General features: G+C 60.3%; 48 protein-coding genes, 4 tRNA genes and 1 riboswitch (1 of these 53 running past the window's edge). Of the genes, 37 read left to right on the forward strand and 15 right to left on the reverse strand.

Annotation, left to right across the window (positions count from 1 at the left end):
* Together BM017_RS07345 and BM017_RS07355 are read right to left on the reverse strand one after the other, a co-directional pair.
* On the reverse strand, positions 1-749 hold a 749-nt coding region (locus BM017_RS07345), incomplete at its 3' end, for a ribonucleotide-diphosphate reductase subunit beta (protein WP_139216846.1).
* A 553-nt stretch (positions 750-1,302) separates the two neighbouring features.
* Positions 1,303-1,572, reverse strand: a complete 270-nt coding sequence (locus BM017_RS07355) for a DUF2790 domain-containing protein (RefSeq protein WP_092242420.1) — start codon at positions 1,570-1,572, stop codon at positions 1,303-1,305.
* Between the two features lie 413 nt (positions 1,573-1,985).
* Here BM017_RS07355 and acs point away from each other — a divergent pair, with 413 nt between their 5' ends.
* From acs to BM017_RS07390, 7 genes are all read left to right on the forward strand, one after another.
* A complete protein-coding gene (acs, locus tag BM017_RS07360) occupies positions 1,986-3,941 on the forward strand; it encodes an acetate--CoA ligase (RefSeq protein WP_078049889.1) in 1,956 nt (651 codons plus the stop codon).
* Positions 3,942-4,592: 651 nt separating this feature from the next.
* Positions 4,593-5,378 carry an ABC transporter substrate-binding protein gene (locus BM017_RS07365; RefSeq protein ID WP_092242426.1) on the forward strand — a complete coding sequence of 262 codons (786 nt, stop codon included), beginning with the start codon at positions 4,593-4,595 and terminating at the stop codon, positions 5,376-5,378.
* Positions 5,379-5,469: 91 nt separating this feature from the next.
* Complete coding sequence (locus BM017_RS07370) at positions 5,470-6,159, forward strand: ABC transporter permease (RefSeq protein ID WP_010208305.1); 690 nt, start codon at positions 5,470-5,472, stop codon at positions 6,157-6,159.
* Positions 6,156-6,854 (forward strand): ABC transporter permease, encoded by a 699-nt coding sequence (locus tag BM017_RS07375; RefSeq protein WP_092242429.1) that lies wholly within the window; start codon positions 6,156-6,158, stop codon positions 6,852-6,854. The genes BM017_RS07370 and BM017_RS07375 overlap by 4 nt, the downstream gene beginning before the upstream one ends.
* A 1-nt stretch (position 6,855) precedes the next feature.
* The gene (locus BM017_RS07380; protein ID WP_092242432.1) at positions 6,856-7,968 is read left to right on the forward strand and encodes a succinylglutamate desuccinylase/aspartoacylase family protein; all 1,113 of its coding nucleotides are present in this window, start codon (positions 6,856-6,858) and stop codon (positions 7,966-7,968) included.
* A gap of 27 nt (positions 7,969-7,995) precedes the next feature.
* A complete protein-coding gene (locus tag BM017_RS07385) occupies positions 7,996-8,760 on the forward strand; it encodes an ABC transporter ATP-binding protein (protein ID WP_003214336.1) in 765 nt (254 codons plus the stop codon).
* A gap of 206 nt (positions 8,761-8,966) precedes the next feature.
* The gene (locus BM017_RS07390; protein ID WP_092242435.1) at positions 8,967-9,947 is read left to right on the forward strand and encodes a GlxA family transcriptional regulator; all 981 of its coding nucleotides are present in this window, start codon (positions 8,967-8,969) and stop codon (positions 9,945-9,947) included.
* 9 nt (positions 9,948-9,956) lie between these two features.
* On the opposite strand, the gene BM017_RS07395 is transcribed toward BM017_RS07390, so the two are convergent.
* Positions 9,957-15,854 (reverse strand): dermonecrotic toxin domain-containing protein, encoded by a 5,898-nt coding sequence (locus tag BM017_RS07395; RefSeq protein WP_092242438.1) that lies wholly within the window; start codon positions 15,852-15,854, stop codon positions 9,957-9,959.
* Positions 15,855-16,140: 286 nt separating this feature from the next.
* Between BM017_RS07395 and BM017_RS07400 the strand changes: the two genes are divergently transcribed.
* The 7 genes from BM017_RS07400 to astE all read left to right on the forward strand — a co-directional run bounded on the left by BM017_RS07400 (position 16,141) and on the right by astE (position 23,879).
* Complete coding sequence (locus BM017_RS07400; RefSeq protein WP_092242440.1) at positions 16,141-17,361, forward strand: aspartate aminotransferase family protein; 1,221 nt, start codon at positions 16,141-16,143, stop codon at positions 17,359-17,361.
* Positions 17,362-17,549: 188 nt separating this feature from the next.
* The gene (gene aruF / locus BM017_RS07405; RefSeq protein WP_003175655.1) at positions 17,550-18,569 is read left to right on the forward strand and encodes an arginine/ornithine succinyltransferase subunit alpha; all 1,020 of its coding nucleotides are present in this window, start codon (positions 17,550-17,552) and stop codon (positions 18,567-18,569) included.
* Between the two features lie 51 nt (positions 18,570-18,620).
* Positions 18,621-19,646: an arginine N-succinyltransferase gene (gene astA, locus BM017_RS07410; protein WP_092242443.1), complete on the forward strand. Its 1,026-nt coding sequence runs from the start codon at positions 18,621-18,623 to the stop codon at positions 19,644-19,646.
* Positions 19,643-21,112: a succinylglutamate-semialdehyde dehydrogenase gene (astD, locus tag BM017_RS07415; protein ID WP_170856057.1), complete on the forward strand. Its 1,470-nt coding sequence runs from the start codon at positions 19,643-19,645 to the stop codon at positions 21,110-21,112. The genes astA and astD overlap by 4 nt, the downstream gene beginning before the upstream one ends.
* 87 nt (positions 21,113-21,199) lie before the next feature.
* A complete protein-coding gene (astB, locus tag BM017_RS07420) occupies positions 21,200-22,546 on the forward strand; it encodes an N-succinylarginine dihydrolase (protein ID WP_092242452.1) in 1,347 nt (448 codons plus the stop codon).
* A 26-nt stretch (positions 22,547-22,572) separates the two neighbouring features.
* Positions 22,573-22,863, forward strand: coding sequence for a hypothetical protein (locus BM017_RS07425; RefSeq protein ID WP_003214319.1), 291 nt, complete (start codon positions 22,573-22,575; stop codon positions 22,861-22,863).
* Positions 22,864-22,874: 11 nt separating this feature from the next.
* Positions 22,875-23,879 carry a succinylglutamate desuccinylase gene (gene astE, locus BM017_RS07430; RefSeq protein WP_092242455.1) on the forward strand — a complete coding sequence of 335 codons (1,005 nt, stop codon included), beginning with the start codon at positions 22,875-22,877 and terminating at the stop codon, positions 23,877-23,879.
* Here astE and BM017_RS07435 read toward each other — a convergent pair.
* Positions 23,876-25,324 carry a M91 family zinc metallopeptidase gene (locus BM017_RS07435; protein WP_092242458.1) on the reverse strand — a complete coding sequence of 483 codons (1,449 nt, stop codon included), beginning with the start codon at positions 25,322-25,324 and terminating at the stop codon, positions 23,876-23,878. The two genes, astE and BM017_RS07435, sit on opposite strands and share 4 nt — an antisense overlap.
* 116 nt (positions 25,325-25,440) lie before the next feature.
* A complete protein-coding gene (locus BM017_RS07440) occupies positions 25,441-25,953 on the reverse strand; it encodes a 6,7-dimethyl-8-ribityllumazine synthase (protein WP_092242461.1) in 513 nt (170 codons plus the stop codon).
* A 96-nt stretch (positions 25,954-26,049) separates the two neighbouring features.
* Positions 26,050-26,219: riboswitch (FMN riboswitch) on the reverse strand.
* A gap of 191 nt (positions 26,220-26,410) precedes the next feature.
* Between BM017_RS07440 and ltaE the strand changes: the two genes are divergently transcribed.
* The 8 genes from ltaE to mgtE all read left to right on the forward strand — a co-directional run bounded on the left by ltaE (position 26,411) and on the right by mgtE (position 34,150).
* Entirely contained in the window at positions 26,411-27,415 is a 1,005-nt protein-coding gene (ltaE, locus tag BM017_RS07445; protein WP_092242464.1) for a low-specificity L-threonine aldolase, read from the forward strand.
* A 146-nt stretch (positions 27,416-27,561) separates the two neighbouring features.
* Positions 27,562-30,180 (forward strand): alanine--tRNA ligase, encoded by a 2,619-nt coding sequence (alaS, locus tag BM017_RS07450; protein WP_092242467.1) that lies wholly within the window; start codon positions 27,562-27,564, stop codon positions 30,178-30,180.
* Between the two features lie 95 nt (positions 30,181-30,275).
* On the forward strand, positions 30,276-31,517 hold the full coding sequence (locus BM017_RS07455) for an aspartate kinase (RefSeq protein ID WP_092242470.1): 1,242 nt from the start codon (positions 30,276-30,278) through the stop codon (positions 31,515-31,517).
* 174 nt (positions 31,518-31,691) lie between these two features.
* Positions 31,692-31,880: a carbon storage regulator CsrA gene (csrA, locus tag BM017_RS07460; protein WP_003175645.1), complete on the forward strand. Its 189-nt coding sequence runs from the start codon at positions 31,692-31,694 to the stop codon at positions 31,878-31,880.
* Positions 31,881-31,942: 62 nt separating this feature from the next.
* Positions 31,943-32,033, forward strand: a tRNA-Ser gene (locus tag BM017_RS07465).
* A 108-nt stretch (positions 32,034-32,141) separates the two neighbouring features.
* Positions 32,142-32,218 (forward strand) — tRNA-Arg (locus BM017_RS07470).
* A 72-nt stretch (positions 32,219-32,290) separates the two neighbouring features.
* Positions 32,291-32,367: transfer RNA gene (locus BM017_RS07475), tRNA-Arg, on the forward strand.
* 340 nt (positions 32,368-32,707) lie between these two features.
* Positions 32,708-34,150 carry a magnesium transporter gene (gene mgtE, locus BM017_RS07480; protein WP_092242473.1) on the forward strand — a complete coding sequence of 481 codons (1,443 nt, stop codon included), beginning with the start codon at positions 32,708-32,710 and terminating at the stop codon, positions 34,148-34,150.
* Positions 34,151-34,252: 102 nt separating this feature from the next.
* Here the strand turns inward: mgtE and BM017_RS07485 are convergent, their stop codons facing one another.
* From BM017_RS07485 to BM017_RS07500, 3 genes are all read right to left on the reverse strand, one after another.
* The gene (locus BM017_RS07485; RefSeq protein WP_003175643.1) at positions 34,253-34,579 is read right to left on the reverse strand and encodes an Arc family DNA-binding protein; all 327 of its coding nucleotides are present in this window, start codon (positions 34,577-34,579) and stop codon (positions 34,253-34,255) included.
* Positions 34,580-34,962: 383 nt separating this feature from the next.
* Positions 34,963-35,142: a PA3371 family protein gene (locus BM017_RS07495; protein WP_092242476.1), complete on the reverse strand. Its 180-nt coding sequence runs from the start codon at positions 35,140-35,142 to the stop codon at positions 34,963-34,965.
* Between the two features lie 11 nt (positions 35,143-35,153).
* Entirely contained in the window at positions 35,154-35,381 is a 228-nt protein-coding gene (locus BM017_RS07500) for a hypothetical protein (RefSeq protein WP_092242478.1), read from the reverse strand.
* A 327-nt stretch (positions 35,382-35,708) separates the two neighbouring features.
* Between BM017_RS07500 and BM017_RS07505 the strand changes: the two genes are divergently transcribed.
* Positions 35,709-35,785 (forward strand) — tRNA-Arg (locus tag BM017_RS07505).
* Positions 35,786-36,054: 269 nt separating this feature from the next.
* Entirely contained in the window at positions 36,055-37,434 is a 1,380-nt protein-coding gene (locus BM017_RS07510) for an MFS transporter (protein ID WP_092242481.1), read from the forward strand.
* Positions 37,435-37,498: 64 nt separating this feature from the next.
* On the opposite strand, the gene BM017_RS07515 is transcribed toward BM017_RS07510, so the two are convergent.
* The 4 genes from BM017_RS07515 to flgA form a co-directional block, all read right to left on the reverse strand.
* Positions 37,499-38,248 (reverse strand): flagellar brake protein, encoded by a 750-nt coding sequence (locus BM017_RS07515; RefSeq protein WP_092242483.1) that lies wholly within the window; start codon positions 38,246-38,248, stop codon positions 37,499-37,501.
* Between the two features lie 96 nt (positions 38,249-38,344).
* Positions 38,345-38,815: a flagella synthesis protein FlgN gene (locus BM017_RS07520; protein WP_071490523.1), complete on the reverse strand. Its 471-nt coding sequence runs from the start codon at positions 38,813-38,815 to the stop codon at positions 38,345-38,347.
* Between the two features lie 48 nt (positions 38,816-38,863).
* Complete coding sequence (gene flgM, locus BM017_RS07525) at positions 38,864-39,187, reverse strand: flagellar biosynthesis anti-sigma factor FlgM (RefSeq protein WP_071490522.1); 324 nt, start codon at positions 39,185-39,187, stop codon at positions 38,864-38,866.
* Positions 39,188-39,328: 141 nt separating this feature from the next.
* A complete protein-coding gene (flgA, locus tag BM017_RS07530; RefSeq protein ID WP_092242486.1) occupies positions 39,329-40,093 on the reverse strand; it encodes a flagellar basal body P-ring formation chaperone FlgA in 765 nt (254 codons plus the stop codon).
* A 94-nt stretch (positions 40,094-40,187) separates the two neighbouring features.
* On the opposite strand from flgA, the gene BM017_RS07535 reads away from it, so the two are divergent.
* The 7 genes from BM017_RS07535 to BM017_RS07565 all read left to right on the forward strand — a co-directional run bounded on the left by BM017_RS07535 (position 40,188) and on the right by BM017_RS07565 (position 46,453).
* Positions 40,188-41,120: a chemotaxis protein CheV gene (locus BM017_RS07535; RefSeq protein ID WP_071490521.1), complete on the forward strand. Its 933-nt coding sequence runs from the start codon at positions 40,188-40,190 to the stop codon at positions 41,118-41,120.
* 42 nt (positions 41,121-41,162) lie between these two features.
* A complete protein-coding gene (cheR, locus tag BM017_RS07540; protein WP_027607785.1) occupies positions 41,163-41,990 on the forward strand; it encodes a protein-glutamate O-methyltransferase CheR in 828 nt (275 codons plus the stop codon).
* 308 nt (positions 41,991-42,298) lie between these two features.
* On the forward strand, positions 42,299-42,706 hold the full coding sequence (flgB, locus tag BM017_RS07545) for a flagellar basal body rod protein FlgB (RefSeq protein ID WP_010208346.1): 408 nt from the start codon (positions 42,299-42,301) through the stop codon (positions 42,704-42,706).
* A 3-nt stretch (positions 42,707-42,709) separates the two neighbouring features.
* A complete protein-coding gene (flgC, locus tag BM017_RS07550; RefSeq protein ID WP_058427493.1) occupies positions 42,710-43,153 on the forward strand; it encodes a flagellar basal body rod protein FlgC in 444 nt (147 codons plus the stop codon).
* Between the two features lie 16 nt (positions 43,154-43,169).
* Positions 43,170-43,895: a flagellar hook assembly protein FlgD gene (flgD, locus tag BM017_RS07555; RefSeq protein ID WP_092242488.1), complete on the forward strand. Its 726-nt coding sequence runs from the start codon at positions 43,170-43,172 to the stop codon at positions 43,893-43,895.
* A gap of 31 nt (positions 43,896-43,926) precedes the next feature.
* A complete protein-coding gene (flgE, locus tag BM017_RS07560) occupies positions 43,927-45,237 on the forward strand; it encodes a flagellar hook protein FlgE (RefSeq protein ID WP_092242490.1) in 1,311 nt (436 codons plus the stop codon).
* Between the two features lie 160 nt (positions 45,238-45,397).
* Positions 45,398-46,453, forward strand: a complete 1,056-nt coding sequence (locus BM017_RS07565) for a hypothetical protein (RefSeq protein ID WP_092242493.1) — start codon at positions 45,398-45,400, stop codon at positions 46,451-46,453.
* A 98-nt stretch (positions 46,454-46,551) separates the two neighbouring features.
* On the opposite strand, the gene BM017_RS07570 is transcribed toward BM017_RS07565, so the two are convergent.
* Positions 46,552-49,449, reverse strand: a complete 2,898-nt coding sequence (locus BM017_RS07570; protein WP_071490518.1) for a ribonucleoside-diphosphate reductase subunit alpha — start codon at positions 49,447-49,449, stop codon at positions 46,552-46,554.
* A 553-nt stretch (positions 49,450-50,002) separates the two neighbouring features.
* On the opposite strand from BM017_RS07570, the gene BM017_RS07575 reads away from it, so the two are divergent.
* Positions 50,003-50,728, forward strand: a complete 726-nt coding sequence (locus tag BM017_RS07575) for a response regulator (RefSeq protein ID WP_092242497.1) — start codon at positions 50,003-50,005, stop codon at positions 50,726-50,728.
* Complete coding sequence (locus BM017_RS07580; protein ID WP_092242500.1) at positions 50,725-52,335, forward strand: ATP-binding protein; 1,611 nt, start codon at positions 50,725-50,727, stop codon at positions 52,333-52,335. The genes BM017_RS07575 and BM017_RS07580 overlap by 4 nt, the downstream gene beginning before the upstream one ends.
* A 4-nt stretch (positions 52,336-52,339) precedes the next feature.
* On the opposite strand, the gene BM017_RS07585 is transcribed toward BM017_RS07580, so the two are convergent.
* Entirely contained in the window at positions 52,340-53,056 is a 717-nt protein-coding gene (locus BM017_RS07585) for a 4'-phosphopantetheinyl transferase family protein (protein ID WP_092242503.1), read from the reverse strand.
* 135 nt (positions 53,057-53,191) lie between these two features.
* On the opposite strand from BM017_RS07585, the gene BM017_RS07590 reads away from it, so the two are divergent.
* The 3 genes from BM017_RS07590 to BM017_RS07600 are packed head-to-tail and all read left to right on the forward strand — an operon-like array spanning position 53,192 to position 55,539.
* On the forward strand, positions 53,192-53,500 hold the full coding sequence (locus tag BM017_RS07590) for a hypothetical protein (protein WP_092242506.1): 309 nt from the start codon (positions 53,192-53,194) through the stop codon (positions 53,498-53,500).
* A gap of 18 nt (positions 53,501-53,518) precedes the next feature.
* Complete coding sequence (locus BM017_RS07595) at positions 53,519-54,196, forward strand: response regulator (protein WP_092242509.1); 678 nt, start codon at positions 53,519-53,521, stop codon at positions 54,194-54,196.
* Positions 54,193-55,539, forward strand: a complete 1,347-nt coding sequence (locus BM017_RS07600) for an ATP-binding protein (RefSeq protein ID WP_092242512.1) — start codon at positions 54,193-54,195, stop codon at positions 55,537-55,539. The genes BM017_RS07595 and BM017_RS07600 overlap by 4 nt, the downstream gene beginning before the upstream one ends.
* A 60-nt stretch (positions 55,540-55,599) precedes the next feature.
* On the opposite strand, the gene BM017_RS07605 is transcribed toward BM017_RS07600, so the two are convergent.
* Positions 55,600-56,598 carry an AraC family transcriptional regulator gene (locus tag BM017_RS07605; RefSeq protein ID WP_092242514.1) on the reverse strand — a complete coding sequence of 333 codons (999 nt, stop codon included), beginning with the start codon at positions 56,596-56,598 and terminating at the stop codon, positions 55,600-55,602.
* Positions 56,599-56,936: 338 nt separating this feature from the next.
* Here BM017_RS07605 and BM017_RS07610 point away from each other — a divergent pair, with 338 nt between their 5' ends.
* Positions 56,937-57,671, forward strand: the 5' portion of a protein-coding gene (locus tag BM017_RS07610; protein ID WP_071490511.1) for a dicarboxylate/amino acid:cation symporter. 597 nt of this gene lie beyond the right edge of the window; the window shows 735 of its 1,332 coding nt (coding positions 1-735); its start codon is at positions 56,937-56,939; its stop codon lies off the right edge, out of view.

Below are 57,671 nucleotides of genomic sequence, written 5' to 3' on the forward strand. Positions count from 1 at the left end.
AGCAGCTCTTTGTCGGTTTCGACGGTGCCGGTTTCGAACTTCGGATCGGAGATCGAGCGGGTGTACTTCAGGCCCCAGGCGGCCTTTTTGGCGACCGATGGGATCTCGTGGTACATGTTGAAGATCTCGCCTTCATCCATGGCCAACGATTCGATGCAGTACTGATAGGCGTGGGTGTGGATCGCTTCTTCGAAGGCCTGGCGCAGGATGTACTGGCGGCACTCCGGGTTGGTGATCAGGCGGTACACGGCCAGCACCAGGTTGTTGGCGACCAGGGAGTCGGCGGTGGAGAAGAAGCCGAGGTTGCGCATGACGATGCGGCGTTCGTCGTCGGTCAGGCCTTCGGGGTTTTTCCACAGGGCGATGTCGGCGGTCATGTTGACCTCTTGCGGCATCCAGTGGTTGGCGCAGCCGTCGAGGTACTTCTGCCAGGCCCAGTCGTACTTGAACGGCACGAGTTGGTTGAGGTCGGCGCGGCAGTTGATCATGCGCTTTTCGTCGACGGCGACGCGGGCGGAGGCGCCTTCGAGTTCAGCGAGGCCTTCGGCGACGTCGAGTTTGTCGAGGGCGGCCTTGGCGCGGACGATGGCGGCGGAGTCACTGGCGGTGACGGCGCGGGCTTCGATGGCCGCGGCAGCGCCGGCACCGTCGAGGCGGTCCATGTTGGCTTCGGTGGCGTGGCCGGCGTTGGCGCCTTTGGTGGCTACTTCGCCTTCTTCTTCTTTGTCGAATTCGTCCCAGCTCAGCATGACGTGTCGTCTCCTGCGTGAGGGCTCAAAGGTGCCCGTGTGAAACCGGATGGTTGGGTGTTCACACGGCCCTGAGGCCGCGGTGGATCTTAAGGAATCGTTTGTTGCAGCTAGCGCACGCATTAAACGGAATAGGCTTACGGGTGCTCTGCGTGAGGCTTGAGGTGCGGAGCGGTGGTTGCTTGCTCCTGCGGGATGCCTCAGGTCTGGCTCTTCATCCCTGTGTAAAGGGATATTGCAGGCCCGATTTACCCGCGCATTGTAGGGGAAAAAAACCGGTTTGTGTTGAGGCGGATGGTCACGGAGACCGGCCAGAATGACGTGTTTTTCGGCCAGAGTGCGGGTTTACAAGGCTTTGCTGGGGTTGGATTTTTTTGACGGGCGGTGGGATGTTTTTTGTGAGGGGAGGAGCGGCGTGGTGCGTCAGGCTTTTATAGGTGCGGTGTGGCAGCTAGCGCTATCGGGGGCAAGCCCCCTCCCACATTTGGGCGGGGTCGGTGCTTTGCCGCAAGAACGATTTCTTGCGGCGAATACGTTCAAACTAACCAAGTGATTAGCCGTTAGAACAACCATTGCCCATCACGTGGTAATTAAGAATATGCCGCTGACCTTGCGAGTCTTCATATTCCATCTTCACCGGTACAACTTCGCATACTTCCGGAATACTGCTCATGGACAGTACTTTTGCCACGTCCAGATGGGTGCTGTAAGTGTAGTCTTCAACGATCGGAGGGTTGCTGCCAGCTACGTCAGTCGGGGCTTCGTCGGCCAGGGCGGCGGTGGCGCACAAGCTGCTGAGGGCCATAACTACTAAAGCTTTCATTTCTCTATTTACCTTCTTCAGGGCGAAAGGGGTCACGGGGCCCTTGTGAGGCCAAGTGTGTAACTCAAGAGTTGGGAAGTTCGGATTAACGTTGCCTTCGTGGGGGCTGTTGCGTTGTTAATCACTGCTGTATGTAACTAAAGTGCCGTGTTGGCGGAAGTGATTTTAGGCTCCCGGGTTATATTCATATACCCGTGCTTTTGATAAACACTATTGGCGGTTTTTGTAACAATCCGGTGGTAAAGCTTTTTTCACAAAGCCGCAAAGCGCCACAGCCCGCGGGCCAGAGCCGCAAACGGAGATATCAGGGCAATTTGTAGGGGCTTGTTACTACCATCGTCGAATGGTTCTATAGGGCTGCCCCGGCTACAACAGGGCCATACAAAAACAACTATGTCACCGAGGTAAGAAAGATGAGTGCGGCTTCCCTGTACCCCGTTCGCCCCGAAGTAGCAGCCAACACGCTGACCGACGAGGCGACCTACAAGGCCATGTACCAGCAGTCGGTGGTCAACCCCGATGGTTTCTGGCGCGAGCAAGCCAAGCGTCTTGACTGGATCAAGCCTTTCACCACGGTGAAGCAGACCTCTTTCGACGATCACCACGTCGACATCAAGTGGTTCGCCGATGGCACCCTGAACGTTTCCTACAACTGCCTGGACCGTCACCTCGCCGAGCGTGGCGACCAGATCGCGATCATCTGGGAGGGCGACGACCCTGCCGAGAGCCGCAACATCACTTACCGCGAGCTGCACGAAGAAGTCTGCAAGTTCGCCAACGCCCTGCGTGGCCAGGATGTGCACCGTGGCGACGTGGTGACTATCTATATGCCGATGATTCCCGAAGCCGTGGTGGCCATGCTGGCCTGTACCCGCATCGGTGCGATTCACTCCGTGGTGTTTGGCGGTTTCTCGCCAGAGGCCCTGGCCGGTCGCATCATCGACTGTAAGTCGAAGGTGGTGATCACTGCTGATGAAGGCATCCGTGCCGGTAAGAAAATTCCGCTGAAGGCCAACGTCGACGACGCCCTGACCAACCCGGAAACCAGCAGCATCCAGAAGGTCATCGTGTGCAAGCGCACCAATGGCCAGATCAAGTGGAACCAGCATCGCGATATCTGGTACGAAGACCTGATGAAAGTGGCGGGCACGGTGTGTGCGCCCAAAGAGATGGGCGCCGAAGAAGCGCTGTTCATCCTCTACACCTCCGGTTCCACCGGCAAGCCCAAGGGCGTGCAGCACACCACCGGCGGCTACCTGTTGTACGCCGGCCTGACCCACGAACGCGTGTTCGACTACCGCCCGGGCGAAATCTACTGGTGCACCGCCGACGTCGGCTGGGTCACCGGCCACACTTATATTGTCTACGGCCCGCTGTCCAACGGCGCGACCACCGTGCTGTTCGAGGGCGTGCCAAACTACCCGGACATCACCCGGGTGGCGAAGATCGTCGACAAGCACAAGGTCAACATCCTCTACACCGCCCCAACCGCGATCCGCGCCATGATGGCTTCCGGCACCGCTGCCTGTGAAGGCGCCGATGGCAGCAGCCTGCGTCTGCTCGGTTCGGTGGGCGAGCCAATTAACCCAGAGGCGTGGGACTGGTACTACAAGAACGTCGGCCAATCCCGTTGCCCGATTGTTGATACCTGGTGGCAGACCGAAACCGGCGGCAACATGATGAGCCCGCTGCCGGGGGCGCATGCGCTCAAGCCGGGTTCGGCGGCACGGCCGTTCTTCGGCGTGGTGCCGGCATTGGTGGACAACCTCGGCAACCTGATCGAAGGCGCGGCCGAAGGCAACCTGGTGATCCTCGATTCGTGGCCAGGCCAGGCGCGTACCCTGTACGGCGACCATGACCGCTTTGTCGACACCTATTTCAAGACCTTCCGTGGCATGTACTTCACCGGTGACGGTGCGCGCCGTGACGAGGACGGTTACTACTGGATTACCGGCCGTGTGGACGACGTGTTGAACGTGTCCGGCCACCGCATGGGCACTGCCGAGATCGAAAGTGCCATGGTTGCTCACCCTAAAGTCGCCGAAGCGGCGGTGGTGGGGGTGCCGCACGACATCAAGGGGCAGGGCATCTATGTGTATGTCACCCTCAAAAATGGCGAAGAGCCCAACGAAGCGCTGCGCCTGGAGCTGAAAAACTGGGTGCGCAAGGAAATCGGGCCGATTGCTTCGCCGGACGTGATCCAGTGGGCGCCGGGCTTGCCGAAGACCCGTTCGGGGAAAATCATGCGGCGCATCCTGCGCAAGATTGCCACGGCTGAGTACGACGGGTTGGGGGATATCTCCACGCTGGCGGACCCGGGTGTGGTGGCGCATCTGATCGAAACGCACAAGACCATGAACGTCGCGTAAGGCGGGATAGTCGGATAAAGCCCCACCCGGTGTAAGCCGGGTGGGGCTTTTTTGTGGGATCTTGAAACCAATGGAGATCAAATGTGGGAGGGGGCTTGCCCCCGATGGCAGTGTGTCAGTAGACATATTTGGCGCTGATCCACCGCTATCGGGGGCAAGCCCCCTCCCACATGGGATCTGCGGCAGATCAATAAATATCGGTTTTTCGTGTAGGGCGTTTCTGAATGTTACCGCGAGCCCTGAATGTGTAACCTCGCGCCCAAACCTGAGGCAATGCGCTACGCCTCTGCCCCGAAAAACCCCATTCCAGACACCCCTGGAAATAAGATTAAACGCCAGACTTGCCGTGCCAGAAGGGTTTGCGAATAATAGGCCCGCAATTTGCAGCGTCTACAGGTTTAATGTCTTTTGTCTCTGCATAAAATCCAGAGGCTGTCAATGAGCTGGAACCGCTTTCTCGGTGCTTCTGTAAATTGTTGTCGCATTGAGGAAATATCGGCTTCCAGCCTGTCGTTAGAATGCCGATCACTCGCTCGTCGTCTCCGGTGTTGAATCGGTGTAAGACGCAGCACCGCTATTCGGTTTCCCTTACGCCGCATCGTGGGCCATGGCTCATACTGCTGTTTTGCCCTATACCGATGGAGTCCCAAGATGAAGAAACTCGTGCTGTTGGGCGCCCTGGCGCTGTCCGTGCTGTCCATGCAGGCTTTCGCTGATGAAAAGCCCCTGAAGATTGGTATCGAAGCGGCTTACCCTCCGTTTGCCTCGAAGGCGCCGGATGGCAGCATCGTCGGTTTTGACTACGACATCGGCAACGCCCTGTGTGCAGAGATGAAGGTCAAGTGCACCTGGGTCGAGCAGGAGTTCGACGGCCTGATCCCGGCGCTGAAAGTGCGCAAGATCGACGCGATCCTGTCGTCCATGTCCATCACTGAGGACCGCAAGAAGTCCGTGGACTTCACCACCCGCTACTACCTGACCCCGGCGCGCCTGGTGTTGAAGGAAGGCACTACCGTCAGCGACAGCCTGGATGAATTGAAGGGCAAGAAAATCGGTGTGCAGCGCGGTTCGATCCACGATCGTTTCGCCAAGGAAGTCCTGGCTCCGAAAGGCGCCACCGTGGTGCCTTACAGCTCGCAGAACGAAATCTACCTGGACGTGGAAGCCGGTCGCCTCGATGGCACCGTGGCTGACGCTACCCTGCTGCAGGACGGTTTCCTGAAAACCCCTGCTGGCAAAGGCTACGCGTTCGTGGGCCCGGCGTTCACCGACGTCAAGTACTTCGGCGACGGCGTCGGTATCGCGGTACGCAAGGGCGACAAGGAAAACCTGGACCGCATCAACGCAGCTATTGCCGCGATCCGTGCCAACGGTGAGTACAAGAAAATCCAGGACAAGTACTTCGACTTCGATATCTACGGCGCTGACGCCAAGTAACTTGTCGCAGCGGTCTGTCCCAAATGGCGCAAGCAACAGAATTCCTGCGGTTTGCGCCATTTTTTCATCCCCCTTTTCGAGGACCTGAATCATGTTGAAAGGCTACGGGGCCGTCATCCTCGATGGCGCATGGTTGACGCTTCAGCTCGCCTTGTCGTCCATGGCCTTGGCCATTGTTCTGGGTCTGATCGGGGTCGCGTTACGCCTGTCGCCGGTGCGCTGGTTGGCTTGGCTGGGTGACTTGTACTCCACGGTGATCCGTGGGATCCCCGACCTGGTGCTGATCCTGCTGATTTTCTACGGCGGTCAGGACCTGCTCAACCGCGTCGCGCCGATGCTGGGCTACGACGACTATATCGACTTGAACCCCTTGGCCGCCGGTATCGGCACCCTGGGTTTCATCTTTGGCGCCTACCTGTCGGAAACCTTCCGTGGCGCCTTCATGGCCATTCCCAAGGGCCAGGCCGAGGCCGGCCTGGCGTATGGCATGAGCAGCTTCCAGGTGTTCTTCCGGGTGATGGTGCCGCAGATGATCCGGCTGGCAATCCCCGGGTTCACCAACAACTGGCTGGTTCTCACCAAGGCCACTGCGCTGATTTCGGTGGTGGGCCTGCAAGACATGATGTTCAAGGCCAAGCAGGCGGCAGACGCCACCCGCGAGCCTTTTACCTTCTTCCTCGCGGTGGCGGCGATGTACCTGGTGATCACCAGCGTGTCGTTGCTGGCCCTGCGTCATCTTGAGAAGCGCTACTCGGTAGGCGTAAGGGCGGCTGATCTATGATCTTCGACTACAACGTCATCTGGGAGGCCATGCCGCTGTACCTCGGCGGCCTGGTGACCACCCTCAAACTGCTCGCCATCTCGCTGTTCTTCGGCCTGCTCGCCGCCGTGCCCCTGGGCCTGATGCGCGTGTCCAAGCAGCCGATCGTCAATGGTGCGGCCTGGCTCTATACCTACGTGATTCGCGGCACGCCGATGCTGGTGCAGCTGTTCTTGATCTACTACGGCCTGGCCCAGTTTGACGCCGTGCGCGAAAGCTTCCTGTGGCCGCTGCTGTCCAGCGCCACCTTCTGCGCGTGCCTGGCCTTCGCGATCAACACCAGCGCCTACACCGCCGAGATCATTGCCGGCAGCCTCAAGGCCACGCCCAATGGCGAAATCGAAGCGGCCAAGGCCATGGGCATGTCGCGCTACAAGCTGTACCGCCGCATCCTGCTGCCGTCGGCCCTGCGCCGTGCGCTGCCGCAGTACAGCAACGAAGTGATCATGATGCTGCAGACCACCAGCCTGGCCTCCATCGTCACCCTGATCGACATCACCGGCGCAGCGCGCACGGTGAACGCGCAGTTCTACTTGCCGTTCGAGGCCTATATCACCGCAGGCGTGTTCTACCTGTGCCTGACCTTCATCCTGGTGCGCCTGTTCAAGTTGGCCGAGCGCCGCTGGCTGAGCTACCTGGCGCCACGGAAGCATTGATATGGAACGTATCAATCACCGGTTGCCCTGGGGTCACCTGGGCTGCGAGCGCCAACTGAGCGTGTTCCGTTTCGGCAAGGGCGAGCGCAAGGCCTATATCCAGGCCAGCCTGCACGCCGACGAATTGCCCGGCATGCGCGCCGCGTGGGAGCTGAAAAAGCGTCTCGTCGAATTGGAACAGCAAGGTGCGCTCAATGGCGTGATCGAGCTGGTGCCAGTCGCCAACCCGATGGGCCTGGGCCAACTGCTGCAAGGCAGCCACCAGGGGCGTTTCGAGGTGGGCAGCGGCAAGAACTTCAACCGTGATTTCGTCGAGTTGAGCGAGCCGGTTGCCGCGTTGCTCAGCGGCAGGTTGGGTGATGACCCCCACGCCAATGTGCGTTTGATCCGTCAGGCGATGAGCGATGTACTCCGCGCGTTGCCCGAGCCAAGCAGCCAGTTGCAAGGCATGCAGCGCATCTTGCTGAGCCACGCCTGCACCGCCGATGTGGTGCTCGACCTGCATTGCGACGCCGAAGCCGCACTGCACATGTATGCACTGCCGCAGCACTGGCCGCAGTGGCGTTCGCTGTCGGCGCATTTGAATGTGAAGGTCGGCCTGCTGGCGGAAGACTCCGGCGGCAGTTCGTTCGATGAGGCCTGTTCGCTGCCGTGGTTGCGTTTGTCTCAGGCGTTTCCTGAGTCGCAAATCCCGTTGGCCTGCCTGGCGACTACGCTGGAGCTGGGCGGTCAGGCTGATACCGGGCGTGACGAGGCGATCTTTCACGCCGAAGGTATTCTCGCGTTCCTCGCTGAGCAGGGCTTGATCAAGGGGGAGTGGCCCGCGCCACAGTTCGAGCCCTGTGAAGGCCTGCCGTTTGAAGGCACCGAATTGTTGTTCGCGCCCCATGCCGGGGTGATCAGTTACCTGCGTAAAGCCGGTGATGTGGTCGAAAAAGGCGAGCCGATTTTTGAAGTGATTGACCCCCTGGAAGACCGCGTCAGCACGATCTGCGCGGGCACCTCGGGGGTGCTGTTTGCCGTTGAACGGCTACGTTATGCCCAAGCGGGTTTCTGGCTGGCCAAGGTGGCGGGGCGCGAAGCGCTGCGTCACGGGCGCTTGCTCAACGACTGACCACCTGTTTTTGTGAGAACCGACCGCATGTACAAACTTGAAGTCCAAGACCTGCATAAACGCTATGGCAGTCATGAAGTGCTCAAAGGAGTGTCCCTGGCCGCTGCGGCCGGTGATGTGATCAGCATCATCGGTTCCAGTGGTTCGGGCAAAAGTACTTTTTTGCGCTGCATCAACCTGCTGGAGCAACCCCACGCCGGCAAGATCCTGCTCAACAACGAAGAGTTGAAGCTGGTGGCCAACAAGGACGGCGCCATGAAGGCTGCCGATCCTAAACAGTTGCAGCGCATGCGTTCGCGCCTGTCCATGGTGTTCCAGCATTTCAACCTGTGGTCGCACATGACCGCGCTTGAAAACGTGATGGAAGCGCCGGTGCACGTGCTGGGCATGTCGAAGAAAGACGCCCGTGAAAAAGCCGAACACTACCTGGCCAAGGTCGGCGTGGGCCATCGCAAGGATGCGTTCCCCGGCCACATGTCCGGCGGCGAGCAGCAACGCGTGGCCATCGCCCGCGCCCTGGCGATGGAGCCGGAGGTGATGCTGTTCGACGAACCCACCTCGGCGCTGGACCCGGAACTGGTCGGTGAAGTGCTCAAGGTGATGCAGGACCTGGCCCAGGAAGGCCGCACCATGGTGGTGGTGACCCACGAAATGGGCTTTGCCCGTGAGGTGTCGAACCAGTTGGTGTTCTTGCACAAAGGCATCGTCGAAGAGCGTGGCAACCCGCGGGAAGTGCTGGTGAACCCGCAGTCCGAGCGCCTTCAACAGTTCCTGTCCGGCAGCCTGAAATAATGACCTCCTGTGAATAGGTAACCCCTGTGGGAGGGGGCTTGCCCCCGATAGCGGTATATCAGTTAGACGTGTTTATCTGACACACCGCCATCGGGGGCAAGCCCCCTCTCACATTGGATATGCATCGTTTTTGAGATTTGTACTCGATTACGGGCTAGCATTGGCCCTTGTCTTCATTACTGTTACTGGCTTCGGATAGCACTCCCATGACCGCCCACAAAATTGGTTTCCTGATTTGGCCCAGCACAAAAGCCCTGACGCTTGCGCTGGCTGAGGAGGCCTTGCGCGTTGCCCAGCGGGTGCATCCGGAGGTGGTCTACGAGCTGTCGTTCCTGCAGGCCGAACCTCCCACTGGCAATGCCTGGCAACTGCCGGGCGAGCCGTGGGCTGGCAAGCTCGAAGGTTTCCAGAAGCTGTTCCTGCTGGCGGATGAACCACCCACCGTCATTGCCTCGCAACTGAGCACGGCGCTCAAGCAGTTGGTGCGGGCCGGGTGTGTGATCGGTGGTCTGTCGGCCGGTGTCTATCCGCTTGCCCAGCTCGGCCTGCTCGACGGCTACCGCGCCGCCGTGCACTGGCGTTGGCAGGATGATTTTGCCGAGCGTTTCCCCAAGGTCATCGCCACCAGCCATCTGTTCGACTGGGACCGCGACCGTCTCACCGCCTGCGGGGGCATGTCGGTGCTCGACCTGCTGCTGGCGGTGCTGGCCCGTGACCACGGCGCCGAACTGGCCGGCGCGGTCTCCGAAGAACTGGTGGTGGAGCGCATCCGCGAAGGCGGCGAGCGCCAGCGCATCCCGCTGCAGAACCGCCTGGGCTCCAGCCATCCGAAGCTGACCCAGGCGGTGTTGCTGATGGAAGCCAACATCGAGGAACCGCTGACCACCGACGAAATTGCCCAGCACGTGTGCGTGTCGCGACGACAACTCGAGCGCATCTTCAAGCAATACCTCAACCGCGTCCCCAGCCAGTACTACCTGGAACTGCGCCTGAACAAGGCCCGCCAGATGCTCATGCAAACCAGCAAGTCGATCATCCAGATCGGCCTGTCGTGCGGCTTCTCCTCGGGGCCGCATTTCTCCAGCGCCTACCGCAACTTCTTCGGCGCCACCCCCCGTGAAGACCGCAACCAGCGGCGCAGTAGCAGCCCGTTCGAGCTGTCGTCGGTGCCGTCGGAACGCGGCTGAATACAGGCTTCACTCTTCTTCCCGACCCAAGGGTGGGGTCAGTGGGTTGCCCTCGGCGTCCTGCCTGGCGGCCTCGACATGGAAAGCAAACCCTGTACGCCGGTAGTACTCCCTGAGCAACGCCAGGCTGTGTGGCGACAACGGGTTGCCGCGCAGGTCCGAATCGCTGTCGAGGGAGTATGAAATTTCCAGGAGAGACGCCGGCAACTGTTCGATGTGGTTGTTGCTCAGGTCCAGGGTGCGCAACACCGACGACTCCTGGAACACACCTTCGGGGACGTGATGCAGTTGAGCATTGCGCAGGTGCAGTGAGCTCAATTGACGAAGCTGGCTCACATCCGGTGCGTGGCCGAGGGGGTTGTTGCTCAGGTCGATGAACTCAATATCTTTCAAGTCCCCGAGTGCGCGGGCACTTTGCGGTGAAAGCGCAATGTTGCATTCGGACAGGTCCAGAGAGGACAGCTTGGGCATGTTGAATATCGAGGTGGGCAGGGTTTGCAGTGAGCACTTGTTGAGGGCCAGTGTCTCCAGCTGGGGGAAGCTGCCGAGTGTGCCATCGACCTGGGTCGTGATGCCGTCGCCGATCAGTTCGAAAGTGGACACGTGATTAAAGCGCGCACGCAGTTGCGGCAGGGCCCCGAGTATTGGGGTATCGAGTATCAAACTGTGGGTCACCTCTTCGTCCAGGCTCTCTTCGTCTTCGATGCTCTCAAAACGCCAGGCTTGCTCGAGCAGGGTCTTGAAATCCTGCCGGATCAACTGTTGTTCGGCGCGTGCCTGTTCATCCATCAGCGTGCCGAGAATCGGGTGATGGGTCGGGACATCCAACACCCATTCGTTGAGGTCGGTGCCCAATTGCCGGTATTCCTCTTCGAGCAGGCTGATTTGGTTGGTAACGGCGTCCATGTCGCCAGGCAGTTTGAAGATGAACCGATTGATTTCGCTGTCGACGAAGGTGGGGTAAAGCTGTTGGATACGTTCGCGCTCGCCAGGGTTGGCTTCTGCCTTGAAGAACTCGCCGGTGCGTTGGCAATAGGTCTTGACCTGTTCCAGCGTCGGCTTGGACAACGGATTTCCCGACAGATCAATGCCTCGCACCGCAGTGCTGGGCAATGTGAAGGCGGTCGGGGGCAGGTTTTCGATCGCATTGTTGCTCAGGTCCACCGTGACGTGCTGATCGCTGCGCAGCAGACCCGCCGGCACCTCGCGCAGGCCGGTATTGCGCAACAGCACCCGGCGCAGGCTGGGCAATTGGCTGAAGTCGGGTGTGTGCGCCAAGGGGTTATGGTTCAGGTCCAGGAACGTCAGCCCCTTCATGCCTTCCAGGCCTTGCGCGGATGAGGCCGACAACATGATCGAACATCCGGGCAGGCTCAGGAATTCCAGGTGTTGCAGGCTGAGCAACGAGGCCGGCAGGTCCCCCATCGGTGCGTCCTGTATGGAGAGCGCGTGAACATTGGGAAAGCTGCGCAGGAACTGATCCAGGTGCAGGGGCCGTTGGTTGCCTTGTATGCGAAGCCCGCCGATGTGGTCGAACGTGATGCTCAGTTGCGGCAGTTCGCCTGCCAGGGTGGCGGGAATTTCCAGGGAGCCTATCTGGGTCTGCTGCGGGGTTTCGCGCCGCCAGCTTCGTTCCAGCAGGTCTTTGAGCGCCGCCCTGCGCGCCGTTTCCAGCTCGGGAAGCGCCGGTGCCTGGGCCCAGGCCTGCAACTCGCCCGTGAGCGTCTGGTAGTCGCCTGCCAGCCGTGCCAGCTCCCGTCGTCCCGCTTCGATATCGCCGGGCAGGTTGAAGATGAATCGGTTGATCTGCTCTTCGCTGAATTTCGGAAACAATAGCTTGGCGTCGCGCCGGTCGGCCTGCAAGGCGCTGGCCTCGAAGCGGGTGCCGTGCCGCTGGTGATAGGCCTTGATCCTTTCAAGGGTTTCGCGGTTCAGCGGGTTGCGCGAGAGGTCGAAGCGCAAGCTGGATTCAGGCGCAAGCTGGAAAATGCCATCTGGCAAGTGATTGATCCGGTTGTTGCTCAACAGGGCGACTTGCAGCTCCGGATGGCTGAGCACGCCGGCCGGCAGGCGGTCGATATTGGTGCGCGACAAGTCCAGGGCGACCAGGTCGGGCATTGTTTCGACGCTGGGGACAAGACCCAACGGATTGCCGTGCAGGTCCAGCGAGCGCATCTGGTGCATGGCGGCCAACTGCGCCTGGCTTTGCGGGGTGAGGGCGATCTGGCAGGTGTTCAGTTGCAGGGCGTTCAGGTCCGGCATCGACGTGATCTCCTGAGGCAGGCCCCGTAGAGGCGTGTTGATGACACTGAGTTGGCGCAGTTTGGGAAAGTGGCCCAGGAACGAGGACACCCCGTTCAAGTTGGCTGATCCGTTGAGGGACAGCAGAGAGACATGATCGAAATTGGCTTGCAGTCGTGGCATCTCGCCCAGGATGTTGCCATTGAGCTTGAGCGTGTGGCCGTCCCGCGCCGGGTCTTCGTAGTAGTTGTCGATCACTGTTTCACGCCGCCAGGCCGCTTTGAGCCGATGGGCCATCGCGGTGCGATTCTGTTTTTCCAACTGGCGCTCCCACCGGTACAAGGTTTGTCCCGTCACCGGGTGATGGTGAGGGACATCGGCTTGCCAGGCCTGCAAGTCGCTGTCCAGTCGCGCATATTCCTCGGCCAGTTGCGCGAGCTTGGCTGCCGCTCCGCCGGGGTGTGCCTGCCAGTCTTGGATGAGCGCGTGCAACTGGCTGTCGTCCAGGCTTGGGTACAGGCTGCGTGCGCGCTGATGCAGACTCGCCGGACCACCCTCGATGGCGGGTTGGTGGGCGTAGCCGGCATCGTGACCGAGCAGTTGCAGGGTCTCGGTGGCCGGTTCGGGAGTGTCGCCCCCCAGCAGCACGCGCATTTCGTCGCGCGGCGGCGGGCGTTGGCGCAGGCGCTCGCGCAGTTCGTGGCCTTGATGAATGTCGATGTTCAGCTGCTCACGCTGGGCGTCAGGCAGGGCATGGAGAATGGCCGAGTACAGGTCGGTCTCGCCGCACAGGGGGCCTTTTTCGTCGTAGGCCACGTAGCGACCGCTGTCCAGGCGCACCAGGCTGCGGCGGATCGGTGCGTCGTCAGGGCCGACGCTGTGCCAGGCCTCGCCGTCGATGGACTGGTGCAGGGCTTGCAGGTTGATCTCCGTGGACCAGCCTGGCAGCACCCGCAATGCGCTCAAGGCCAGCAGGTCGGTGTCGAGGTTGACCTGTGAGTCCAGGTGCTGCCCTTCGTAGGCGCGGTTCAGGCGGACTTCGGTGAGCGCCGCTTGGGCCAACTGCGCCAGGCGTGGCGGTGTGCGCTCGGCTTGTAGCTCAAGCAGCTCTTCACCGGTGGCCTGGCTCAGCAATCGCTCGGCGACGGTGGCCGGCAAGCCGGGGGCTTCATCGGCCAACTGTCGGGCTTGGGGGTGTTCGGCGTGCTGCAAGGGCCCGTAGCGTGAGTCGAAAAGTGCGACGCGATGCTTGCGGGCGATCCCGGCAAGGGTTTTTCTCAGGTTGCGTGTGCGGGTTTCCAGGCTCAGTTGCGGGTCGCTGGCACGCTCGCCGAATTGTGCACGGATCTCTTCCGGGGTCAGTGTCTGCAACACGGTCTTGAGCAGATCGCCGTTGCTCAGTTGCGCTTCGTGTATTTGTACCAGCGGCTTGGTCTGGTCGCCAAAGGTCCAGACCACGCGGCCCTGATCATCCAGAAAGCGCAAGCCCCGGGTGTGCGGCCAGGCGCCATTGGCGGTGAGCAATTGCAGCAGGTCCTGGGCGGCGATGCGGTTGTAGAGTGCCGGGTCATCGCTGCTCAGGCGTTCGATCAAGGTGTCCAGTTCCCGCTCGATCCTGAGTCGCGCCAGGGCATCATCCAACAGCGGCGGCAGCGGCTCGCTGTTGTGGTGCATCTTGCGCAGGATGGCTTCGTCGGTACCGCTCAGGGTCATGGCCAGTTGCCGGTCGGCGTCACTGAGGCCTTGCGCACGATGGCCGAGACGGCCGAGCAAATCCGGGCCTTGCCACTGCAACGGCTGGTCGAGTTCGGTACGCCAGGTGCCCGCCTGGTTATGGATCAGCAGCGGTTGATAGGCGTCGGCCCGGCTCGGGTGCTTGAGCCGGTACTGTCCGTCTCCAGGAGACTTCTGCACGGCGTACAACGAGCCTTCCAGCGGCAGGATCGATTCCTTGCGCACGGCATGCAGGCCCAGTTCGTCGATGCCCAGGTTCGGCGGCAACTGCAGGTTTTGCGCATAGGGGGCCAGGTCGGGTTTCCAGTAACGGCGGGCACCGCTGGCGAGGGTGACTGGTTTGAAGCGATCGATGAAGGCCAGGGTCTGCGGCGACATCAGCTTGCGCAACTCGGGTACGCCGATCTGCCCGCCCGCCGTGAACAACCCCAGTTGAACCGCGCTCTCCAGCAGGTTCATCAGGTGTGCGAAGGCCTCGCGGTCAAGTCCTTCGGCCCAGTCGACAATGCCTTCGAACACGTCGTCGAGCAGTTGATAGGCCATGTACGCGAGCATCAATTCCCCCAGCCCCGGAATAAACGGTGCGACCACCAGCAACGCTGCATTCACGATGGACGAAGCGACGTTGACGAAGCTGTCCCACAAGGCCCATCGCGCATTGCGATCCACGGTCGCGGTGGCGACGGCGAGGGTGCGGGCGTCGTTGAGCAACTGGTTGAGCCTGGACTGGTAGAGGTAGTCCCAGGGGGCGATGAGAATCGGGCTGGCGGTGAACTGCAATGACGGATCGTCGGTGGGGTCGGCGCGCCAGGGCGCCAGGCCGCTGCCGTATTCACTGGGATGCCAGGTGATTTTTTCCAGGCGTTGGCCCAGGTCGGCGAAAAACGCGCCGCGGTGCTCGTGGGCGACGAATCGGCTGAAAAACACCTGGTAATCGGCGGCGCGCAGTTGTCGGGTCAGTTCCTGCTTGAAGGCCAGGGGGGAGGGGTACTCCTTGAGCGGATGTTCCGGGTCGTCCGGCACATAGGCCACCATTCGTTGCACCGTGCGGGTGTTTTCGAGGTCCGGGGCGAAGAGCAGGATGCCGGTGAGGGGGGCCTCCATCATGCTGAAGTCATGTATGTGCACGGCGCTTGAGCCAAGGCGCATGCCGGAAAGCCCGTCGATCAGGCCTTCGATCAACCGTGCATAGTCTTCCTGGATGTCGCCCCGGATTCGCGCCAATTGTACCGCCGCACGTAGAGCGGCTTTTTGGCTGGCGTCGACCTTGGCTTGCAGCACCGCGCCGGCGACCGGGTGGTCGACGCCGAGTTGCTCGCGCAGGTAGCCCATATAGCGCGCGCCTAGGTCGAGGTCGCGACACAGTTGGGCGAACGCCGCGATGGGCAGGCGGAGCTTGATGGCGGGCAATGTGTCGAACTGGCCGTTGGCATCGGGTTGAGTGATGTAGGTGGAGTCCGGCTCATAGGCATCCGCCAGGGTCTCTTTGTGTTCGAAGTTATGCAGCGCGGCGTCCAGCAGGGACACGGTCCAGGCGCGCGCCCCGCCGGAACGTACCGTAAACCAGGGGATGGTCTGGGGGATGTAGAGGCGGATAAACGTGGTTTCCACATCCAGTTCAAGGCCGGATTGACGTTTCAAGGCGTCTTTGAGCAAGGGGATGGAGTAGGTCCTGGCGTCCTGGAGGTCCTTGAGGGCCTGGTCGACGCGGTTCTGGGCGTGCCAGTGGGCGCCATTGAGCTGCTTGAGGGTTGCCTGTTGCGCAGCGTCGGTGGCGGGCAGGGGCAGGGGCGTGGCGTTTTTGAGGGCGGAGCGCTTGCTGGCGGACGCGTTGCCGAGCCAGGCCGGCAGTGCGCGGGTCAAGGGTTCGTAGTGGCGATCGGGATGGCTGCTTTGGGTGATTGCGGGTGCCGGGGGCGTTGGGGTCGTCATGCTCACATCCATGGAGGGCTTGAAAACCACGAGTTAATCAGTCACCTGCGCGCACCGGCCTTTAGATAGTTATGCCGAGCGTGCGCGCAGGTCTCACGTAATTGTGAGACAGCGTTTAAACTGCGCCATTGCGATGCTATTTGTCGCATTGGCGTAAACCCACGTAAAACGCGGGTTGGCGCTATAAGAAGTTGTCGCTTGGCGACAAGGCCCTACTGAAAACTGTCCTTACAATCCCTGCATCGCCCGCCAGTTTCAGGCAGGCGTTCCTCTTCAGGAGACTCCGATGTCCGTTGAGCAAGCCCCGGTGCAACGTGCCGATTTCGACCAGGTCATGGTTCCCAACTACGCACCTGCCGCCTTCATCCCCGTGCGTGGCGCAGGTTCCCGCGTGTGGGACCAGGCCGGTCGTGAGCTGATCGACTTTGCCGGCGGCATCGCGGTCAACGTATTGGGCCATGCCCATCCGGCGCTGGTTGGCGCGCTGACCGAACAGGCCAACAAGCTGTGGCACGTATCCAATGTGTTCACCAATGAGCCGGCGCTGCGCCTGGCGCACAAGCTGATCGACGCCACCTTTGCCGAGCGCGTGTTCTTCTGCAACTCCGGCGCCGAAGCCAACGAGGCCGCGTTCAAGCTGGCCCGTCGCGTCGCGTTCGACCGTTTCGGCACCGAGAAGTACGAGATCATCGCCGCGCTGAACAGCTTCCACGGCCGCACCCTGTTCACCGTCAACGTCGGTGGCCAGTCCAAGTACTCCGATGGCTTCGGGCCTAAAATCACCGGCATCACCCACGTTCCTTATAACGACCTGGCTGCGCTGAAAGCCGCCGTGTCGGACAAGACCTGCGCGGTGGTGCTGGAGCCGATCCAGGGCGAAGGCGGCGTACTGCCGGCCGAACTGGCCTACCTGCAAGGCGCCCGCGAGCTGTGCGACGCGAATAACGCCTTGCTGGTGTTCGACGAAGTACAGACCGGCATGGGTCGCAGCGGCCACCTGTTTGCCTACCAGCACTACGGCGTGACGCCGGACATCCTCACCAGCGCCAAGAGCCTGGGCGGCGGTTTCCCGATTGCAGCCATGCTCACCCGTGAAGACCTGGCCAAGCACCTGGTAGTCGGCACCCACGGCACCACCTACGGCGGCAACCCGCTGGCGTGCGCGGTGGCCGAGGCGGTGATCGACGTGATCAACACCCCCGAAGTGCTGGCTGGCGTGAACGCCAAGCACGACCTGTTCAAGGCGCGCCTGGAGCAGATCGGCAAGCAATACGGGATCTTCACCGAAGTGCGCGGCATGGGCCTGTTGCTCGGTTGCGTGTTGAGCGATGCGTTCAAAGGCAAGGCCAAGGACGTGTTCAACGCGGCCGAGAAAGAGAACCTGATGATCCTGCAAGCCGGCCCGGATGTGGTGCGTTTTGCGCCGAGCCTGGTGGTGGAAGAGGCGGACATCAACGAAGGCCTGGACCGTTTTGAACGTGCAGTGAAAACGCTGACGCAAGCCTGATACACACTTATTTGCCGGACCGTGTCATGTGGGAGGGGGCTTGCCCCCGATAGCGATGGGTCAGCCACCTGATTTATCAACTGACAGACTGCTATCGGGGGCGAGCCCCCTCCCACATTTGACCTGCGTTGAATCAGCAACTGTCCGGTATTTTTTCCTATGAGTTTTTCGAGTTAAGGAGTGACACCATGCTGGTGATGCGCCCCGCGCAAATGGCTGATCTGGGCGAGGTACAGCGTCTGGCTGCGGACAGCCCGATTGGTGTCACCTCCTTGCCGGACGATGTGGAACGCCTGAGCGACAAGATCGCCGCGAGCGAAGCGTCCTTCGCCGCCGAGGTGAGCTTCAACGGTGAAGAAAGCTATTTCTTCGTGCTCGAAGACACCGAGACCGGCAAGCTCGCCGGTTGCTCGGCCATAGTCGCGTCGGCCGGTTACTCCGAGCCGTTCTACAGCTTCCGTAACGAGACCTTCGTGCACGCCTCCCGCGAGCTGAAGATCCACAACAAGATCCACGTGCTTTCCCAGTGCCACGACCTCACCGGTAACAGCCTGCTCACCAGTTTCTACGTGGTGCCCGAGCTGGTCGGTTCGCCGTGGTCGGAACTCAATTCCCGTGGCCGCCTGCTGTTCGTCGCCAGCCACCCCGAGCGCTTTGCCGACTCGGTGGTGACCGAGATCGTCGGCTACAGCGACGAGAACGGTGACTCGCCGTTCTGGGACGCCATCGGCCGCAACTTCTTCGACCTCAACTACGCCGCCGCCGAGCGTCTGTGCGGGCTGAAAAGCCGCACCTTCCTCGCCGAGCTGATGCCGCATTACCCGATCTACGTGCCGCTGCTGCCGGACGAAGCCCAGGAAGCCATGGGCCAGGTGCACCCGCGTGCGCAGATCACCTTCGACATCCTGATGCGCGAAGGCTTCGAGACCGACCACTACATCGACATCTTCGACGGCGGCCCGACGCTGCACGCACGGGTCTCGGGCATTCGCTCGATCGCCCAGAGCCGCGTGGTGCCGGTGAAGATCGGCGAGATGGTCAAGGGCGTCGGCCGCCAGTACCTGGTGAGCAACGCGCAATTGCAGGACTACCGTGCGGTGATGCTGGAGCTGGACTACGCGCCGGGTAAACCGGTGACGTTGGACTTGGCAGCGGCCGAGGCCCTGGGTGTTGGCGAAGGCGCGAGCGTGCGCCTGGTTGCGGTTTAAAAAGAGAGTTTCGCGGGTGGCTGACAACAGCGGCCCGTTCGAGGAGATAGCATGATCGTTCGTCCCGTACGCAGCAGCGATTTACCGGCCCTGATTGATCTGGCGCGCAGCACCGGCACCGGCCTCACCACCTTGCCGGCCAACGAAGAGCGCCTGACCCACCGCGTGGGCTGGGCGGAAAAAACCTTTCGCGGCGACGCCGGGCGCGGCGATGCCGACTACCTGTTCGTGCTGGAAAACGACGAAGGCCGTGTGGTGGGCATTTCCGCCATTGCCGGTGCCGTCGGCCTGCGTGAGCCCTGGTACAACTTCCGGGTCGGGCTGACCGTCAGCGCTTCCCAGGAGCTGAACATCTACCGCGAAATTCCGACGCTGTTCCTGGCCAACGACCTCACCGGCAATTCCGAACTGTGCTCGTTGTTCCTGCACGCCGATTACCGCAGCGGCCTCAACGGTCGCATGTTGGCCAAGGCGCGCCTGCTGTTCATCGCGGAATTCCCGCAATTGTTCGGCAACAAGATCATCGCCGAGATGCGCGGGGTGTCCAACGACGCCGGGCGTTCGCCATTCTGGGAAAGCCTGGGCCGCCACTTCTTCAAGATGGAGTTCAGCCAGGCCGACTACCTGACCGGCGTGGGCAACAAGGCATTCATCGCTGAGCTGATGCCGAAGTTTCCGCTGTACAGCTGCTTCCTCTCCGAAGATGCGCGCAACGTGATAGGCAAGGTCCACCCGGACACCGAACCGGCGCTGAGCATGCTCAAGAGCGAAGGCTTCAGCTACCAGGGCTACGTCGACATCTTTGATGCGGGACCTGCGGTGGAGTGTGAGACCCAGAAGATCCGTGCCGTTCGCGACAGCGAAACACTGGTCTTGGCGATCGGCACCCCAGGTGACGACGCCACGCCGTTCCTGATCCATAACCGCAAACGCGAAGATTGCCGCATCACCGCTGCCCCGGCCCGCCTGGCAGCCGGAACCCTGGTGGTCGACCCACAGACCGCCAAGCGTCTGCGCTTGGTGGTGGGTGATCAAGTGCGTGCCGTACCGTTGTCCGCTGCTCGGGAGTCGAAATAATGAATTCGCTGTATATCGCAGGTAGCTGGCTGGCTGGCCAGGGTGAGCTGTTTGAGTCGCGCAACCCGGTGACCCAGCAGGTGCTGTGGGCCGGCAATGGCGCCACCGCCGAGCAGGTCGAATCCGCCGTGCAGGCCGCGCGCCAGGCATTCCCGGCCTGGGCCAGGCGCCCGCTGGAAGAGCGCATCCACGTGCTGGAAACCTTCGCCGCTACCCTGAAACGCCGCGCCGACGAAATCGCCCGCTGCATCGGCGAGGAAACCGGCAAGCCACTGTGGGAGTCGGCCACCGAAGTCACCAGCATGGCCAACAAGATCGCCATCTCGGTACAAAGCTACCGCGAGCGGACCGGCGAGAAGAGCGGCCCGCTGGGCGATGCCACCGCCGTATTGCGTCACAAACCCCATGGTGTGGTGGCTGTGTTCGGCCCTTACAACTTCCCTGGTCACCTGCCGAACGGGCATATCGTCCCGGCCTTGCTGGCGGGTAACACCGTGCTGTTTAAACCGAGCGAACTGACCCCTAAAGTCGCTGAGCTGACTGTGCAGTGCTGGATTGAAGCCGGCCTGCCGGCGGGCGTACTGAACCTGCTGCAAGGCGCGCGGGAAACCGGCATCGCCCTGGCGGCCAACCCCGGCATCGACGGGTTGTTCTTCACCGGCTCCAGCCGCACCGGCAATCATCTGCACCAGCAGTTCTCCGGCCGCCCGGACAAGATCCTCGCCTTGGAAATGGGCGGCAATAACCCGTTGGTGGTCGACGAGGTGGCCGACGTGGATGCGGCGGTCTACACCATCATCCAGTCAGCCTTTATCTCGGCTGGCCAGCGTTGCACCTGTGCCCGTCGCCTGTTGGTGCCGGAAGGCGCCTGGGGCGATGCGTTGCTGGCGCGTCTGGTGGCGGTCAGCGCGACGATCGAAGTCGGTGCGTTCGACCAGCAACCGGCGCCGTTCATGGGCTCGGTGATTTCCCTTGGTGCCGCCAAAGCCTTGATGGACGCCCAGGAATTGATGTTGGCCAATGGCGCCGTAGCGCTGCTGGAGATGACCCAGCCACAGGACCAGGCCGCGTTGCTCACGCCGGGCATCATCGACGTGACCGGTGTGACCGAGCGCGAAGACGAGGAGCTGTTCGGCCCCTTGTTGCAGGTGATCCGCTACGCTGACTTCGAAGCGGCGATTGCCGAGGCCAACAACACCCAGTACGGCCTGGCCGCGGGCTTGTTGTCGGATTCCGAAGCGCGTTACCAGCAGTTCTGGCTGGAAAGCCGCGCCGGTATCGTCAATTGGAACAAACAGCTGACCGGCGCCGCCAGTACGGCACCGTTTGGTGGGGTAGGGGCGTCGGGTAACCACCGTGCCAGTGCCTACTACGCTGCGGATTATTGTGCGTACCCGGTGGCCTCGCTTGAGACCCCGAGCCTGGTGGTGCCTGCCACGCTGACCCCCGGCATCACACTGAACTGAATGTGGGAGGGGCTTGCCCCCTCCCACATTGGATTTCTGTAGTACTGAAGATTGCTTATAAAAACAGATGTTCGTGGAGCCTCGCCGATGAAATCCTATGAAGTCAATTTTGACGGTCTAGTGGGGCCGACCCATAACTACGGCGGTTTGTCCTTCGGCAACGTCGCGTCCCAGAGCAACAGCCAGCAGCATTCCAACCCGAAGGAAGCTGCGTTGCAGGGCCTGCAGAAAATGAAAGCCCTGATGGACATGGGCTTTGTACAAGGTGTGTTGGCGCCCCAGGAACGTCCTGACGTGGCCGCCTTGCGCAACCTGGGTTTCAGCGGCACCGACGCGCAAGTGATCCAACAGGCGGCCAAAGACGCGATGCCGTTGCTGGTCGCGAGTTGCTCCGCGTCGAGCATGTGGGTGGCCAACGCCGCCACCGTCAGCCCGAGTGCCGATACGGCGGATGGTCGTGTGCATTTCACTGCCGCCAACCTCAATTGCAAGTACCACCGCAGCATCGAACACCCGACCACCAGTCGTGTGCTGGGGGCGATGTTTGCCGATCAGAAGCACTTCGCCCACCACGCCGCGTTGCCCGCCGTGGCGCAGTTTGGCGATGAAGGTGCGGCTAACCACACGCGTTTCTGCCGTGAGTACGCAGAGGCGGGCGTCGAGTTTTTCGTGTTTGGTCGCAGCGCGTTCGACCCCCGCTACCCGGCGCCGCAGAAGTACCCGGCGCGCCAGACCCTCGAAGCCTCCCAGGCCGTCGCGCGCTTGCACGGTTTGAAGGATGACGGCGTGGTCTACGCCCAGCAGAACCCGGCGGTGATCGATGCCGGCGTGTTCCACAACGACGTGATCGCGGTGGGTAACGGCGAAGTGCTGTTCTATCACGAGGACGCGTTCCTCCATACCGAACAGATGCTCGGCGAGCTGCAAGGCAAACTGGCCAGGCTGGGCGGCAACTTCCAGTCGGTGTGCGTGCCCCGCGCCCAGGTCAGTGTCGAGGACGCGGTGCGTTCCTACCTGTTCAACAGCCAGCTGCTGAGCCGCGCCGATGGTTCGATGCTGCTGATCGTGCCGGAAGAATGCCGCGCCAACGAACGCGTCTGGCAGTACCTGCAAAACCTGACCGCTGCCGGCGGCCTGATCCGCGAAGTGAAGGTGTTCGACCTCAAGCAAAGCATGCAGAACGGCGGTGGCCCGGCGTGCCTGCGGTTGCGCGTGGCCTTGAACGAAACGGAGCTGGCGGCGGTGAATCCAGGCGTTATCATGACCGCGCCGTTGTACGACACCCTGACCCAGTGGGTCGGCAAGCACTACCGTGACAGCCTGCGCGAAAGCGACCTGGCTGATCCACAATTGCTGCTTGAGTGCCGGACGGCACTGGATGAACTGACGCAAATCCTTAAACTGGGCGCGGTTTATCCTTTCCAGATCAATTAACGCCGTACGGCTGAGAACTATCTATTATGACCACCGACACCCTGAAACTGATTCTTGAAGACACCGACGGCACCCAGCTGGAAACTTCCTGCACCCGCGTCGCCGTGGTCTGGCAGGGCAAGGAAATCTGGATCCAGCACGACGGCCGTGGCCAACTGCTGATCGGCGTGGACGTGGAAGAGGGCGACGCCGAATACGCCAACCTGCTGATGCGCCCATTGGCCACCAACCTGATGAGCCTGCAACTTGAAATGGAACCGGCCGATGTTGAAGGTGATGACGACGATCACGTCCATGGCCCAGGCTGCAACCACTAAGGAAGCTGCGTATGCTCGCCCTTGGCAAACTGCTTGAACTGACCCTCGCCGGTCGTGAACCGGCGCAAAAAATTCAACTGACTGTCGACGGCGTGCAGATGCGCTGGCTCAGCGAGGGCGCACTCGAAGTGCGCCCGCCTGAAGCGAAGGACAACGGCAGCGACCTGCTGCTGTCGTCCGGCATCCATGGCAACGAAACCGCGCCGATCGAACTGCTCGACCGCCTGTTGCATGGTATTGCCCGTGGGGAGATCAAGCCCCGTACCCGTATTCTGTTCCTGTTCGGCAACCCCGAGGCCATGCGCCGCGGCGAGCGTTACCTCGAGCTGGACGTCAACCGGCTGTTCAACGGCCGGCATGAAAAAAACATCGGCCCGGAGGCCATGCGCGCCGCCGAGCTGGAGCAACTGGCCCGCAGCTTTTTCAGCCTGCCGGGCCGCTCACGCCTGCATTACGACCTGCACACGGCCATTCGTGGTTCGAAGATCGAGCAGTTTGCCCTGTACCCGTGGAAAGAAGGTCGCCAGCATTCACGCCATGAGCTGGCGCGCCTGAACGCTGCCGGCATGCAAGCAGTGCTGCTGCAGAACAAGACCTCAATCACGTTCACCGCGTTTACCTACGAACAACTCGATGCCGAGGCGTTCACCCTGGAATTGGGCAAGGCGCGGCCGTTCGGGCAAAACCAGGGCGTGGACGTGTCCCGCCTGGAAACACGCCTCAAGCAAATCATCGAAGGCACCGAGCCGACGACTGACAGCCTCGACGGCCTGCAATTGTTTGCCGTCTCCCGTGAAGTCATCAAGCACAGCGACGCCTTCCTGCTGCACCTGCCGGCAGACGTGGAAAACTTCTCGCCGTTGGCCCAGGGCTACCTGCTGGCCGAAGACGTGGCCAAGACCCGCTGGGTGATCGAGGAGGAGGGCGCGCGCATTATCTTCCCCAACCCGAAGGTGAAGAATGGTCTTCGGGCGGGGATTCTGATTGTGCCCTGTGGCGAGGAAGGCCTCGCTTAATAGCGGGTGCGTGGCGGCAGGCCCAGCTCGATGCGCAGGCCGTTCTCGCTGAAGGCCTGCGGGTTGGTGCTGGTGGGCGGTGTGCCTGGGTCGCCGTCGAAGTCGAACGGCGCTGCAGTTGTCGGTAGACCAACTGCTTGCAGCTCGGTGTTCGGCACTTGGGTAGGGGGCAGCAGACTGCCGGGTATGAATTGTGCGCTGGTGCCCGGCAGCAAGGTGCCGGTCATGTAGTTATAGGCGTGGCACAGTTCATGGAACAGGGTGACGACGCTTGGCGTGTCCCCTGTCACATCCAGATGGCTGTAGCTGATGCTGCCTCCGTAGCACGGTGTGCCGGTCTGGCCGTTGTTGATGTACGCGCCGGCTGCACCGGCGGCGTCTCCTGGAATGAAGTGCGCGTCTGTGTATGAAAGTAGCTCACTGATTTCGATGGGTTTACCGCTGGCCAATGCCGCATTTTCCAATTGATTCAGTAACCTTTGCCCAGTGGGGGAGGCGAGCAGCAGCCGCATGTCATCTTTGGTGCGCTCAATAAACTCGGTGCTGCCTGAGAAGGTGAAGGCTGCCGGGTTGAGCGGCCGCGGTTCAACATGGATAGCGCGGGATGCCAGCTCTCCCTGTGGAAATTTATCCAGCTCTTCGTAGCTTATCTTCGTGTGGTCAACCGTCAGGTCACTTTTGACATTGTGGTAAGTGATGTCGGTGGGTTTGAGTTTTTCCACTTGGTTATAGCCATCACCGGTGTAGATCACGTTGTGGCCGTCACCTGCCTCGATCCGGTCATCACCCGGGCCGCCAACCAGTACATTCGGTCCGCCACCGCCAATCAGCACGTCATCCCCCTCGCCGCCATCAATAAACGAGAGAGCGGTATGCCGGCTGCCTTCGAGCGTGTCGTTGCCGGGTCCGCCATGGAAGGTGACAGGGGTGTCGTTCATTGAGTAAAGATGGTCGTCGCCTTCTTCACCGTCGGCGTAGCACTTGCCTTCGATGACGGTAATATGATCATCCCCTTCACCGCCGAAGATAGACGCGTGATGGGCAGAGCTGTCGATCTCGTCATGGCCGCCGCCGGCATGGACGACGCATGGGTTCACAATATGTGGGCCGAGACCTATCTCGTCGTTTCCCTCGCTGGTAAGGAACGTCATTACCTGAGTGTTTGAAGCGGGCTTGACGATAAAGCCCTGTTCATCGTTGATTCTGACGATCAGGGTCTGCGTTACCTGGGCGTCGGCGTCGTGCTCGTCGACGAATACGTCGACTTTGCTCGGTCCGGATATGACGAACACGAGTTGGTCACGCAGGGTTGCATGGTTCGATTGCCGGAAAATTTCGATGCCGTCACCGTCATGGGTTAACTCATGTGGCGTGCTTGGCTGGGTACTGCCATTGATTTGGACGTAGCCAGCAGTATCAAAGGTATGGAACGGATGCGTGGTCATGCGGTAATGCTCTTTAGTAAGGGGATGCCTCACTAGACCGCATGTGCCCTGGCGCGGGGCGGTACTTATCTAGATCAAAACGCCCCGCACTAAAGAACGGGGCGTTTGGAACAACGTCAGACCGCCAGTTTCTGCGGCTCTTCACTGCGACGGATCGCGCGGACTTTCTTCAGCGTGTCGGCGCACGTACGTGCAGCTTCCTGGCCCTTGTGCACGAAGTGCTCGTAGAAGAAGGTCTGGTGTTCGCTGCCGGCGTGGAAGTGATGCGGGGTCAGGGACACCGAGAACACCGGCACTTCGGTTTCCAGCTGCACCTGCATCAGGCCGCTGACCACCGATTGGGCGACGAATTCGTGGCGGTAGATGCCACCGTCCACCACCAGCGCGGCGGCGACGATACCGGCGTAACGGCCGGTCTTGGCCAGCAGCTTGGCGTGCAGCGGCATTTCAAAGGCGCCGCCGACTTCGAAGAAGTCGATATCCGATTCCTGGTAGCCCTGGGCGATGATCTCGGCGAGGAAGCCTTTACGGCTCTGGTCGACAATTTCCTTGTGCCAGCAAGCCTGGATAAACGCGATACGTTCGCCGTGATGGTGCTTGGCTTTGCTGTCGATTGCGGTGGGTTGCATGTTCTGACTCCTGTTTAAGAAAAAAACAGGGCGTTATGAATCGAATGGGATTTAAGGGTACGCAAGCACACATCGTGCGCGGCCCTCAGGTGCCAATCCCGTTCTCTCTTCATCCGGACTATGACCGTCGGCCCCGGGATCACACCGGGTCTGCTGACCTTGTCGCCGTCCTGCGTGAGCAGTTCGAGGCGCCAAGCGCTCGCGGGCTATACACATTGCGTGTAATTACCGCCGGTGGGGAATTGCACCCCGCCCTGAGAACGTTGCCACCAGAACCCTGGCGGCGGAGAGTTTTTAACACGGTTTTTCGAAAACTGCACGACCGCGATATCGATAAGCTATATCGGTTTGTTTGGTTGGTATTCGATTGAATGCAGTTGGGGCTTGATATTGCGTGGCGTTGCCCGCAGTAATCACTCACAAAAGGACCTTACTGAACCCTCGAGAGGCTTGTTTCATGTCTGTGATCGACCTGCGCAGCGACACCGTGACCCAACCCACCCCCGGCATGCTCGACGCGATGGCCACTGCCGCCAGCGGTGACGACGTGTATGGCGAAGACCCCAGCGTCAACCGGCTGGAGGCCGAACTCGCCAAGCGCCTGGGCTTCGCCGCCGCGTTGTTCGTGCCCACCGGCACCATGAGCAATTTGCTGGCGTTGATGGCCCACTGTGAGCGCGGCGAGGAATACATCGTCGGCCAACAGGCCCACACCTACAAATACGAAGGTGGCGGGGCAGCCGTGCTCGGTTCGATCCAGCCGCAGCCGCTGGAAGTCCAGGCGGACGGCTCGCTGGACCTGGACCAGGTGCTGGCGGCGATCAAGCCTGACGACTTCCACTTTGCCCGTACCCGTCTGTTGGCGCTGGAAAACACCATGCAGGGCAAGGTGTTGCCGCTGGAGTACCTGGCCAGAGCCCGCGCGTTTACCCGGGAGCATGGCCTGGCCCTGCATTTGGATGGCGCACGGCTCTACAACGCAGCGGTGAAGCTGGGGGTGGACGCACGGGAGATTGCCCGGCATTTCGATTCTGTGTCGGTGTGCCTGTCCAAGGGCCTCGGCGCGCCGATCGGCTCGGTGCTGTGCGGTTCAACGGCGCTGATCGCCAAGGCCCGGCGTTTGCGCAAGATGGTCGGCGGCGGCATGCGTCAGGCCGGATCCCTGGCAGCAGCGGGGCTGTACGCTCTGGATCATCAGGTGCAGCGCCTGGCCGACGACCATGCCAATGCGCAATGGCTTGGGGATGAGTTGCGCAAGGCGGGTTACGAGGTGGAGCCGGTGCAGACCAACATGGTCTATGTGCAGATCGGCGACCAGGCCCAGGCCTTGAAGGCGTTTGCCGCCGAACGCGGGATCAAGCTGAGCGCCGCACCACGCTTGCGCATGGTCACTCATTTGGATGTGAGCCGGGCGCAGGTCGAGCAAGTGCTCGCGACATTCGTCGAATTTTCGCGCAAATGACTGTGCAGACCGTCTAATTGAGCCTCTCTATCGCATAAACACGCTGTACCACCGGCAAAGGGCCGATATAATGCGGCCCTTTGCCGTCGCTCCGTCTGATGATGTTGCGCACTGGCCTTTGGCCGCAGCCTCCGTGGAAGAACCTAATGAAAAGCGCAGAAATCCGTGAAGCCTTCCTTCGCTTCTTCGAAGAGCAAGGTCACACCCGTGTCTCCTCCAGCTCCTTGATCCCAGGCAATGACCCTACCCTGCTGTTCACTAACGCGGGGATGAACCAGTTCAAGGACTGCTTCCTGGGCCAGGAAAAGCGCGCCTACACCCGCGCCGTCAGCAGCCAGAAATGCGTACGCGCCGGTGGCAAGCACAACGACCTGGAAAACGTCGGCTACACCGCTCGTCACCACACCTTTTTCGAAATGCTCGGCAACTTCAGCTTTGGCGATTATTTCAAGCAAGACGCGATCAACTTCGCCTGGACCTTCCTGACGGGCGTGCTGAAGCTGCCGAAGGAAAAACTCTGGGTCACCGTCTACGCCAGCGATGACGAAGCGTATGACATCTGGACCAAGGAAGTCGGCGTGCCGGCTGAGCGCATGGTGCGCATCGGCGACAACAAAGGCGCGCCGTACGCGTCCGACAACTTCTGGACCATGGGCGATACCGGCCCGTGCGGCCCTTGCACCGAGATCTTCTATGACCACGGCGCTGACATCTGGGGCGGCCCACCGGGCTCGCCGGAAGAAGACGGCGACCGTTACATCGAGATCTGGAACAACGTGTTCATGCAGTTCAACCGCACCGCCGATGGCGTGTTGCATCCGTTGCCAGCGCCGTCGGTGGATACCGGCATGGGCCTGGAGCGGATCAGTGCGGTGATGCAGCACGTGCACTCCAACTACGAGATCGACCTGTTCCAGAGCCTGCTGGCCGCTGCGGCCAAGGCCATTGGTTGCACCAATGAAGACCAGGCCTCGCTCAAGGTAGTGGCTGACCACATCCGTTCCTGTGGCTTCCTGATTGCCGACGGCGTGCTGCCGTCCAACGAAGGCCGTGGCTACGTGCTGCGTCGCATCATCCGTCGTGCCTGCCGTCACGGTAACAAGCTGGGCGCCAACGGCAGTTTCTTCTATCAGATCGTCGCGGCGCTGGTCGCCGAGATGGGCGAAGCCTTCCCGGAACTCAAGCAGAACCAGGCGCATATCGAGCGCGTGCTCAAGGCTGAAGAAGAGCAGTTCGCCAAGACCCTGGAGCAGGGCCTGAAGATCCTCGAGCAAGACCTCGCCAACCTGCAAGGCTCCGTGGTGCCGGGCGACGTGGTGTTCAAGCTCTACGATACCTACGGTTTCCCGATGGACCTGACCGGCGACATCGCCCGTGAGCGCAACCTGACCCTCGACGAGGAAGGTTTCGAGCGTGAGATGGAAGCCCAGCGCGTGCGCGCACGGTCGGCCAGTTCGTTCGGCATGGACTACAACAGCCTGGTCAAGGTTGACATAGCCACTGAATTCACCGGCTACAAGGCCACCAGCGGTTCGGCCAAAGTGGTTGCCCTTTATAAGGACGGCCAGTCGGTTGATGTACTGAATGAAGGCGATGACGGTGTTGTGGTTCTGGACCAGACCCCGTTCTACGCCGAATCCGGTGGCCAGATTGGCGACTGCGGTTTCCTCAAGGCGACTTCGGGTCGTTTTGATGTGCGTGATACCACCAAGACCGGCGGTGCGTTCCTGCACCACGGTGTGTTGGCGTCGGGCAGCCTGACTGTCGGTTCGTCGGTCGAAACCCAGGTGGACGCCGACGTGCGCCACGCCACATCGCTGAACCACTCGGCCACGCACTTGTTGCACGCCGCGCTGCGTCAGGTTCTGGGCGAGCACGTGCAGCAGAAGGGGTCGTTGGTGGACAGCCAGCGCCTGCGTTTCGACTTCAGCCACTTTGAAGCGATCAAGCCTGAGCAGATCAAGGCCCTGGAAGACATCGTCAACGCCGAGATTCGCAAGAACACGGCGGTAGAAACCGAAGAAACCGATATCGAGACCGCCAAGGCCAAGGGCGCCATGGCGCTGTTCGGCGAGAAGTACGGCGACAGCGTGCGCGTACTGAGCATGGGCGGCGACTTCTCGGTGGAACTGTGTGGCGGTATCCACGCCAACCGGACCGGTGACATCGCCCTGCTGAAAATCATCAGCGAAGGCGGCGTAGCCTCCGGCGTGCGTCGTATCGAAGCGGTGACCGGCGCTGCGGCCCTGGCCTACCTGAATGCGGCGGAAGAACAACTCAAGGAAGCGGCCAGCCTGGTCAAGGGCAGCCGCGACAACCTGATCGACAAGCTGTCCGCTGTGCTGGAGCGCAACCGCGCCCTGGAGAAACAGCTGGAGCAGTTGCAGGCCAAGGCGGCCAGTGCGGCTGGCGACGACCTGTCGGCTTCGGCGGTGGACGTCAAGGATGTGAAAGTCCTGGCTGCACGCCTGGACGGCCAGGACGGTAAGGCGCTGTTGGCCTTGGTCGATCAGTTGAAGAACAAGCTCGGCCGCGCAGTGATCCTGCTCGGCGGTGTCCATGAGGAAAAGGTCGTTCTGGTTGCGGGTGTGACCAAGGACCTGACTGGCCAACTCAAAGCCGGTGATTTGATGAAGCAAGCCGCCGCGGCAGTGGGCGGGAAGGGTGGTGGTCGTCCGGACATGGCGCAAGGCGGTGGTGTAGACGCCGGTGCCCTGGACGCGGCCCTGGCCCTGACCGTGCCGTTTGTCGAGGCAGGTATTTAAGGCACTGTTAACCTGCCCGTGGTCTAGTCACGGGCCGGTGTGGTGCTGGTTGATTGGATATTAGGCGCCCCTTTACGGGCTGAGGCGGCTTAGAAATGGCTTTGATCGTACAGAAATTTGGAGGCACCTCGGTCGGCTCTGTCGAAAGAATCGAGCAGGTGGCCGACAAGGTTAAGAAGTTCCGCGATGCCGGCGACGACCTGGTGGTGGTGCTGTCGGCCATGAGCGGCGAGACCAATCGCCTGATCGATCTGGCCAAGGCAGTCAGCGGTGACCAACAGCCGCTGCCGCGTGAGCTGGATGTGATCGTGTCCACCGGCGAGCAGGTGACCATCGCGTTGCTGGCCATGGCGTTGAATAAGCGCGGTGTACCGGCGGTGTCCTACACTGGCAGCCAGGTGCGCATCCTCACCGACAGCGCGCATACCAAGGCGCGTATCCTGCAGATTGACGATCAGAAAATCCGTACGGACCTGAAAGCCGGGCGCGTGGTAGTTGTAGCAGGCTTCCAGGGTGTGGACGAGCAGGGCAACATCACCACCCTCGGGCGTGGGGGTTCGGACACCACCGGCGTGGCGCTGGCAGCGGCCCTCAAGGCTGATGAATGCCAGATCTACACCGATGTGGATGGCGTCTACACCACCGACCCGCGTGTGGTGTCCGTGGCCCAGCGCCTGGACAAGATCACCTTTGAAGAGATGCTGGAAATGGCCAGCCTTGGTTCCAAGGTGTTGCAGATCCGTGCGGTGGAATTCGCCGGCAAGTACAACGTTCCGCTGCGCGTATTGCACAGCTTCAAAGAGGGTCCGGGCACCCTCATTACTATTGATGAAGAGGAATCCATGGAACAGCCGATCATTTCCGGTATCGCTTTCAACCGTGATGAAGCCAAGCTGACTATCCGTGGCGTGCCGGATACCCCGGGCGTGGCGTTCAAGATCCTGGGTCCTATCAGCGGTGCGAACATCGAAGTCGACATGATCGTGCAGAACGTTTCGCACGATAACACCACCGACTTCACCTTCACTGTGCACCGCAACGAGTACGATGCGGCCGAGCGGATCTTGCAGAACACTGCCAAGGAAATCGGCGCCCGTGAAGTGGTCGGCGATACCAAGATTGCCAAGGTGTCGATCGTGGGCGTGGGCATGCGTTCCCACGCCGGCGTTGCCAGCCGCATGTTCGAGGCACTGGCCAAGGAAAGCATCAACATCCAGATGATCTCCACCTCGGAAATCAAAGTCTCGGTGGTGATCGAAGAGAAATACCTGGAGCTGGCTGTACGCGCTCTGCATACCGCTTTTGAGCTGGACGCTCCGGCCCGACAGGGCGAGTGACGCAGTGCCTGGAAGGCGCGGTTTACCGCGCCTTTCCTTTTTTTGTCGGGCGCATGTTCTTTTGCGCGCGCTCGACAATACTTAGGCGGTAGGGCTATGGCCTTTGGGTTGTAGGTCGAAGGCCTTTTTTTTGCAGACTGTTGTTCCTGAACTGAAATGCGTGAGGAGAAAGGTATGCTGATTCTGACTCGTCGTTGCGCAGAAAGCCTGATTATCGGTGATGGCGAAATCACCGTGACCGTGCTCGGCGTCAAAGGCAATCAAGTACGTATCGGGGTTAACGCTCCGAAAGAGGTAGCGGTGCACCGCGAGGAAATTTACCTGCGGATCAAGAAAGAGAAGGACGAAGAACCAAGCCTTTAATTTTTATCGTTTTTTATGTTTGCAAACGGGGATGAACGTGGTTAATATACGCCCCGTGTTGCGGAGAGCTGGCCGAGTGGCCGAAGGCGCTCCCCTGCTAAGGGAGTACACCTCAAAAGGGTGTCGGGGGTTCGAATCCCCCGTTCTCCGCCATTATTTGCTTAGTACGTTGCAATCTGGTTTTTTCGGTAAGTTGTTGAAATTACTCGAAAAAATAGCTTTACATAGAGATTGAACGGCCTATAATGCGCGGCAACAAATGCACTCGTAGCTCAGCTGGATAGAGTACTCGGCTACGAACCGAGCGGTCACAGGTTCGAATCCTGTCGAGTGCACCATTTAAGAGTCAGTTGCAGTCATGCAGGTGATTCGGTTACAGCCAGTTGTGATCTGGTCTAAAAACACAATCTGCACTCGTAGCTCAGCTGGATAGAGTACTCGGCTACGAACCGAGCGGTCACAGGTTCGAATCCTGTCGAGTGCACCATACAAACAAAAAGCCCGCCTAGTGCGGGCTTTTTGCCGTCTGGGGTTTGTGTAGGATTTCTTCTTTTTCCCTCGCTTTCATGTGTTTTCCTCATCCGCTGCGTCGTCGCAGTTCATAGATGCGGCCTTTGCTCAGCTTTGGCTCGCAAGCGCTTGTTCTTTCCAGTTTTTTGACGTTTAAAGTGGCCGGGCGGTGTATCATTGCGCCCGTCAGCCCCGCCGGGGCTTGTGGAATACCTCCATGGACTTACCCAGTAGTTACTCAGTACCCCGTTTTACCAATCATGAATTGACTGATTGATCCTTCCGGCGTGCCCCGCTGCTGGGAGTGGAGTTCGCCTATGACCGAAGTAGAAGTAAAGAAAACGCAAGAAAGCCTGCAGGATCGCCTGGCTCAAGTCATCGAGCTACTGCAGCGCCAGCGCGTGGTCGAAGACCTTACGCACCGCCAGGATGGCCCGAATAACAACCTGGTTGAAAACCTGGTTCACCGGCAAAACCTCGTCGAGTTGCAGCGCAAGCTTGACGACCTGCACTCCGCCGACGTCGCCTATATTCTCGAAGCCTTGCCGCTGGATGATCGACTGACCCTATGGCAGTTGGTTAAGGCCGACCGCGACGGCGACATCCTCCTCGAAGTATCCGACTCGGTTCGTGAAACCCTGATCGCCGACATGGACGATCATGAGCTCCTGGCTGCAGCCAAGGAGATGGACGCCGACGAACTGGCTGACCTTGCCCCTGAGCTGCCTCGTGATGTTGTCCATGAGCTCATGGAAGCGTTGGACACTCAGCAGCGTGAGCGTGTGCGCTCCGCGCTTTCCTATGACGAGGACCAGGTCGGCGCCCTGATGGACTTCGAGATGGTCACCATCCGCGAAGACGTCAGCCTGGAAGTGGTCCTGCGTTACCTGCGCCGACTCAAAGAGCTGCCAGGTCACACCGACAAATTGTTCGTGGTGGATTACGAAGGCATTCTCAAGGGTGTGCTGCCGATCAAGCGCCTGCTGGTGAATGATCCGGAGAAGAAAGTTGCCGACCTGATGGCCAGTGACACCGTGAGCTTTCATCCGGACGAGGATGCCTATGAAGCAGCCCAGGCATTCGAGCGCTATGACCTGATCTCGGCGCCGGTCGTCGACAAGAACGGCAAGCTGATCGGTCGTCTGACCATCGATGAAATCGTCGACTTGATTCGTGAAGAAAGCGAGACCGAAGTCCTCAACATGGCGGGTCTGCGTGAAGAGGAAGACATCTTTGCCTCGGTTTGGCGCTCGCTGCATAACCGTTGGGCGTGGTTGGCCATTAACCTGATCACAGCCTTTATCGCGTCGCGGGTTATCGGCTTGTTCGAAGGGTCGATCGAGAAGTTGGTGGCGCTTGCAGCGCTGATGCCGATTGTGGCCGGGATCGGCGGAAACTCGGGTAACCAGACGATTACCATGATTGTGCGCGCCATGGCGCTGGATCAGGTCAGTACGGCCAACTCGTCGCGCCTGCTGCGCAAAGAGTTGGCGGTGGGCCTGATCAATGGCTTGGTATGGGGTGGGGTGATCGGTGTGGTGGCTTACTTGCTGTATGGCAGTTGGTCGCTCGGTGTGGTGATGACGGCTGCGATGACTCTCAACCTCTTACTGGCGGCGTTGATGGGGGTATTGATCCCGATGACCCTGGCTCGCCTTGGGCGCGACCCTGCCATGGGTGCCAGCGTGATGATCACGGCCATGACCGACAGCGGCGGTTTCTTCATCTTCCTGGGCTTGGCAACGATTTTCCTGCTCTGACTCCATCCTGCGGGGGCACATCTGCCCCCGCTTTGCATTATCTTCCCAAATCCCAGGCAAAAAAAAGCCAGCACTTGGCTGGCTTCGGCTTTCAGTTGCGGATCAATTGGCTTCTGCGGCCGCCTCAACGTCGTGCGCGATAAGCGAAACGAGAGCATTTTGCTGGCGGTGGGAGAGTTGACGAAAACGCTGCAGCAGTTCGCGTTCGTGCAACGACAGCTCTGGGCTGTCCAGGCGCATGCTCAACTCGTCGCCCAGCGCACCTTCCTGAATGAGGCTTTGTTCCAGGCGAGCGATGATTTCGGAGTTCATGCTGCGGTGATGATTGCGAGCCACCTCGGCAATGCGTTCACGCATTCCGTCTGGCAGACGTACGACGAACTTGTCAGCCGTACGGCTGGAATAAATTGCCTGTTTCAATGGGCGCATATATTTAACCGGTTAGTTCAGGGGAGCGGTTTTTGGAATTGGCCGCAAGATGAGTGTTAAGACAAGGCTCACGACCAAAGTTCAACCTGAATTGCAAAGAGGCCGCATCATGCCTCAGATTTGACAGTTCCTTGGCGTCAATTCTGTGACAAATATTGAACTGCCTAAAGGCTTTATGCCAGCACTCATTTACATTTTTGCGGACTGGTTGGAAAATTTTTCACCGTGTGAATCTACGGGGGAACTTTCCGTAAGCCCAGGCCACCACAGGGTTTCAGGCCGCACATGCTATAGCAAAGTGGCCTTTTGCCCTTGGTTTTAAGACTAGTGGCAATTTGCCGATATGCGAGGACCAGGCGACATAAGGTCGGGCGTGGCGGGGATCAGCGCAGGACGGGGTCGAATTTGATACGACGACCCACGATGAGCGTCAGCAACAAGAGAGTGGCGAATACACCACAGGCGATGAAAGCGTTGGTGGCGCCGTCTTGAGAGTCTTCACCCAAGCCTAGAACCGCTGTGACAACGGTCAGGCAAAGGAATAGCCAGGCATATTTGGTCATCAGGGGCTTCCTCAGAATACCCAGTGTTCAGCTGCAGGTGCCACTTGGGTGTCCTGGGTCAGGCGTATGGGCGATTGCACGTTCGGTGCCATCACCGCCAGTTGCGGACGTTGTTGCAAGTGATGAGGGACTGCCTGGGTGATCTGCGCGGGGTCGTGACTGTTGCTCGATTGAAAATGGAACATGAGCAGTGCCGCCAGGGCTACGGTGTTGAGGGCTAACAGAAGGGCACTGTTCATGATTATGTTCTCCGCTTAACGCCGTGGTTTGTTAGGGTTTGTAGGAGAAGTATTGCAGGTGTCATGCCAATCTATTATTTCAATAAAATCATAGGCTTAAGTCTTATTTGAGAGGCTTTCAGGTTGCAATTTGCAATGATGGCATTTCGCGGGAGTGCATTTTGCACGATGCGGTTCTTGCGCCTGTATCGACGGGGTCAAGACACGGTCCACCCGGCAAGTATCGGCCTACACTCAAAAAGCCTACGGACGACATGACAAAACCTACCCTGGCCGTTAACATGCACGCCGTCCGTCGCCGCTTGCCAGGCGCGGCGCCTGTCATTTGTCCCAGTAGCTCAATTGGATAGAGCATCCCCCTCCTAAGGGGAAGGTTGGCCGTTCGAACCGGCCCTGGGACACCAGATTCGAGGCCTCGTACAGATCCGTCTGGCGGGGCTTTTTTGTGGGCGTTTTCCGAAGATGGGTCGAACCTTGCCAGGGTTCTAGGTTCACACCACTGGCATCGTGTATTTATAGCGATTCGTGTATCCCATGAGCAGCCGGACTGCGTCTGAGTCTTGTAGCAAATAATCCCCCGGAAACAGCGCATACCGCCTGTCCGGACCCGGCCACCCCGGACTATCATGCCGGTAGCCCTGTCTCTCACTGCAAGGAGCCGCTCGGAACGCCGATGCGCCAGATCTGGAAATCTTTTCGAGCCCTTTATTTCGCCTCCTTGATGATGCTGATCGGCTCCGGCCTGCTCAGTACCTACCTGGCCTTGCGCCTGGCGGCCGACCAGGTGGACAGCCTGTGGGTCGGTGCGCTGATGGCGGCCAACTATTTTGGCCTGGTGCTGGGCGGCAAGATTGGCCACCGCCTGATCGCCCGGGTCGGGCATATACGTGCTTATGCAACCTGCGCCGGCATTGTCGGCGCGGCGGTGCTGGGCCATGGCCTGGTCGACTGGCTGCCGGCCTGGATCGTGCTGCGGATCATCGTGGGCCTGGGGATGATGTGCCAGTACATGGTCATCGAGAGCTGGCTCAATGAACAGGCCGACGCCAAGCAGCGCGGCGTGGTGTTCAGCGGCTATATGATCGCGTCCTACCTGGGGCTGGTGCTCGGCCAGTTGATCCTGGTCATGCACCCTCAGCTCGGCCTCGAATTGCTGATGCTGGTCGCGCTGTGCTTTGCGCTGTGCCTGGTGCCGGTGGCCATGACTCGCCGTATTCACCCGGCGCCCCTGCATCCGGCGCCGATGGAGCCACGCTTCTTCATAAAGCGCGTGCCGCAGTCGTTGAGTACCGTGCTGGGCGCAGGGGTGATCGTGGGCTCGTTCTACGGCCTGGCGCCGCTTTATGCCTCCCAGCAAGGCCTGACTACCGAGCAGGTGGGTCTGTTCATGGGTAGCTGTATTTTTGCCGGCCTGTTGGTGCAGTGGCCGTTGGGCTGGTTGTCGGACCGCTATGATCGCGCGCTGCTGATTCGTTGCTTTGCCCTGTGCCTGGCGGTGGCGGCGCTACCGCTGGCGATACTGACCAAAGTGCCACTTGAAGTGCTGTTCGTGGCGGGCTTCTTGTGTTCCCTGGTGCAGTTCTGTTTGTACCCGCTGGCGGTGGCGTTCTCCAACGATCATGTGGAAGGCGACCGTCGTGTCTCGCTTACCGCCATGCTGCTGGTGACCTACGGTGTCGGCGCGAGCATCGGGCCGTTGCTGGCCGGTGTGGTGATGAAGATGTTTGGCAGTCACATGCTGTATGCGTTTTTCAGCCTGTGTGCGCTGATCCTGGTGTGGCGGATTCGGCCGAAAGCCGTGACTAACCTGCATCAGGTGGATGACGCGCCGTTGCACCACGTGGCCATGCCCGACAGCATGTCCAGCTCGCCGTTGGTCGCCTGCCTCGATCCGCGGGTGGACGAGGCGGTGGTGCAGGAGCAGATGCAAACCGCCACGCCGGAATCCGAGCCGGAAACGGCCACGCCGGTCGACGAGCCGCTTTTTGAGGGGCCGCCTGAGCCGCCAGGCCCGGGCGAGCATCCTCACGACTTGAGCAGGGCGCGCCCCTGAATGCAAAAAAAACGGGCAGATCCCATCAGGGGGCTGCCCGTTTTTTTTGCTGCGATCTTTGAGTTTAAAAATCGTCGTCTTTGTCGAAACGCCGTGCTTCGCGTTGCAGTTGGTACACAAAGCGCTCGACCTGGCGCTGCACCAAACCACTCATATTGTGAAAGCGCACGCCGGCAAACGTGGTGTTGATCTTTTCTTCGAAATGCAGGTAACGCAGTTCGACCGAAGTGGTCATGCTGCCAAAGGGCAGGGCGGCGATGAAGCGGTCGTAGACCTGGCCCAGTTGCAGGCGCTCGGAGATGTCTCCTTCGAAGCGCAATTTGCAACCTGTGGCGGAAATATCCAGCAGCTTGCCGCTGACCGGGGCCTTGAGCTTCTCGCCACCCAGCTCGATGTTCACCAGTTGCGCCAGTTTCAATGCCGCGCGAAAGGCATTGCGACGCTGGTGGTAGACCACTTCGCTGGGCAGGCTACCGGTGTAGATGCGGTGGCCGTCCTTTTCGCTGATGTTCAGGTTGCCATTGCTTTCCCAGGCGACACGCACGCCGTCGTGGAAACCTTCGATACGGAAGGGTTCGCCGTTTTCGAGGTGGCGTTCGCCATCGCGAGGAATCATTTCATCCAGGGCCAACGTGCCGCTGTCCCGATTGACGTCTACCAGGTAGCTCTGAAAGCGCTGGCTGCGTTCATGGAAGGTGATGATCAGCGGGTCATGACTTTCTTGCAGCATGCGCAAGGTACTGGCGATTTCCAGAGGCGTGGTGAGGACCTTGGGTGGCTGCGGGGCATCTTCCGCATTAAGGGCGTTGAACACGGTTCTTCCATCTCCAGACAAAATACGACTACACGCAAGAGCAGGCATTCTGCCAGTATGTGGCGCGCCTTGGATAGGCCGCGCTGTAAACCGGCGTCAGGCTTGGCTGCGGGTGCTTGGCTTGACCAGGCGCGAGGTGGAACCCTGAGCGTTGTAAAGCGCTGGAGGCTCTCCGCCGTGAAGTATACGCAACTGGTTGGCGGTCGTGGCTTGCTGAAGCTGGATCGACTGACCGTTGAGCTGGTTGGCTTCCTGGCACTGGGTGAGCAATTGGTTGAGTGCTTTGCTCTGGGCCAGTAGTTGATCGCCGACCGAGGAGTGGCTGGCCAGCTGCGCGAGCCCATCATGGTCGGCCGGCAGGCCCAGGCTGACGAGGATCTCGCTGCGTTTTTTGCCGTGCTGTTCCAGCAGGACAATCAGCGATTGCTTGCGCGCCAGAATTTCTTCCAGCAGGGGCATGTCCCGGCCGTAAAGGGCCAGGGATTCTTCCCTGAGCAGCTCCAGCAGCAATTGCGTCGGTGCTAGATCATCAATGATCAGTTGAAGCAGGGTTTCGTCGTGATGCATGGCTGGCCTTGGGGTTTAAGCGTCCAAAAGCCCGGCGCAGGCCTTTGCCTAGCGCTCGGCTTCGAAATTAAGCAGCTTGCTGGCTACACGGTTGCTGTCGACTTTATAGCTGCCATCGGCGATTGCCTGTTTCAATTCGGCCACACGGGCTTTATTGACCACCGGTTGATCGCGCAGCGAGTCAGTGACCTTCTGCAACTGTTGAGCCTCATTGCTCAGGTGTACGGATTCCCCGCTCTGGCTGGCGCTGGCCTGTTCTGCCTTGACGGGCACTGGCTGGGCCTTGGCTTCTACGCTGTCCTTGGTGCCGGCAGTGCGCGTAGGGGCCGACGTCGTCGGGGTGTTATTCAAACGGCTGAAATCGATGACCATGATCAAAAAACCTCTGGGTATTTGGACGCTTGCCATGTTTTCGGCCATATCTGGACAAACTTTAGGCTCGAATGACAATAAACTGCACAGGCCGGCATCCAACCGACAGTGTAGGAAAAGCTGGCGTCTGATACCAGTGGTCTATAAAGCCACCTCCACTTGGCCGGGGGCCGTGACCCGCGCCTTGATCACCCGGTTGGAGTTGAGATTCTTCACGCGGATCTGTTCGCTCATGCCGCCGTTGGACAAGGCCTCCCCCGGCATTTTGACCTGCAGCGCGCCACTGCTGGCGGAAATCACTACCTGGTCGCCTTTGCGAATCACCTCGGCCTGCTCCAACTGCACCAGGGTGATGACCTGATCGGTGACCACTGGTCGGGTCAGTTTCTGCCCGACGGCCTGGTCGAGGGAGGTCAGGTAGCCCTGGCTGATCATGCTGATGTCGCGCTCGCGCAACACCACGTCCTCGAAACCGATAATCCCCGTGCGTTTAAGTGGACGGGCAACCACCACCACATCGCGGAATAATTTGACCTGAGCGGGCACGAACACCGTCCAGGGCGAGGCACCGTCGCAACGCACCTTGACCGTTACACGCCCGATGGGCTGGGCGGGGCTTTCCAGGGTGGCTGTCAATTCCTTGTCGCACATTGGCATGCGCAGGCGCGGGTCCAACTGGTTGACCTGGATTTCGTAACGCCCCGGCGTCTGTGTGGTCGCCAGATAATCTTCTACAGTGAACTCAAGAAAGCCCTGGGTGACGCCGATAAGTAGATCAGGCAAGGTGACGTTATCTGCGCGGGCCGTGGCGCCCAGGCCCAAGGCAAGCAGTGCCAGCGGCGCGCAGAGCAGTCTGCAATACCGTGTCAGGTGGAGGCGTCGGGAAACTGTCGTTTTAATATCCATGACCAATAAATAGCAAAGCTCGTGCCGTTTAGTGTTGGGTGCGCGTCACTGCCCTTATAGGTATGGCCGAAGGTTTTAGCGTGGGAGTCAAGGCATGGCAGGAGTAATGGATTCAGTAAACCAGCGCACACAGCTGGTGGGGCAGAATCGCCTGGAGTTGTTGCTTTTTCGCCTGGATGGCAAGCAGTTGTATGGCATCAACGTGTTCAAGGTGCGGGAAGTGCTGCAATGCCCCAAGCTGACGATCATGCCCAAGTCCAGTCCGGTGGTGTGTGGCGTTGCCAACATACGTGGCGCGACGATCCCGATTCTTGATCTGGCCCTGGCCACCGGTTCCGCCGGGTTGCAGGACCGCGAAAACCCGTTCGTGATCATTACCGAGTACAACACCAAGACCCAGGGTTTCCTGGTGCGCTCGGTGGAGCGCATCGTCAACATGAACTGGGAAGAGATCCATCCGCCACCCAAGGGCACCGGTCGCGATCACTACCTCACGGCGGTGACGCGGGTCGACAACCAGTTGGTGGAAATCATCGACGTCGAGAAAATCCTCGCCGAAGTGGCGCCTACCTCTGAGTCGATCTCCGTGGGTGTGGTGGACGCCGAAACCGCGCACAAGGCAGTCTCACTGCGCGTGCTCACGGTGGACGACTCGTCCGTGGCGCGCAAGCAGGTGACCCGTTGCCTGCAAACCGTCGGGGTTGAAGTGGTCGCCCTCAATGATGGTCGCCAGGCGTTGGACTACCTGCGCAAGCTGGTGGACGACGGCAAGAAGCCGGAGGAAGAATTCTTGATGATGATCTCCGACATCGAGATGCCGGAAATGGACGGCTATACCCTCACGGCCGAGATCCGCAACGATCCACGCATGCAAAAATTGCATATCATCCTGCATACTTCGTTGTCGGGTGTATTCAACCAGGCGATGGTCAAGAAGGTCGGTGCCGATGACTTTTTGGCCAAATTCCGTCCTGATGACCTGGCATCCCGGGTTGTCGACCGGATCAAGGCAGCAGATCACAGCTAAGGTGTTTCCCTTGGCGGTCATACGATTTTAGAGGCGGTATCAGTGTCTACAGGTAATTTGGATTTTGAACAGTTCCGGGTCTTCCTGGAAAAAGCCTGTGGCATATTGCTCGGTGAAAACAAGCAGTACCTGGTATCCAGCCGTCTCAACAAACTGATGGAGCAGCAGGGTATCAAGTCGTTGGGTGAGCTGGTCCAGCGCATCCAGGGCCAGCCGCGCAGCGGGCTCAAGGAGATGGTGGTCGATGCCATGACCACCAACGAAACCCTGTGGTTTCGCGATACCTACCCGTTTGAAGTGCTCAAGAGCAAAGTGCTGCCGGAGGCCATCAAGGCCAGCCCGGGCCAGCGCCTGCGTATCTGGTCGGCCGCCTGTTCCTCGGGGCAGGAACCGTACTCTATTTCGATGTCCATCGATGAGTTCGAGCGGACCAACATGGGCCAGTTGAAGGCCGGGGCGCAAATCGTGGCCACCGACCTGTCCGGCACCATGCTCACCAACTGCAAGACCGGCGAGTACGACAGCCTGGCCTTGGGGCGTGGTTTGTCCCAGGAACGCCTGCAGCGTTACTTCGACCCGAAAGGGGCGGGACGCTGGGCGGTCAAGGCGCCGATCAAGAACCGTGTGGAGTTCCGCTCCTTCAACCTGCTCGACAGCTATGCCAGCCTGGGCAAGTTCGACATGGTGTTCTGCCGCAACGTGCTGATCTACTTCTCGGCCGAAGTGAAGAAAGACATCCTGCTGCGCATCCACGGCACGCTCAAGCGCGGTGGTTATCTGTTCCTTGGCGCTTCTGAGGCGCTGAACGGTCTGCCGGACCATTTCCAGATGGTGCAATGCAGCCCGGGGATCATCTACCAGGCCAAGTAAGGCTGACGCGGTAAAAAAATGTGGGAGGGGGCTTGCCCCCGATGCCGGTGTGTCAGTGATCGATGTATCAACTGAACCGCTGCCATCGGGGCAAGCCCCCTCCCACATTTGTTTGCGGCAAACCCAAGTAAAGCGGCAACCCTCATTGCCGCTTTACTGGCGCCACGCGGAAACCGCTTGCCGCTTTTCTGGCATTGCCGCTGGCAACCTCCTCCAGAACCCTTGATATACGGGCCTTCGCCAGGTTGGCATGCACCTTGCTATAACCCTGGTAACGAAAAGCAGGTCAGCCCTTGAAGGTTTCCGCCATGAGCATCAGCTTCGATAAAGCGCTCGGTATCCACGAACAAGCCCTGGGCTTCCGCGCCCAGCGTGCCGAAGTCCTGGCCAACAACATTGCCAACGCCGACACCCCGAACTACAAGGCTCGGGACCTGGACTTCTCCGCCGTGCTCGCCGCACAGCAAGACAAGACCAAGAACGGCACCTTCGCCTTGAACATGACCAACAGCCGTCATATCGAAGCGCAAGGCTTGAGCAATGGCGACGAGTCGTTGCTGTATCGCACGCCGATGCAGCCGTCGATCGACCAGAACACCGTCGACGCCCAGTTGGAGCAATCGGCCTACGCCGAGAACTCGGTGAACTTCCAAGCCAGCTTTACCCTGCTCAACAGCAAATTCAAAGGGCTGATGTCAGCCCTGCGTGGAGAGTAAGCCATGTCTCTGTCCAGTGTTTTCAATATTGCCGGCAGTGGCATGAGCGCGCAGACCACGCGTTTGAACACCGTCGCCAGTAACATCGCCAACGCCGAGACCGTGTCTTCGAGCATTGACCAGACCTACCGCGCCCGTCACCCGGTGTTCGCCACCATGTTCCAGGCTGGCCAGAACGGTGGCAGTGATTCGCTGTTCCAGGACCAGGGTGCCGCCGGCTCCGGCGTGCAGGTGCTCGGTGTGGTTGAAGATCAGAGCAACCTTGAAGCGCGCTACGAACCCAACCATCCCGCCGCGAACGAAAAGGGTTATGTCTACTACCCCAACGTCAACGTGGTCGAGGAAATGGCTGACATGATTTCCGCCAGCCGCTCGTTCCAGACCAATGCGGAAATGATGAACACCGCCAAAACCATGATGCAGAAGGTCCTGACCCTGGGTCAGTGATAAGGGGCGCCAAATAATGGCCATCGTTGATACATCAAACAACACGCCGGTCCAGGACCTGTTCAACTCCAAGGTCAAGAACGCCCAGGACAACAGCAGCGTCAGCGACGCCGCCAATAAGGCGACGGGCAAGCAGGCGTTGGGCAAGGATGCGTTCCTGCAACTGCTGGTAACCCAGCTGAAAAACCAGAACCCGCTGTCGCCGCAAGACAACGGCGCGTTCGTGGCGCAACTGGCGCAGTTCAGCAGCCTGGAAGGCATCAACACCCTGAACGACTCGGTGAATGCGATCTCCACCAACTTCAGCTCGTCGCAGGCGTTGCAGGCCTCGTCGCTGGTCGGGCGCTCGATCATCATCCAGACCGACAAGGCCATGGTGGATACGAGCAAGAGCATGACCGGTTCGGTGGCGGTGACCTCGGCGGTGGGCAACGTCTCCGTCAAGATCACCGACAAAGACGGCAACGTGGTGCGCACCATCGACATGGGGGCCCAGAGTGCCGGCACCCAGAGCTTCATCTGGGATGGCAAGAACGACAAGGGCGAGGTTGCCCCGGCGGGCACTTACACCTTCAACGCCACCACCAAGAACGACAAGGGTGACTCCGTTGCCCTGGCCACTTCGCTGCCCGCGACGGTAACGAGCGTGACCCTGAGCAAGACCGGCGGCGAAATGCTGCTGAACCTGGCGGGCGGCATGGGCAGCGTCAAGCTGTCGCAAATTCAGACTATCGGTACATAGAGCCGGCTAAATACGGCAGAGGGAGAGAAACATGTCTTTTAACATCGGCCTTAGCGGCCTCTATGCGGCCAACAAACAACTGGACGTGACCGGCAACAACATCGCCAACGTCGCGACCACGGGCTTCAAGTCGTCCCGTGCGGAATTCGCCGACATCTACGCCGCGTCCAAGCTGGGCACCGGCCAGAACAGCATCGGCAACGGTGTGAACCTGGCGGCCGTGTCGCAGCAGTTCACCCAAGGTGACGTCAACGGCAGCGGCGGGATCCTGGACATGGCGATCCAGGGTGGCGGCTTCTTCGTGCAGAAGGGCAGCGACGGTTCGCTGGAGTACACCCGCAGCGGTGCCTTTCGTGCCGACAAAGACGGCTACATCACCAACAACACCGGCACTTCGCGCCTGCAAGGCTACGCGGCAGATGCGGATGGCAAGATCATCAAGGGCGGCCTGACCGACCTGCAACTGAACCTGTCGAACCTGCCGCCCAAGGCCTCCACCAAAGTGGATTCCACCAGTAACCTGAACTCCTCGGAGCCGGTGATCGACCAGGTGGCCAAGCCGTTCAACCCGAACGACACCAGCACCTTTACCACCCAGTACAGCACCACCTTGTACGACTCCCAGGGCAACGCGCACCCGATGGTGCAATACCTGGTGAAAACCGACGGTAACAAGTGGAATGCCTATACCCTGATCGATGGTCGCAACCCCGACGGTTCGGCGCCAACCGGCACCCCATCGACTCCACCTGTGCCATCGACCTTGACCTTTGACGGCGCCGGCAAGCTCACCAGTGTGGTCACCGGTGGTGTCTCCGATAAGACCCTGACCATTACCGGTTGGGTTCCTGGCACCGTGACCAATGGTGTGTGGAAGGCCAACGGTGCGGATGCGAACCCAACAGGTATCGCCGTCAACATGGCCAACATCACCCAGTACAACTCGGCCACCTACCGCAACCCACCGGTCACCGATGGCTACGCCACCGGCCAGATCACCGGGCTGAAAATCGACGGCAGCGGCGTGTTGTTCGCCACGTTCAGCAACCAGCAGAGCAAGGCCATCGGCCAGATCTCCCTGGCCAGCTTCAACAACGAGCAGGGCCTGCAGCCAGCCGGCGGTACTACCTGGAGAGAGACCTTCGCCTCCGGCCAGCCGGGTTACGACACCCCGCAAGCCGGTACCCTGGGTTCGATCGTGGCCAACTCCCTGGAGAACTCCAACGTCAACCTGACCAACGAGCTGGTGGACCTGATCAAGGCCCAGAGCAACTACCAGGCGAACGCCAAGACCATCTCCACCCAGAGCACCATCATGCAGACCATCATTCAGATGACGTGATGCTGTAGACCTGACGTTCCAGCCCAGGAAAGCCCCTCGAGAGAGGGGCTTTTTTTTGCGTGCAGTTCTATATCCCGATCTTTCCAATAGGAACCGATCACTCCGTTCTTTCCACTTATCCAGACGTAAGACATTTTGGATCATAGGGGGAGCGCTAGGTATGTGGGGGTCGTCGGCATCTGCCCAAGAGGCTGGAGGTGCGCGTCATAGTGTGGCCTGGGATCGGTATTACCCGGTAGATGTGAGCCGTTCGCAGAGTGCAGCGCAAGACACAGGCTCCAATAAGCAAACGATCAGTCAGTTGCTCAAGGAACTTGAAGATGCCGAGAAAACGTCGAAGAACCAGACCGTTCGGGATCTGCGTGACAAGCTCAATAAAATACGAGAAGAACTTGGCGATGAGAAATTCAAGGAGATCCTCGAGGAGCTGAAGAAAGACAGGACTGACGCCTGGTGGGAGTGGTTGAAGGCAATGTTTCCGGGCCTGTTTCCCGATGAGCGTCCTCCCGCGCCTCCCTCACAGGCACCTTCTCCGCGCGGCGCAGGCGGCGTTAGAGTCAATCCGCAAGACTTTGGCCCCTCCGAAGCCATGAGCAACAAGCCCATTACCGAGGGGGCTAACTATTTCAATTACAAACCAGACAACAGTGACCCAGGTAGAAAACCGGACAATATCTGGAGCGGCTTCAGTCAGGGGCCGGATGGAAACTGCATCACCGTTTCGGCGATAAAAGCCGCAATGATGCAGTTCGGCCAGAAACCTACCGATGTGTTCAAGGAGGTTAAGGAAACGAGCAACGGCTATGAAGTGATGATGCGAGACGGTTTCAAGCTTTCCTTGACCAAAGATGAGTTGAGACAGGCTGCTACTCACGCGCGCTTCAGGGGCGATGATCCGGCGATGATGACGGACGCCAATTTCATGTATGCCGCGAGTGCCAAGCGGGCGCAGATAGAAAACAACGACGGTTGGGCCGGGCGCAGTTTCCAGGCGGCAATGAACAGCCTCAATGATGGTGAGTTCGCGCGTGAAGGGCTGGACCGTTTGGGCTTGAGAGGCCATTACAGGCCGGCGACAGACGCTGATTTGAGAAGCAGCAAAGTGGGGACGGTGGAGTACGGCAACCATTCGATGGCGGTGATCAACGGCCGGGTCGAGTTGTGGGGCCGGCGCGGTGGCGCGCCTCGGTCGGGTATAGCGACCGTGTTGTTTTAGGTCGAATACGCTTTGTTTCCGGGCAAAAGAAAGCCCCCGATACACCAAAGGTCTATCGGGGGCTTTCAACCTTGGGTTAAACCCAAGGCAGGCTCAGCTTACTGGCAAGCTTCGCAATCCGGCTCGTCAATCGCGCAGGCTTTTGGCACTGGCGCCGGGCCGGCTGGCGCAGCAAGCACCGAATCATCACCGTGGTTGCCGCCGCTGGAAACCGCGTTCAGTTTACCGGTGTTGATGGTCGACTTCTCGGTGCTGGTCGCGGCCAGGGCACGGAGGTAGTAAGTGGTTTTCAGGCCACGGTACCAGGCCATGCGGTAGGTCACGTCCAGCTTCTTGCCCGATGCGCCGGCGATGTACAGGTTCAGCGACTGAGCCTGGTCGATCCACTTCTGGCGACGGCTGGCCGCGTCAACGATCCACTTGGTGTCTACTTCGAAGGCGGTCGCGTAGAGCTCTTTGAGTTCTTGCGGGATGCGCTCGATCTGTTGTACGGAACCGTCGTAGTACTTCAGGTCGTTGATCATGACCGAATCCCACAGGCCGCGAGCCTTGAGGTCGCGAACAAGGTACGGGTTGATCACGGTGAATTCGCCCGAGAGGTTCGATTTCACATACAGGTTCTGGTAGGTCGGTTCGATCGACTGCGACACGCCAGTGATGTTGGCGATGGTGGCAGTCGGTGCGATGGCCATGATGTTGGAGTTACGAATGCCTTTCTGTACACGGGCACGTACCGGCGCCCAGTCCAGGGATTCGTTCAGGTCGACGTCGATGTACTTCTGGCCACGGGCTTCGATGAGGATCTGTTGCGAATCCAGCGGCAGGATGCCCTTGGACCACAGCGAACCCTGGAACGTCTCGTAGGCGCCGCGCTCGTCGGCCAGGTCGCAGGAAGCCTGGATCGCGTAGTAGCTGACCGCTTCCATGGACTTGTCGGCGAACTCGACCGCTGCATCCGAACCGTACGGGATGTGCTGCAGGTACAGCGCGTCCTGGAAGCCCATGATGCCGAGGCCCACCGGACGGTGCTTGAAGTTGGAGTTTTGCGCCTGTGGCACCGAGTAGTAGTTGATGTCGATCACGTTGTCGAGCATGCGTACGGCGGTGTTGACGGTGCGCTCCAGCTTGGCGGTGTCCAGCTTGCCGTTGACGATGTGGTTCGGCAGGTTGATCGAGCCCAGGTTGCAAACGGCGATCTCGTCCTTGTTGGTGTTCAAGGTGATCTCGGTGCACAGGTTCGAGCTGTGGACCACGCCCACGTGCTGCTGCGGGCTGCGCAGGTTGCACGGGTCTTTGAAGGTCAGCCATGGGTGGCCGGTTTCAAACAGCATGGACAGCATTTTGCGCCACAGGTCTTTGGCCTGGATGGTCTTGAACAGCTTGACCTTGCCTGGGTACTCGGTGAGGGCTTCGTAGTACTCGTAGCGCTCTTCGAAGGCTTTGCCGGTCAGGTCGTGCAGGTCCGGGACTTCGGATGGCGAGAACAGGGTCCACTTGCCGTCATCGAAGACACGCTTCATGAACAGGTCAGGGATCCAGTTGGCGGTGTTCATGTCGTGGGTACGACGACGATCATCACCGGTGTTCTTGCGCAGCTCGATGAACTCTTCAATGTCCATGTGCCAGGTTTCCAGGTAGGCACACACCGCGCCTTTGCGCTTGCCACCCTGGTTTACGGCGACGGCGGTGTCGTTCACCACTTTCAGGAACGGCACGACGCCCTGGGACTTGCCGTTGGTGCCCTTGATGTACGAACCCAATGCACGCACCGGGGTCCAGTCGTTGCCCAGGCCGCCGGCGAATTTGGACAGCATGGCGTTGTCGTGGATCGCATGGTAGATGCCCGACAGGTCATCCGGCACGGTGGTCAGGTAGCAGCTGGACAGCTGTGGACGCAGGGTGCCGGCGTTGAACAGGGTCGGGGTCGACGACATGTAGTCGAAGGACGACAGCAGGTTGTAGAACTCGATGGCACGGTCTTCTTTCTGCTTCTCTTCGATCGCCAGGCCCATGGCCACGCGCATGAAGAACACTTGCGGCAGTTCGAAGCGGATACCGTCCTTGTGGATGAAGTAACGGTCGTACAGGGTCTGCAGGCCCAGGTAGGTGAACTGCTGGTCACGCTCGTGGTTGATCGCCTTGCCGAGTTTTTCCAGGTCGAAGGTGGCCAGGACCGGGTTCAGCAATTCGAATTCGATACCCTTGGCGATGTAGGCCGGCAGGGCCTTGGCGTACAGGTCAGCCATCTCGTGGTGGGTGGCGCTGTCGGCGACTTTCAGGAAGCCCAGGCCTTCGGCACGCAGGGTGTCCATCAGCAGGCGCGCGGTCACGAACGAGTAGTTCGGCTCGCGTTCAACCAGGGTACGGGCGGTCATCACCAAGGCGGTGTTGACGTCGGTCAGGGCCACGCCGTCGTACAGGTTCTTCAGGGTTTCGCGCTGGATCAGGTCACCGTCGACTTCTTCCAGGCCTTCGCAGGCCTCGGTGATGATGGTGTTCAGGCGGCCCAGGTCCAGCGGTGCAAAGCTGCCGTCTGCCAGGGTGATACGGATCGACGGATGCGCTTGCACGGCGGCTTCTTCGGCCGGGGAGCGTACGGCACGTTCCTTGGCACGCGAATCACGGTAGATCACGTAGTCGCGGGCGACTTTCTGCTCGCCGGCACGCATCAGGGCCAGTTCGACCTGGTCCTGGATTTCTTCGATGTGGATGGTGCCGCCCGACGGCATGCGACGCTTGAAGGTCGCGGTGACCTGTTCGGTCAGGCGGGCAACGGTGTCGTGGATGCGCGACGAAGCGGCAGCGGTGCCGCCTTCAACTGCAAGAAACGCTTTGGTGATGGCGACGGTGATTTTGTCATCGGTGTAAGGAACGACAGTGCCGTTACGCTTGATCACACGCAGTTGGCCAGGTGCGGTGGCGGACAGATCCAGGTTCGAATCAGCGGCCTGCGGCACGGAGCCTTGCGGGTTCTCGCGAGTTGTGTCGGTTTGCATGGGGGGTTGTCTCCACGTTCTATATTTGATTGTGAGTGCCAGGCTCTTCCTGCAACACCCGTACCGTTTTCCATATCGGGGATGGGAAACAGCTGCCATCCGCGTGAGCGGTTTGGTCTACTGAAAATCGGTTGGTTCCATGCTGCGCTAGCAATAAAACGCTTGAATTTCGAGCCACTTGTGTGGTTGGGCGATTTCTTCGAAAACCCCACATGTAGGGTCTTCTGTAGTGCCGAGGTACAAGATAATGCGTTTTCGAGGGGTTAGCAACGCAGTAACCTGTGGATAACGCTGTGAGTAAAATGTGTAAGAAAGGTAGAACAGCCGTGTAGGCCGCATTGCTGCTGGATTACGCCGTTTGTCATTAAATGTTTCGGCCTCAAAACAAGCAGCCCATTTTCGAAGGGCGCGAACCCTATCACAAAAAAACCTGATCACCGAATGGATTTCCCGGCTTGTGTTTGAGGGCTGGCCCATGGCTACAATCGCCTGCCTCGGGCTAAGAAGCGACCCACATCATGCCCGCCTTTTATGACAGACATTGAGGTCACCCGTGGAGCAAGAAGCCTGGCAGGTATTGATAGTCGAAGATGACCAGCGACTGGCCGAATTGACCCGTGAGTACCTGGAGGGCAACGGCCTGCGGGTCTCGGTGGAAGGCGATGGCGCCCTGGCGGCGGCGCGGATCATCGCCGAACAGCCCGACCTGGTGATCCTCGACCTGATGCTGCCCGGCGAAGACGGCCTGAGCATCTGCCGCAAGGTGCGTGAGCGCTATGACGGCGTGATCCTGATGCTCACCGCGCGCACCGACGATATGGACCAGGTGCTGGGCCTGGACATGGGCGCCGACGATTATGTGTGCAAGCCCGTGCGCCCGCGCCTGTTGCTGGCGCGCATCCAGGCCCTGCTGCGGCGCAGCGAAGCGACGGAGCCAGCCGCCGTGGAGAACCAGCGCCGCCTGCAATTCGGCCCTCTGGTGGTGGACAACGCCCTGCGCGAGGCCTGGCTGAATAATGAGGGCATCGAACTGACCAGCGCCGAGTTCGACCTGCTGTGGCTGCTGGTGGCGAATGCCGGGCGCATTCTTTCCCGCGAAGAAATCTTCATTGCCCTGCGCGGCATCGGCTACGACGGTCAGGATCGCTCCATCGACGTGCGTATCTCTCGCATACGCCCCAAGATAGGTGACGACCCGATCCACCCGCGCCTGATCAAGACCATTCGCAGCAAAGGCTACCTGTTCGTCCCCGAAGCCGCCGCCGACATGCCGCTGTGAACTCGATCTTCCTGCGCATATACGGCGGCATGTGCGCGGCGCTGATCCTAGTGGCGCTGCTCGGCGTGCTGGCCCTGCACCTGCTCAACGAGGTGCGCAGCGGCCAGTACCGCGAGCGCCTGGCCCATGGCACCTTCGCCTTGATGGGTGACAACCTGCAACCCATGAGCGCCATCGAGCGCCAGCGCGCCCTGGCGGTGTGGGAGCGTTTGCTGGGGATTCCGCTGGAGTTGCGCCCGCTGGCCGATGCGCAACTGGACTTGAGCCAGCGCAATCGCCTGCAACGCGGCCAGGTGCTGGTGGAGCAGACCGGGCCGCATGCCGCGCGGGTGCTGCGTTTGGTCAGCGAACAGGAGCAGCTTGTTCTTACAGGCGAGGTTCAGCAGATCAGCGAACAACTGGCCCGCGCGACTATCTACCTGCTGGCCGATGAGCTGGTGCGCTTTCCGGTGGCCGAACAGCCGCAGCGCCTGGCAGATATAAAGGAAGCCAAGGGCTTTGGCTTTGATATGCACCTGATGCCACTCGACCAGGCCGATATGGATGAAGACCAGCGTCGTCGGGTTTCGGAAGGCGACACGGTGATGGCCCTGGGCAAGGGCGGCGATTCGATCCGCGTGTTTGCCGGCATGGTCGGTACGCCGTGGGTGCTGGAGATCGGCCCGTTGTATCAGATGAACCCTTACCCGGCGCAATGGCTGATCCTGATCGCCTTGATCGGCCTGACCCTGATCGGCCTGATCGTCTATCTATTGGTGCGCCAGCTTGAGCGTCGGCTGCGTGGTCTGGAAGCCGCCGCCACACGGATCGCCAAGGGCAATCTGGAGGTTCGCGTGCCGGCCCGTGGTGCTGATTCGGTGGGGCGGCTGGCGGCGGCGTTCAATGGCATGGCCGAGCATTTGCAACAACTGCTGGCGATCCAGCGCGAGTTGGTGCGCGCGGTGTCCCACGAGTTGCGCACGCCGGTGGCACGCCTGCGTTTCGGCCTGGAGATGGTTGGCGACGCCACTACCGTCGAGGCTCGGCGTAAATACCTGGAAGGCATGGACAGCGACATCCAGGACCTCGATGGCCTGGTGGATGAAATGCTCACTTACGCGCGCCTGGAACAAGGCTCGCCGGAGCTGAATTTCCAGCGGGTCGACCTTGATGCGCTGCTTGATCAGGTGATCGGCGAATTATCGCCACTGCGTCCGCAAGTGACTGTGGCCCGAGGGATTTGCTTGTCTTCGGCGCATTGGGACGACGCCTGGGTCGACGCCGAACCGCGTTACCTGCACCGTGCCCTGCAGAACCTGGTGAGCAATGCCATGCGCCACGCCCAAGGCCAGGTGTTGATCAGTTATCAGGTGGGCCAGGTGCGCTGCCGCATCGACGTGGAAGACGACGGCCCCGGCGTGCCGGAAAGCGCCTGGGAGCGCATCTTCACGCCCTTTCTGCGCCTGGACGACAGTCGCACCCGTGCCTCGGGCGGGCATGGCCTGGGGTTGTCGATTGTGCGGCGGATTATCTATTGGCACGGCGGGCGGGCGTTGATCAGCAAGAGCAATAATCTGGGCGGCGCGTGTTTCAGCTTGAGTTGGCCCAGGGATCAGGATAAACCCTGATGGATCAGGCGCTGACTGCGACCAGGCTCAACAACTGCCCATCATCCACCGCAAACTGGCCCACCAATTCCTTGCCATGGCACCACTCTTCGGACAGGTCCGTCAGCAGTCGCAACCGCAGATGCCCGGCCTCTGACCATTCCAGCAACTCGGCATGCTCAAAGTAGAAACGCTTTTGCACAATGGGGTAGAGCGCCTTGAACAGGCTCTCCTTGGCGGAGAACGTCAGCGTCACCAACAGGGCGATCCTTTCCCTTGGCAAGGCGGCCATGCGCAGTAATTCATCAGCCGTCAGGATTTCCCCCGCCAAGCGCTCGGCCCGCTCGAGGCTCAGCACATTCTCCAGGTCCATCCCCAGCCCGCGCCATTGCGCCTTGTGCCCGACAATCGCGGCGGCATGCCCGGTGCTATGGGTAATGGAACCGCTGATAGGCGCGGGCCACACCGGTGCGCGGTCTTCGCCGATCGCCGGGATGCAGTCGAGGTGATCGAGTTGTTGCAGGGCGGCACGGGCGCACAAACGACCGGCGAGGAACTCGGCCTGGCGCTTGGTCACCGAGCGCTGAATGCTCGCCGGTGGCGGCACGGCACAGCGCTGGAAGTCGCCAGGCGTGAGCAGGGTCGGGTCAAAACGCGTGCTGAGAAACACCGTGCCGGGTAACGGTTCGGGCAGCGGCCAATGGGCGTCGAGTGGGGTGCAGCAAGCGGGCAAGGGATTCATGGTCGGTATTTTGCCGAGTTGAGGGGCGTGAGGATAGCCCACTGCGGTTCAGGTGAGGTTCAGAGCCTGTTCAGGGGGAGTTCAGGGGGGGCTGCGTAGTCTGGGGCATACAGCCAAACGCATAGAGGTAACACCATGACTGCGATCAAACAGCTGATGTTGGCGTTAACCATGCTCAGTGCCACCGCTGGGGTCCAGGCATCCGATGGCGCCTTCGCCGCATTCGGCGGTGAGAAAACCAAGAAATCCAGTACCTTGATCCAGCGTGTCAGCTTCGAAGAAGCGGGCAGCCAACCCACGCCCTGGGGCCAGTCCCTGGGCCTTGCAACACCGCAGCCGGCCTACCGCGCCGGCTATGAACACCTGACCGGCCAGTTCAATGGCATTAAACTGCGCCCGCAAGACCTGCAGGGCCGCTATGATATCCCTCTGTCGGACAGTTGAATTGCTTTGGAGAGCCTTATGAAATTGCTGGTGGTGGAAGATGAGGCGCTGCTGCGTCATCACCTGTTTACCCGCCTGACCGACAGCGGGCATGTGGTCGAGGCCGTGGCCAATGCCGAAGAGGCGCTGTACCAGACTGGCCAGTTCAATCATGACCTGGCGATCATCGACCTGGGCCTGCCCGGCATGGGCGGCCTGGACCTGATCCGCCAACTGCGTGCCCAGGCCAAGACCTTTCCGATCCTGATCCTCACCGCCCGCGGTAACTGGCAGGACAAGGTCGAAGGCCTGGCTGCGGGTGCCGACGACTACGTGGTCAAACCGTTCCAGTTCGAAGAGCTGGAGGCGCGGATGAACGCTTTGCTGCGCCGCTCCAGTGGCTTTACCCAGTCGACTATTGTTGCTGGTCCCTTGTTGCTGGACCTCAATCGCAAGCAGGCGTCGCTCGAAGAGCAGCCGCTGGCGTTGACCGCCTACGAATATCGGATCCTTGAATACCTGATGCGCCATCACCAACAAGTGGTCGCCAAAGACCGCTTGATGGAACAGCTCTACCCCGATGACGACGAGCGTGATCCGAATGTCATCGAGGTGCTGGTCGGTCGCCTGCGTCGCAAGCTGGAAGGCCCGGCCGGGTTCAAGCCGATCGACACGGTGCGTGGCCTGGGCTATCTGTTCAATGAGCGCTGCCGTTGATTCGCTCGCTACGCGTGCGCTTGATGCTGGCGGCCGCGACCTTGGCCGTGCTGTTCATGCTCGGCCTGTTGCCGGCCATGCAGGGGGCGTTCAGCCTGGCGTTGCAGGACTCCATCGAGCAGCGCCTGGCGTCGGACGTCACCACCTTGATCTCTGCCGCGCGGGTCGAAAACAACCGTCTGCTGATGCCGGCGCAGTTGCCCGACGAACGCTTCAACCTCACTGACAGCCGCCTGCTCGGCTATATCTACGACCGCGAAGGCCACCTGGTGTGGCGTTCGCGGGCGACCAAAGAAGAAAACATCAACTACAAGCCACGCTACGACGGGCGCGGTAACGAGTTTGCGCGGATTCGCGAGGCCAACGGCCAGGAATTCTTCGTGTATGACGTCGAGGTCAGGCTGCTGGGCGGCAAGAGCGCCGCCTTCAGTATCGTGGCCCTGCAACCGGTGCGCGAATACCAATTGACCCTGGAAGGCTTGCGCGAAAATCTCTACCTGGGCTTCGGCGCAGCCTTGCTGGTGTTGTTGACCTTACTGTGGCTTGGCCTGACCTGGGGCCTGCAAGCCCTGCGCCGGCTGAGTCAGGAGCTCGACCAGATCGAAGGCGGCACCCGTGAGAGCCTCTCCGAACAACACCCCCGCGAATTGCTGCGCCTGACCGGCTCCCTCAACCGCTTGCTGCACAGCGAGCGTGAGCAACGTGCGCGCTACCGCGATTCCCTCGACGATTTGGCCCACAGCCTGAAAACCCCGCTCGCGGTATTGCAGGGAGTGAGCGAAGAAATGGCCCAGCGTCCGGAAGATCGCGAGCAGGCCCGGGTGCTGCAGTCGCAGATCGAGCGCATGAGCCAGCAGATCAGCTACCAGTTGCAGCGCGCCAGCCTGCGCAAAAGCGGCCTGGTGCGCCACCAGGTGCGCCTGGAGCCGGTGCTGCAAAGCCTGTGCGATACGCTGGGCAAGGTCTATCGCGACAAGCGCGTCAGCGTGTCCTTTGACCTGCCGGAAGAGTGTGATGTGCCAATCGAGAAGGGCGCCTTGTTGGAGCTGCTCGGCAACCTGCTGGAAAACGCCTACCGCCTGTGCTTGAGCGAAGTGCGCATCAGCCTGGTGGAAAGCCTGGAAGGCACCGAGCTGTGTATTGAGGATGACGGGCCTGGCGTGCCGCCGGATCAGCGTGCCAGGATTCTGCAGCGGGGTGAACGGCTGGACCGTCAGCACCCGGGGCAGGGGATTGGGTTGGCGGTGGTCAAGGACATCATCGAGAGCTACGGTGCGCGGTTGACCCTGGGCGATTCGCCGTTGGGTGGCGCCGCCTTCAGGATTCACTTCCCGGCTTTGTGATCTTTAGGGGGGGACAGGCCTCATCGGGGGCAAGCCCCCTCCCACATTGGCGCTGCATCTTTAGCTCTCTTGGGCTCGGTAAGCCCCCGGCGTCAACCCCGTCCACTTCTTGAACGCCCGATGAAACGCCGACGGTTCGGAAAAACCCAACTGCTCGGCAATCTCCTGCAACGACAAATCCGCCCGCCCCAAATGATAGATGGCGATGTCCCGCCGCAGCTCATCCTTGAGTGCCTGAAAGCTGGTGCCTTCTTCGCGCAAATGCCTGCGCAGGGTCTGCGGGCTGATGTGCAACTGCTGGGCGACGGCTTCCAGGTCTGGCCAGGGTGTACGGTCGCCGCTGAGCAAGCGGCGGAGCTGGCTGCTCAAGCTGTCGCCTTCATCCGGCCGTGACAACAGGTCGGCGGGGGAGCGCTCGAGGAAGTGCTTGAGCGTGCGTTCGTCCTGCAACAGCGGCAGGCTCAGGTAGCGGCCGTGAAATACCAGGCTGCTGTTCGGTGCGCCGAATACCTGGGTGCAGGGAAACAGCAGGTCGTATTCGCTGGCGTGAGCCGGCATCGGGTAGCTGAAGGTGGCCTGGTGCAGGCGGATGCGTTGGCCGATCAGCCAACTGCCGAGTCGATGCCAGATCACCAGCAGGCATTCGCTGAGGAAGTGATCCGGGTCCCACAATTGCGAGTCGTCCAGGCTCAAACGGGCCATTTCGCCTTCACGTGTCAGCTGCCAGCGTGGCCCCTGCGGGAATAGGCTATAAAACAATAAGCCGCGTTCCAGGGCTTTCTCCAGGGTGCGGCAGTGGATCGATGCGTGGCACATCATGGCAAAGGTGCCGCGTTTGCTGGGGCCGTCGGCAAACCCCAGGTATTCATCGTCCAGCGCCAGCCAGAGCATTTGCAGCAACCGGGTAAATTGTTCCGGCGCGATGCGGGCGCGAGGTTCGGTCAGTAGTTCCGGGGTGATACCTGCTTGCAGCAGCAGGCCCGAGTAGTCGTAACCGACCCGACGCGCACCGCCGAGGGCTGCCCGGGCGTAATGGCTGGCGATGGTACGTTCACGCATGCGAAGGCCTCTTCCATGGAAGGGCGGATGGTAGCCACCCTCGGATGGGGTCACAAGGCGGATATCCGCCAAATTGTAGGACGGGATCAGGTTGATGGGCGGAAATCCGCCACTCGATTCGGTGCTTGGGAGGGCACTTGTAAAGTACAAACCCCGATGTCTAAAGGCCTTCAGGGTTTTTCAGCAAAGTGGCACGGCGTTTGCGATAAGGATGACAGCGCAGGCTGGACCTACCGACCTCGCAAACAACAAATCCCTCCAGTGCAGGAGGGTTCGCAATTCAAGTGTCGTGGGCAATGGCGGATATTTGCCACACGGGACGATTGAGGAACTTTGCAATGACGACTCGTCAGCCTATCTACAAATCCCTGTACTTCCAGGTGATCGTTGCAATCGTTATCGGTATTTTGCTCGGTCACTTCTACCCACAGACCGGTGTGGCCCTCAAGCCACTGGGTGACGGGTTCATCAAACTGATCAAAATGGTCATCGCCCCGATCATCTTCTGCACCGTTGTCAGCGGCATCGCTGGCATGCAAAGCATGAAATCGGTCGGCAAGACCGGCGGCTATGCACTGCTGTACTTCGAGATCGTTTCCACCATCGCGCTGCTGATCGGCCTGATCGTGGTGAACGTGGTGCAACCGGGCAACGGCATGCACATCGACGTCGCCACCCTGGACGCTTCCAAAGTGGCAGCCTACGTCACTGCCGGTAAGGACCAGAGCATCGTCGGCTTTATCCTCAATGTGATCCCTAACACTATCGTTGGCGCGTTCGCCAACGGCGACATCCTGCAAGTGCTGATGTTCTCGGTGATCTTCGGTTTCGCCCTGCACCGCCTGGGTGCCTACGGCAAGCCGGTACTGGATTTCATCGATCGCTTCGCCCACGTGATGTTCAACATCATCAACATGATCATGAAGCTCGCGCCAATCGGTGCCCTGGGCGCCATGGCGTTCACCATCGGTGCCTACGGTGTGGGTTCGCTGGTGCAACTGGGCCAGTTGATGATCTGCTTCTACATCACCTGCCTGCTGTTCGTGCTGGTGGTGCTGGGTGGTATCTGCCGC

It is taken from the genome of Pseudomonas sp. NFPP04, assembly GCF_900113815.1.
GTDB classification, from domain to species: domain Bacteria; phylum Pseudomonadota; class Gammaproteobacteria; order Pseudomonadales; family Pseudomonadaceae; genus Aquipseudomonas; species Aquipseudomonas extremorientalis.

Bases quoted from the DNA above. Each gene is read 5' to 3' on its own strand.
- BM017_RS07595 (WP_092242509.1), top strand. From the start codon at position 53,519: ATGAAATTGCTGGTGGTGGAAGATGAGGCGCTGCTGCGTCATCACCTG.
- BM017_RS07365 (WP_092242426.1), top strand. From the start codon at position 4,593: ATGAAGAAACTCGTGCTGTTGGGCGCCCTGGCGCTGTCCGTGCTGTCC.
- aruF (WP_003175655.1), top strand. From the start codon at position 17,550: ATGCTGGTGATGCGCCCCGCGCAAATGGCTGATCTGGGCGAGGTACAG.
- BM017_RS07370 (WP_010208305.1), top strand. From the start codon at position 5,470: ATGTTGAAAGGCTACGGGGCCGTCATCCTCGATGGCGCATGGTTGACG.
- flgM (WP_071490522.1), bottom strand. From the start codon at position 39,187: ATGGTCATCGATTTCAGCCGTTTGAATAACACCCCGACGACGTCGGCC.
- flgB (WP_010208346.1), top strand. From the start codon at position 42,299: ATGAGCATCAGCTTCGATAAAGCGCTCGGTATCCACGAACAAGCCCTG.
- ltaE (WP_092242464.1), top strand. From the start codon at position 26,411: ATGTCTGTGATCGACCTGCGCAGCGACACCGTGACCCAACCCACCCCC.
- astE (WP_092242455.1), top strand. From the start codon at position 22,875: ATGCTCGCCCTTGGCAAACTGCTTGAACTGACCCTCGCCGGTCGTGAA.
- astB (WP_092242452.1), top strand. From the start codon at position 21,200: ATGAAATCCTATGAAGTCAATTTTGACGGTCTAGTGGGGCCGACCCAT.
- BM017_RS07585 (WP_092242503.1), bottom strand. From the start codon at position 53,056: ATGAATCCCTTGCCCGCTTGCTGCACCCCACTCGACGCCCATTGGCCG.
- BM017_RS07390 (WP_092242435.1), top strand. From the start codon at position 8,967: ATGACCGCCCACAAAATTGGTTTCCTGATTTGGCCCAGCACAAAAGCC.
- BM017_RS07605 (WP_092242514.1), bottom strand. From the start codon at position 56,598: ATGCGTGAACGTACCATCGCCAGCCATTACGCCCGGGCAGCCCTCGGC.
- BM017_RS07500 (WP_092242478.1), bottom strand. From the start codon at position 35,381: ATGAACAGTGCCCTTCTGTTAGCCCTCAACACCGTAGCCCTGGCGGCA.
- BM017_RS07355 (WP_092242420.1), bottom strand. From the start codon at position 1,572: ATGAAAGCTTTAGTAGTTATGGCCCTCAGCAGCTTGTGCGCCACCGCC.
- BM017_RS07520 (WP_071490523.1), bottom strand. From the start codon at position 38,815: ATGCATCACGACGAAACCCTGCTTCAACTGATCATTGATGATCTAGCA.
- BM017_RS07455 (WP_092242470.1), top strand. From the start codon at position 30,276: ATGGCTTTGATCGTACAGAAATTTGGAGGCACCTCGGTCGGCTCTGTC.
- mgtE (WP_092242473.1), top strand. From the start codon at position 32,708: ATGACCGAAGTAGAAGTAAAGAAAACGCAAGAAAGCCTGCAGGATCGC.
- BM017_RS07570 (WP_071490518.1), bottom strand. From the start codon at position 49,449: ATGCAAACCGACACAACTCGCGAGAACCCGCAAGGCTCCGTGCCGCAG.
- BM017_RS07440 (WP_092242461.1), bottom strand. From the start codon at position 25,953: ATGCAACCCACCGCAATCGACAGCAAAGCCAAGCACCATCACGGCGAA.
- alaS (WP_092242467.1), top strand. From the start codon at position 27,562: ATGAAAAGCGCAGAAATCCGTGAAGCCTTCCTTCGCTTCTTCGAAGAG.
- BM017_RS07495 (WP_092242476.1), bottom strand. From the start codon at position 35,142: ATGACCAAATATGCCTGGCTATTCCTTTGCCTGACCGTTGTCACAGCG.
- BM017_RS07590 (WP_092242506.1), top strand. From the start codon at position 53,192: ATGACTGCGATCAAACAGCTGATGTTGGCGTTAACCATGCTCAGTGCC.
- BM017_RS07380 (WP_092242432.1), top strand. From the start codon at position 6,856: ATGGAACGTATCAATCACCGGTTGCCCTGGGGTCACCTGGGCTGCGAG.
- BM017_RS07485 (WP_003175643.1), bottom strand. From the start codon at position 34,579: ATGCGCCCATTGAAACAGGCAATTTATTCCAGCCGTACGGCTGACAAG.
- acs (WP_078049889.1), top strand. From the start codon at position 1,986: ATGAGTGCGGCTTCCCTGTACCCCGTTCGCCCCGAAGTAGCAGCCAAC.
- BM017_RS07375 (WP_092242429.1), top strand. From the start codon at position 6,156: ATGATCTTCGACTACAACGTCATCTGGGAGGCCATGCCGCTGTACCTC.
- astA (WP_092242443.1), top strand. From the start codon at position 18,621: ATGATCGTTCGTCCCGTACGCAGCAGCGATTTACCGGCCCTGATTGAT.
- flgD (WP_092242488.1), top strand. From the start codon at position 43,170: ATGGCCATCGTTGATACATCAAACAACACGCCGGTCCAGGACCTGTTC.
- BM017_RS07425 (WP_003214319.1), top strand. From the start codon at position 22,573: ATGACCACCGACACCCTGAAACTGATTCTTGAAGACACCGACGGCACC.
- BM017_RS07385 (WP_003214336.1), top strand. From the start codon at position 7,996: ATGTACAAACTTGAAGTCCAAGACCTGCATAAACGCTATGGCAGTCAT.
- flgE (WP_092242490.1), top strand. From the start codon at position 43,927: ATGTCTTTTAACATCGGCCTTAGCGGCCTCTATGCGGCCAACAAACAA.
- BM017_RS07395 (WP_092242438.1), bottom strand. From the start codon at position 15,854: ATGACGACCCCAACGCCCCCGGCACCCGCAATCACCCAAAGCAGCCAT.
- BM017_RS07565 (WP_092242493.1), top strand. From the start codon at position 45,398: ATGTGGGGGTCGTCGGCATCTGCCCAAGAGGCTGGAGGTGCGCGTCAT.
- csrA (WP_003175645.1), top strand. From the start codon at position 31,692: ATGCTGATTCTGACTCGTCGTTGCGCAGAAAGCCTGATTATCGGTGAT.
- flgA (WP_092242486.1), bottom strand. From the start codon at position 40,093: ATGGATATTAAAACGACAGTTTCCCGACGCCTCCACCTGACACGGTAT.
- flgC (WP_058427493.1), top strand. From the start codon at position 42,710: ATGTCTCTGTCCAGTGTTTTCAATATTGCCGGCAGTGGCATGAGCGCG.
- BM017_RS07535 (WP_071490521.1), top strand. From the start codon at position 40,188: ATGGCAGGAGTAATGGATTCAGTAAACCAGCGCACACAGCTGGTGGGG.
- BM017_RS07510 (WP_092242481.1), top strand. From the start codon at position 36,055: ATGCGCCAGATCTGGAAATCTTTTCGAGCCCTTTATTTCGCCTCCTTG.
- BM017_RS07435 (WP_092242458.1), bottom strand. From the start codon at position 25,324: ATGACCACGCATCCGTTCCATACCTTTGATACTGCTGGCTACGTCCAA.
- BM017_RS07400 (WP_092242440.1), top strand. From the start codon at position 16,141: ATGTCCGTTGAGCAAGCCCCGGTGCAACGTGCCGATTTCGACCAGGTC.